The organism is Oricola indica, assembly GCF_965227485.1.
Classification (GTDB): Bacteria; Pseudomonadota; Alphaproteobacteria; order Rhizobiales; family Rhizobiaceae; genus Oricola; species Oricola indica.
The window spans coordinates 2,207,172-2,262,700 of the sequence record NZ_OZ245747.1; the positions used below are offsets into that span (position 1 = coordinate 2,207,172).

A 55,529-nucleotide genomic window follows, 5' to 3' on the forward strand; every position below is an offset into this window, starting at 1 on the left:
TCCCGTTTTTATATGACACTCGTTGTCATGTTTATCTGTTGGAACGCGCGGAGACTGTCAAGAAAAAAACTTAACTGGAAAGGTGAGGTTTATCTGGAATCGTTCCAGACTAGGGTCTATATGATGTTACGTAACGGAGACGATCCATGCGCCTGACGAAACAGACCAACTACGCCTTCCGCATTCTCATGTATTGTGCGGTGAAGGACGGAGAACTGAGCCGCGTTGCCGAGATCGCGAAGGCATATGGCGTGTCGGAGCCGTTTTTGTTCAAGATTCTGCAGCCTCTGGCTGAAGGCGGGGTGATCGAGACCGTTCGCGGGCGTAATGGCGGCATTCGACTGGCGCGCAAAGCCAGCGACATCACGCTTCTCGACGTTGTTCGCCTGACGGAGGACAGTTTTTCCATGGCCGAGTGTTTCGAGCGTGAGGACAGCGATTGCCCGCTGGTCGAGACCTGCAAGCTTTCGGCGGCGTTGCGCGAGGCGCTGAACGCATTCTTCGGCGTGCTTGCCAGCCATTCGATCGACGATCTGGCGCGTCCGAACGACGGTATTGGTTTCCTGCTCGGTCTCGAACGCCGCAAGGAAGCGCTGGCGCCTGCCTGAGCCGGCCTCGGGCCGGTGCGCTTCACCGAGCGTTACCGATCTTCTCCAAAGGATTGATGATGTTTCACCATGTTTTGGGTGACATGGCGAAGCCGCTCGCCCTATTGTTCGCGGGTCTGGCGCGCATGCCGGGCATCGAACCAGCCGGGTGAACAAAATCGAGGGGAGGATTGCCACCATGAGCCGCACAAACGGAAGCGAAACACCGCGCCACGCCGAAAAGACCTCGACGGGATTGGCGACGGCGTTTGCCGCATCGCTGCTGCTCGCGACTGCCTTGCCCGGCACGGCTGCCGCGCAATTGACGAGTGAGGTGACCGCAGGCGGAACTGCCAGCGGCCAGGCGGTCGAATCCGATACCGTGACCGAAACGACCGATCTCGAAGCGCCGCGACCGGCGCTCTCGGCGTCGCAGAGCATCGCTCTCGATGTCTCCAAGGGGCGCGACAGCGAAAACGCCGACGCCGGCGATATCGTATCGGTGACCGTGTCGGTGTCCAATGAAGGCAATTTCCCGGTGCAGACGGTGATCGTCGATGGCGCGACACTGACGATCGCGGGCAACGCGATACAGCTCGAACCGGCCAGTTTCTCCCCGTCGAGCGCGGATATCGCGACCGGCGAATCGGCGACCTTCACGACGACCTATGCCCTGACCAGTTCGGATGTGTATGGCGCGGCGGCGGGCGACGGCATTTCCGTTCGAAGCGGCGCGATGGGCAAGTCTGCTGAGCAGAGCGTTTCCGCCCGCGCCGAGCCCGGCAACATTGTCGTCGCGGCCAACCCGAAACTGGCGATCAGCTCGTCGAGCGTCATGGAAAAGGCCGAGGGTAACGAAGGCGAGGGCGCCGAAACGGGTGACATGATCACCTACAAATACCGGGTGGAAAATGTCGGAAACGTTGCGGTCGCGGATGTCGGCGTGACGGTCAAGCTCAGTGGCAAGACGTTGACTTCCGCCGGTTCGCCGGCCGACGGCATCGATCCTTTCGCCGTCGAGGTTGCGAGTGAGGATGCGCTGGCTGTCAATTCCGATTTGCCCGAGACACAAGGCGTCTATGACAATCTGGGACCGGGCGGCGCAGTTGTCTTCACCCACGTCCATACCGTGACGCAGGCGGAATTCGAGGCTCAATAGACTGCAATGCATGACCGGCAGGCGCGGCTGTGAACCGGCGACTTTCAATCAAAAAGAACAGGAAGCGCCCGAAACGACCGTTTCGGATCGGGTTCGCGCTCTGCCTGTGCATGTCCATTATTGCCGGGCCTGCGGCCGCCGACATCGTCAACAGCGCGGTGGCGTCCGGCGTTCATGACGGCGCGTCGGTCCAGTCGGGCGGCGCGCAGGTTTCCACCAGCGTGGAGCCGGGCGTCGCATCCATGCATGTCGAGGTCGAGGCGGCGATTGGCGGGGACAGCGCTCCGGGTTTGCCGGAGGGTGACAGGATCGGCTTCATCATCGCGGTTAGCAATGACGGCAATGTCGGGCTCACCGGAGTCAGGCTGACGCTGGAACTGAAACAGGGGGCGGAAACCTTCGCGCCCTCCGATCCGCCTGGCTACAGTGGCGGCGATGTCGAAAATCCCGGTATTCTGGATCGTGGCGAAACCTGGCGTTTTGCCGCCGGTCAACTTCTCCAGCGCTCGAATGTCGAGGCCGGCAGCGAGATCACGGCGACGGTGACGGCGGTCGGAAAAGTGGACGGCCGAACCATAACGGACATCACCGCGCTGGATGTCGAGATTCCGCCGCTACAGGGCGTCGAGCGGCGTCTCATCTCGCTGGCGCACACGCCGAGCACGACAGAAGCGAGCGTCGGCGACCAGGTCGATTACACGATCACGGTCAGCAATCGCAGCACGAGGCCGCTCTCGGTGCGGCTGCGCGCCTTGCTGGCGGAAGACACGGCGCTGGTGCCTGGAAGCGTGTTCATCGACAGAAGGGTGATCGACATCGTTCAGGACGAGCAGAGGATCGATTTCGGCACGCTCGAGGTTCCGGCGCGGGGCAGCGTGTCACTGCGCTATCTCGGTGAAATCCGCGAGGCGTCGCTGCGCGGCTATCAGGTGAATACGGCGCAGATCGCCGACCCGGAAACGCTGATCCCGCTCCTGCCGCCTTCCACGGCCGCGGTGAAGACCGGCGAGATCCAGCAAAGCTCCTGTGCAGGCATTTCGCTCCTCGTCTACGAGGACAAGAACCGGAACGGCGTCGCCGACCCGACCGAGGCTCGGATATCCGGTGTGCGGATCGCCCTCGATGGCGGGCGTATCCTGACCACCGGGCTGAAGGGCGGGTTCACTTCGCCCTGCCTTCCTGTGTCGCGACTCGCAAATCTCGAGGAACGGTTCGAACTCGACGAGGCGACGCTGGAGGAGGGCTATCACGCGGTCACGCCCAATCCGGTCTCGCTTCGCCTCCAGCCGGGTTCGAGCAATACGGTTTCTTTCGGTGTCGCGTCGGCACGGGTGGTGCGCGTCGATCTGAACGCGGCGGCTTTCCTTCGAAACGAGGCGGTGCCCGATGCCGAACTGGAGGAGGGGATCACCCGCCTTATCTCGCTTCTTGCGCGTGAGCCCTCGGTTGTTCGGCTGACCTATTTCGCGCATCGCGAGGCGATCGATCTCCCGGAGGAACGCCTGGCCGCGGTGCAGCAGGCGATCCGCGATCACTGGGCGGCTTCGGGCGGCGGATACGAACTGGAGATCGAGGCCCGCGTCGTTCAGTCCGAAAGCTGACCGCGTAGAGTGTTGACGCTCACCCGATACATCGATAATTCAAGAATTATTGATATATTGGACGGGCCGCCATGGACGCTTCGCGCAAACTCGCTGCCGAATTCATCGGCACCGCCTTTCTTCTCGCGACGGTCGTCGGATCGGGCATCATGGCCGAGCGGCTGGCTGGCGGAAACGTCGCCATCGCGCTTCTCGGCAACACGATCCCGACCGGCGCGATCCTCGTTGTCCTGATCACGATGCTCGGGCCGATTTCCGGCGCGCATTTCAATCCGGCGGTGACCTTCGCCTTCTGGCTGCGCCGCGAGATAGAGGCGCGCGACAGCTTGCTCTATATCGCGATGCAGGTGGCGGGCGGGCTCATCGGCGTGTGGGCGGCGCATCTGATGTTCGGCGAGATCGTCTTCCAGGCGTCAACCAAGATGCGCACGGGCGGGGCGCAGTGGTTCGCGGAATTCATCGCCACTTTCGGCCTTGTCTTCACGATATTCGCGACGCTGAAGGCCAGTCCGAAATCGGTCCCGATGGCGGTCGGGCTCTATATCACGGCGGCCTACTGGTTCACCGCCTCGACATCCTTCGCCAACCCCGCCGTGACCGTCGCGCGGGCTTTTTCAGACACATTCGCCGGCATCCGCCCGGCCGACATGCCTCTCTTCATCGTCATGCAGTTCATCGGTGCGGCGGCGGCGTTCGCGATCTGCCGCTGGCTGCTGTCCAGAGACGGGAAAGCGCCCGAAGCGGGTTGAAGTCATGCCGGCTATCTGATTGGAATTCCCGCACCATTCACGGACGGGAGGAATCGGAACATGGGCGGCTATATTCTGGCCATCGATCAGGGCACGACATCGTCGCGCGCGATCATCTTCGACGGCGATCAGAAGATCGCGGGCGTTGGCCAGAAGGAGTTCCCGCAGCACTTTCCGAAGTCCGGCTGGGTCGAACACGAGCTGGAGGACATCTGGCAAAGCGTGGTCGAAACCTGCCGCGCGGCGATCGCCGATGCGGGCATCGCGGCGTCCGACATCGCTGCTATCGGCATCACAAATCAGCGCGAGACAGTGGCGCTCTGGGACAGGGCGACCGGCGAACCCGTCCATCGCGCCATCGTCTGGCAGGACCGGCGCACCGCCGACTTCTGCGACGATCTGAAGGCGAAGGGCCACGAGGCCGAGTTCACGGCGAAAACCGGGCTGCTGCTCGATCCGTATTTCTCCGGCACCAAGATCGCCTGGCTGCTCGACAATGTCGACGGGCTCAGGGCGCGTGCCGAGGCCGGCGAAATCGCGTTCGGCACCATCGATACCTTCCTGATCTGGCGGCTGACCGGCGGTGTGCGCCATGTCACGGACGCGACGAACGCGGCGCGTACGCTGATCTTCAATATCGATGAAGAGAATTGGGACGAAGAACTGCTGTCCATCCTGCGCATTCCCCGCGCGATCCTGCCCGAGGTGCTCGATTGCGCCGCCGATTTCGGAACCGCGACGGCTGACATTCTTGGTGCGGAGATCCCGGTTTATGGTGTGGCGGGCGACCAGCAGGCGGCGACCATCGGCCAGGCCTGTTTCGAGCCCGGCATGTTCAAGTCGACCTACGGGACCGGCTGCTTCGCCCTGCTCAACACCGGCGCCGATCGCGTCGCTTCGAAGAACCGCATGCTCACCACCATCGCCTATCGCCTGAACGGCGAGACGACCTATGCGCTGGAAGGCTCCATCTTTATGGCGGGTGCCTCGGTGCAATGGTTGCGGGACGGTCTCGGCATCATCGAAAGCGCAGCCGAGAGCGGCGCGATGGCGGAGAAGGCCGACCCCGAGCAGGATGTCTACCTGGTGCCGGCCTTCGTCGGATTGGGTGCGCCGCACTGGGACGCCAATGCGCGCGGCGCGCTGTTCGGTCTCACGCGCGGCACCGGCCCGAACGAAATCGCCAAGGCCACGTTGGAGGCGGTTTGCTACCAGACGCGCGATCTGCTCGAGGCGATGCATGACGACTGGGATGCGCCGGACCATGCCTCGACGACGCTGCGCGTCGATGGCGGCATGGTCGTCTCCGACTGGACGATGCAGTGCCTCGCCGACATTCTCGACGCGCCGGTCGATCGGCCGAAGGTGCTTGAGACAACGGCGCTGGGTGCTGCCTGGCTCGCCGGCTCCCATGCCGGTGTCTGGCCGGATCGCGCCGAATTCGCCGAGAGCTGGGCGCTGGAACGCCAGTTCGCGCCGAAGATGGCCGAAGACGAACGGTCACGGAAATATGCCGGTTGGAAGGACGCGGTGGGACGGACCTTGTCGTCCCGGTGACGTTCAGCGCTTCGGCCTTGCCATCCGGTCCAGGATCCGCAACGCCGCATTGACCGTCTCGAGTTCGCCGCTGTCGAGCCGTGCCAGCAATTCGTCCTCGCGCGCTTTCAATAATGCGGTCAGCGCTTCGTAGCCTTTTCGGCCGGTCCGGGTGAGCGTCAGATGCTCGATCCTGCGGTCGGCGTCATCCCGGTCGCGTTCCAACCAGCGGCGGCTTTCGAGCGCCGTGACGGCGCGCGAGACCTTGGTTTTGTGCAACCCTGTTCGGCGCACGATCTCGCGTGCCGTCAGCGTTTCCGCCTCTCCCAGATGCGCGAGGACCTGCCATTCCGGGCGGGTCATGCCGTGCTGGTCGCGATAGACCGGCTGGAAATGCCGGCTGACCGCATCCGACAGGCGATCGAGTCGGTAGGCGAGGAAGCTGTCGAGATCGAATGTCACAGACCACCCTGCGCGGTGACGAAGTCAACGATTTCGCTCACACCGCTGGCGTGTTTCAGATCGGTGAACAGGAAAGGCTTGTCGGCGCGGCCAGCCTCGGCGTCGCGGCGCATCCGTTCCAGGTCGGCGCCGACATAGGGCGCAAGATCGGCCTTGTTGATGATCAGCAGATCGGAACGCGTGATCGCGGGACCGCCCTTTCGCGGAATGTCGTCGCCCTGGCACACGGAGATCACGTAGAGTGACAGGTCGGCCAAGTCCGGCGAGAAGGTTGCGGCGAGATTGTCGCCGCCGGATTCGATGAAGACGATATCGAGGTCTGGCACGCGCTCGCGCAGCCTTTCGATGGCGCGCAGATTGATCGAGGCGTCCTCGCGGATGGCCGTGTGCGGGCAGCCGCCGGTCTCCACGCCTTCGATCCGCTCGGCCGGCAGAGCCTGCATGCGGGTCAGAGCCTCGGCGTCTTCCGCCGTGTAGATATCGTTGGTGACGACGCCCACGGAATAGGTGTCGCGCATGGCCTTGCAGAGTTCGGCGGTCAGCGTCGTCTTGCCGGAACCGACGGGGCCGCCGATGCCGACGCGCAACGGGCCGTTGGGGGAGGTGGTCATGACAGGAACAGCCTCGAAGAAAGAGTTTCGTGTTTCATGGCCGCAATGTCGGCCAAAACCGTACTGCTGCCAAGATCGTCCAGCGTTGACGATGCGGCACGCTTTGCGACTCGCGCGATGACCGGCTCCAACTCCGCCAGCAGCTTCGCCGCGCCGCGCTGGCCGGTGACGGACAAGCGTATCGCGACCTGCAGCTGGTTGGTGACGAAGGCGTGCAGGAAGGCCTGCATCGCGTCGCCCAACGCGATCCCGTCCCGGCCGCAGGCGACGCCGACTGCGACGCAAAGCGGCGTTCCGCGCGGCGGCAATTCATCTTCTTCAAACCAGTTGGCGGCGGCTTCAAGGAAGCCCGTTCCCTGGTCGATCGTCTCGCGGTGGCGTTCTGCCGATCCGGTCATGGCGCGGGCGAGGGCGGCGGTCTCGGCGATTGTCGCCTCGTCGCCTGCGGCGCGCCACGCCGCCGCGAAGAAAACCGCATCGTTCCATTGCGGCCCGGCGTCGAGCAACGCCGTCAGCCATTCCTGCAGAGACTGCGCGTCGGTCACATTGCCGGCGGCGACGGCCTGTTCGAGCGCGGCGGAGTAGGCATAGGCACCGGTCGGGAAAACCGGGGAGAGCCACGACATCAGGCGCAGAAGATGGGCTGGCGCGCCGGTCACTGCTCGACTCTCTTGGCGAGGTCGGCCAGATCTCCGATCATCGCATAGTGCAGTTCGCGTGCCAACTTCAGCGACGGCCCGATGACGAAAAACGCAGAACCGACGACGAAGCACCAGATCGCGGGGTCTTGCCATGCCGCGTAGAAGAACATCCAGGAGCCGATGAGAAACAGCAGGCCGGCCAGAAACTCGATGATCGTGAATGCGAGTTCATACGCCGCATAGAGCCTTTCGTGGCGCTTCGAATTGTGGCGTGTTTCGGGGGCGAAGATCTTCATGAGCGGTCTCCCGTTCCTCGGTTTTCCTCGGTCAGGTCAGTGCTCCACGGAACCCGAGAAGATGTGGATCACGACCACGCCGGCAATGATCAGGCAAAGCCCGATGATGGCGGGAAAATCAAGCTTCTGGCCGAGCGCCAGCCAGGCCGCCAGGGTAATCAGGACAATGCCTGCGCCCGACCAGATCGCGTAGACGATGCCTGCGGGAATGACGCGGATTGGAAAGGACAGGAGCCAGAAAGACAGGGCGTAGAAGACGATGGTGATCACGCTCGGCCAGAGCCGCGTGAAACTCTCGGTGCGCACAAGCGCGGTTGTCGCGACGACTTCAGCGGCGATCGCCGCGCCGAGCAACAGGTAATTGAAGAGCGGAATCGGGGACATGCGCGAGCTTTCGATCATCCGCGAGGTGGCGGTCAGTGGTCGTGATGGTGATGATGGCCGTCGCCATGGTCGTGGGCGGCGTGAACTCCTCCATAGGCGCCACCTTCGGGATCGAACGGCGCGCTGGTTTCGGCGACCGATGCGCCTAGCCCTTCCAGCATTTCGCGGATCACGTGATCGTGGCGAATCAGGATGCGGTCGGGGAAGATCTGGGCGGCGAGGTGGCGATTGCCGATCTGCCAGGCGAGCACCAGCAGGTGTCGGGCGTCGCTTGCGCGCACTTCGTAGAGCGCTTCCGGTTCGGCGTGGACCTCGATTACTCGGCCGTCATCGAGCAGGAGCCCATCGCCATGGCGCAGCAGGCGCGCCTCGGCAAGGTCGAGGAGGAATTCGATCCCGTTGTCGGAGACCATCTTCATGCGCCGGCGATGACGCGCAGTCTCGTCCAGCGTGATGGTATCAGCGGGATCGTGGAAATGTCTGGTGACGGAGGAGGCGGTCGGCATGGCACTGAGACTACACCGGATTTCCGGTCATACGCCAGCGCCGGACAGGCAACGGCGGGAATTTCCCCGCCCTGCGTCATGGCGTCGATCAGAGGCGCTTCATCGCTGCGCGCATCGCCGCATCGCGGGTGGTGCCGCGTGCGCGGAATACGGCTTCGGGCGTATCGTAAAGGCCATTCATTTCGCGGGCGACAGCCACGGAATTGACGAGGCCTGAAACGGCGTTGCCGAACGACGAGAAGAAACTGCGGGATTTTACGGTCATGATAGCCCTCCGGAATATTGCCTGTGTCGAACATAGGCGCATTGTTGCGCTGCAACAATTGCGTCCGCGGCGTGGCTGCCATGCATATTTGGATGGGTCGCTTCAGCTCTGCCGCAAATGCGCAGTTCGCCCGCGCCGAAACGACCAAGGCACGAGCAGAATCAACTATACGGTCGTCGCCACAGACGACGTGGTCTAAACGCCGTCACGCCATAGACTGCAGGCGTGACGGAAACCATTGGCCGGAAGGGATGGCGCGCATCACGCGCGGTTCAGCCCAGCACTAGCTTTTCGATCTCGTGGACAGGATGGCCGGTCAGGTCTTTGGATACATCGGCGACGATCTTGGCCTGAACCTCCTTGTGCATCTCCTTGCGCAATTCGCCGAGGACTGCCGGCGCGGCGACAAGGACGATCTCGGAGAAGCTGCCCTTGTGGGCGTGCTTGTAGAGACGATCGGCGATTTCATGCGCGAAGCGGTCCTTTTCGATCCGGTGCCAGTCGGTCTCCTGAACGGCGCTGCGATGCGAACCGCCGCCGTCATTCAACCGGCCCGGCTTGTCGGTGCCCTGTTCGCGGGTGGCGGGATTTTCGTGTTCGAATTCGCGGAAGACGGTGAGATTGGGAAACTTCTCGTCGCCGTCATTGCGCAGGAACAGCGCCTTTTCGCCATCGGCGATCACCAGCCAGCCATTGTTGTTGAGCTTGATATCCGACATGAGGACCTCCTTGGTTCGTTTACGCTGCTTATCTAGTGACAGAATGTGGCGGCGTCGGAATTGACGTGACTCAAATCCGAAAGGAGCGCCCTTCGATAGCGCCATCCTGGGAGAAGCGTTCCACGCACTCTCCGTCGGGTGCGAGAAGGAAGCCTGATTTTCCCAGAGCCTCGGCGATCGCGTCCCGTTCAACCGGGTCATAGAACTCGAAATGGAGATTGCCGTATTTGCAGGGTGTTGCGACGGCGCGTGAGCCTTGCGCGGTCATCAGCATCGCCGGCGCGGACCCGTCCGCACGCGCGATGCGGAAGAAATGTGGCAGCAGCCGGCTCAGATCGTCGGTGTCGCAGACGATGCCTCCATCGAATGCGCGTGTGAAGCCGAGCTTGATGAGCGCGTTGGCGGCCGCGGCGGCCGGTGGATGGTCCAGTTCGCGCGCCAGCAGCGGCCGTCTGGCTTCGGTGATCAGGAGGATATCGCTCCAGCCGGCCTTTTGCGCAAAGGCGGAGAATAGCTCTCCGATCCGGTCGGTGAAGTCTTCGAAGGACGAAGCGTCTGTTTCGGCGACGAGGCGGCCCGCGTAGTCAAGGCGCGGAGGTTCGCCCTGAAATTCGTCGCAAAGCGCCATGAAGGAGGCGATGGTTTCTCCGTTCATCGCGTCGGCCTGTTCTGCTGTCAGGACCATTGGCTCATCAGCGTCGTCACCAAGCCACGCATGGTCTCCGGCGACAACAAGATGCGGTTCCGGGTCGTACATGGCCGCTTGCCATGAGCGCATATATGCGGCGAGCACGTCGTGGCGCGCGAGCAGATCCTTCCGGCTCACGAAGCGGATCGTCATGACAAAACCGTGCACGGAGTGGTCACTTCGTTCCCACCCAGGGCCTTTTCCGTGGTCGAAGTGCCGTTCGCTGACCTGTCAGTCGGGACGGATCCGCAGTGGGTTGCGATCAAGAGAGTATTTTCCTCCTCGGTTGCCTATATCCGGCGGAGACCAAGAACGCCTGCAACATTTTCCCGATAGAAGTTCCTGCTGCTTTGCCCGGACGGAGATCGATGGCCCGGTGATTGTGAAAGATCATCTAGCGTCGCTCCGGGAAAGATTATCCGCGACCGGACTCCTGAGCGCAATTGCCAGACTGCGCGGTGTTTCGACATGGCTAAACCTTGCCATAGCCCCCATGGAGAGACCGGCCGGTGGCGTTACCGGCCCGTCCTGCCGGCTGTCCGGGCAGAAATGCCGATCTAGCGCATTTCAGGTTGCTAAAGAATCGAATGCGCTGCCTCTCGCCTTCGGCTCGAATGCGCGTCCTGCTGCTGATGTTTCAATCCAAAAACTGAATTGCACTAAAACAGGAAATACCGCTGCGCCATCGGCAGTTCCGTTGCCGGTTCGCAGGTCAGCAATTCGCCATTGGCGCGCACTTCGTATGTCTCGGGATCGACCTCGATATCAGGGGTCAGGTCGTTGAGCACCATCGATGCCTTGGAAATGCCGCTGCGGGTGTTTTCCACCGCCACCAGCTCCTTGTCGATGCCCAGCATGTCGCCGAGACCGGCATCCAGCGCCGCGTTGGAGGTGAACACGACGGAGGAATTGGTCAGCGCCTTTCCGTAGGCGCCGAACATATAGCGGTAATGCACCGGCTGCGGCGTCGGGATGGAGGCGTTCGGATCGCCCATGGGTGCCGCCGCAATGGAGCCGCCGATCAGCACCATATCGGGCTTCGCGCCGAAGAAGGCGGGGTTCCAGAGTACCAGGTCAGCGCGCTTGCCGACCTCGATGGAGCCGATTTCGGCCGACATGCCATGCGCGATGGCCGGGTTGATGGTGTATTTTGCGATGTAGCGGCGCACGCGGTAATTGTCGTTCTGGCCGCTTTCCTCGGGCAGGCGGCCGCGCTGGCGCTTCATCTTGTCGGCGGTCTGCCAGGTGCGGATGATGACCTCGCCGACGCGGCCCATTGCCTGGCTGTCCGAGGCGATGATCGAGAACGCCCCCATGTCGTGCAGGATGTCTTCAGCCGCGATGGTTTCCTTGCGGATTCGACTTTCCGCAAAGGCGACGTCTTCGGGGATCTGGGCGTCGAGATGGTGGCAGACCATCAGCATGTCGAGATGTTCGTCCACCGTGTTGACCGTGTAGGGACGCGTCGGGTTGGTCGATGACGGAATGATGTTGGACAGTCCGCAGACCTTGATGATGTCCGGCGCATGGCCGCCACCGGCGCCTTCCGTGTGGAACGCGTGGATCGTGCGTCCCGCGATGGCCTCAACGGTCGATTCGACGAAACCGCTCTCGTTGAGCGTATCGGTATGGATCATCACCTGCACGTCATAGTCGTCGGCGACCGAAAGGCAGTTGTGGATCGCGCCGGGCGTCGTGCCCCAATCCTCGTGCAGCTTCAGCGAGCAGGCGCCGCCGACGATCATCTCCTTGAGCGCGCCGGGCAGGGCCGCATTGCCCTTGCCCGAGAAGGCCAGGTTCATGGGGAAGGCGTCCGCGGACTGGATCATGCGGCCGATATGCCAGGGACCGGGTGTGCAGGTTGTGGCCAGCGTGCCGTGAGCCGGGCCGGTTCCGCCGCCAAGCATGGTGGTCAGCCCGCTCATAAGCGCTTCCTCGATCTGCTGCGGGCAGATGTAGTGAATATGCGCGTCGAAACCGCCGGCAGTCAGGATCTTGCCTTCGCCGGCAATCGCCTCCGTGCCGGGGCCGATGATGATGTCAATCCCGGGCTGGGTGTCGGGATTGCCCGCCTTGCCGATCGAATGGATGCGCCCGTCCTTCAGGCCGATATCGGCCTTGTAGATGCCGGTGTGATCAACAACCAGCGCATTGGTGATGACAGTATCGACCGCGCCGTTCATGCGTGTCGTCTGGCTCTGGCCCATGCCGTCGCGGATGACCTTGCCGCCACCGAACTTCACTTCCTCGCCATAGACGGTGAAATCGTCCTCGACCTCAATGAAGAGTTCGGTGTCGGCGAGGCGAACCTTGTCGCCGGTTGTCGGGCCGAACATGTCGGCATAGGCGGCGCGGGAAATCTTGGCGGGCATGGATTTCGTCCCTCTTTCGTCAGTGGAGTGTCAGTCGCATGTGGACGACGCGTTCATCGTAAGTGTCAAACCCGTCGGCGGAGTCGTCGTGCTCGAAGACAACGGGTTCATGGAGTAGCAGGGCGTCGGCATGACGGTCGATCGTATCGACTGTGTCGATGTCGGCGTCCGTACGGAAATTTCGGATTGTTGCCGCGCCGGTTTCGGCCATCAGTAGGTCTCCATCAGGCCGCGCAGCTCTTCGATGCGCCTTTGCGTCATCGTCGCCTTGCAGGAAAAGGTGATCAGGGGCCTGATCGAGCCGCCCGCGAATTGCGCGCCCTCCGCCGCGCATTGACCGTCGCGATAGTCGATCCAGGCGCGCTGCGCCTTCAGCAGGTTCTTCGCGCCATTCGCCTGTTCGGGAAAATGCTCGCTGCTTTCCGCGTCCATTGCCGCCATCCGGGCGCGCACATCCGGCCAGATCTCGTTCAACGTTGCATCGGCTTCCTGCCATTCCTGGTAGGCGCAGTAGTTCATGCCCTGCTGCGGCAGATTGCCGGCGTCGGTGCAATCCCAATCCTGTGCGGTGGCGGCCGCCGGAATCGAAAACAATACGATGGACAGCCATGCCGGGACGCGTCGCATCGCGCGTCGCGCGCGGCGGAACGGTCTGTCGATCTGATTGCCGCCTTGCATCGACCTCAGCTACTCCGCGCGTTCAGTGTTGCCATTCCATCGCCTCGCTTCAGCCGGCGCATGTAGGTCCGCATGATCCTTCTCCGCAGGAAGCGGGGAAGCAGCATCATCCACCAGCGCTCCCCGAGTTCGATTACGCGGCTGTCCGGTCTCGGCTTGCGTCGCTCGACCGGTTTCCAGTTTGCCGTCAATTTTCCGTCGGGGCTGATGATCGACAGGATGGCGCTTCCCGGCCCCAGCGGCGATTTGAGATCGTCCTCCATCGCCACGACATGACAGGGCGCTTGAATGTCATTCATCACTTCATCGACCAGATTCTCCCAGTCTAGAGTGCGGTATTTCTCGATGGCCGCGAAATCCTCCAGCTTCATGCGGGTGCCGCGGCTGCGCACACGATGGTAATACAGGCTCTCGATCCAGGAACGCGCGTTGCGCGTCGAGAACATGAAGACGGGCTCATCGGCGGCGAAAACGTCCGCGACCTCCTTCAGGATTGTGTTCGCATGCGGGAATATGCTTGCGGTATTCCTGTGATTTGGAAGCTGACCGCACAAGCTCTCGAAAGAGACGATCGCCGTCTTTGTTTCATGGCTTACCATGTCCTCGCGCAGCAGTTCGAGACCGGTACGCACGCGTCTGAGCGCGAGGCTGCTCGGCACGCGCCAGTAAAACAACAGACGCTTGTAGAGGTCCTGGACTAGCGGATGTTCACTATAGACATAAAATCGGTAGCCGCTCGGCGCGAGCGGTGCGTTTTCCGTCAGCAGTTTCTGAATCGAACTGGTCGCGGTCTTGTGAAAACCGCCGTGGATGTAGACCTTCATCCGGGTGTCCTTTCGGACTGGATGCGGACGGCAATCATAGCTTGCCCATCACCTCGCGCCGGAAGCCGTAGACGGTGCGGTCGCCGGTGAGCGGCACGAGAGTCACGTCACGTTCCTGGCCGGGCTCGAAGCGCACCGCGGTGCCCGACGCGATGTCGAGCCGCATGCCGCGCGCCTTTTCGCGGTCGAAATCGAGCGACGGATTGGTCTCGAAGAAATGATAGTGCGAACCGACCTGGACCGGGCGGTCGCCGGTGTTGGCGACCTTCAGCGTGACGGTCGGCGCATCCTCGTTGAGCGTGATGTCGCCTTCGGCGGTGATGATTTCTCCGGGGATCATGGACGTCTCCTAACCTGCGACTGCAAGAGCAAGGCCGTAAGCGGCGGTCGCGCCGCCGGCGACCCGTAGCGCGATGCGGCCTTTCGGGCCTTCGAACAGCCGCATAAGCCCGATGCCGACACCGACGCCGGCAAGATGCAGCAGCGAGGTGGCGACGACGAAGCCGGCACCGAAGGCGAGCGCGCCGGCAGATCCGAGTTCGGAGCCATGCGCGTAGCCGTGGAATACCGCAAAGAAGCCCGTCACTCCAAGCACCCATTCGACAGGGATGGGCGCGGCGAGCGCGATCAACAGTCCGAAAGCGACGATGGAGGCAAGGATCACCGGCTCGACATAGGGCAGCGGCAGACCGACGAAGGATGCCGCGAAGCCTGCCGCCATCAGCGTGACGAAGGTCACCGGCACGGCCCAGATGGCCCGCCCGCCGATCAGCGCGGCCCACAGGCCGACGGCCACCATGGCGAGGATATGATCCACGCCGAACAGCGGATGCGAGAAGCCGGAGGCCAGCGAACCGTGCTCGCCCGGATCGAGATGGGCGAATGCCGGCGCGGCGGAAGCTACGAGCAGGGCGGTTGCGACAAGGAGGCGTTTCATCGAGTTGTCCTTTCGGTTGGCGCTCAGGCGGCCTTCGATTTCTTGACTGCGGTCTTGATTTCGGTTTCGAGCCGGGAGGCGGATGCATCGAACCGGGCTTCAAGCTTTGGCTCGATGCCACGGCAGACATCGACGACGCGACGCGCCCATTTCAGGTATCTGGCGTTGGGGCCGGCGTGGAACCGCCTGGCCGGCAGGCCGATCAGTTCCTCGACATTCGACGTCTTGTCCGCGAGCTTCAACCTCTTGACGCGCGGGCCGGCCCCGGCGGTGTGGGTGACCTGGCGCTCACGGCGCGCCTTACCCTTGAGGCCCGGCGGGTCGGTCACATCCATCACCAGTTCCGAGATCTCGTCGCCGAATTCCGCTCGGATATCGGCTTCCGTGACATTGGTATCTTCGATCGCATCATGCAGGTAGCAGGCGGCGACCAGAACCGGGTCGAACGGCTCCAGTTCGGCGCACATCGCCGCCACTTCCGCGAGGTGGTTGAAATAGGCGTCGCCTCTGTCCTCGCGCACGATGCCGTCATGCGCCTTTGCGGCGTAGGCGACGGCCCGGGCGATGGTGGCGTGCTGATGCACAGTCAAAGGCTCCTCGGTCCGTACATCGGCCTAGCGGATCGGCTCGTGAACGGTGACGAGCTTGGTCCCGTCCGGAAATGTCGCCTCGACCTGGATGTCGTGGATCATCTCGGGGATGCCATCCATCACCTGGTCCTTGGTGATGACATGCGCGCCCGCTTCCATGAGGTCGGCGACGGAGCGGCCGTCCCGGGCGCCTTCCACCACGAAATCGGTAATCAGGGCGATGGATTCCGGATGGTTGAGCTTGACGCCTCTCGCCAGCCTCTTGCGGGCGACCTCGGCCGCCATGGCGATGAGGAGTTTGTCTTTTTCGCGCGGTGTCAGCTGCATCAATTCCCCCGAAACAGGCTCTGGCGGTGCGGGTCAACGGGTCGGACGACCCAGCGCCATCGTGGAAAAAATGGCGCGGAATCGCAAGCTTAATGTGCAAAGCGGTGTTTTGGTCTGCCGTTGCCTAATAATTGGGCGTCGCCGCGCCGTGCATGGCGAAATCTGATTTATTTTACACCTTGAAAAAAAGAATGCGACCCGTTTGAATGGCCGGACGTCGCGAAACCGCGCCGGGGAGGAAACAATGTATCTCGGAATCGACCTCGGTACGTCGAGCGTCAAGGCGCTTCTCATCGATCATGATCAGCGAATCGTGGATTCGGCTTCCGCCGAGGTGGATCTGTCGCGGCCGCATCACGGCTGGTCGGAGCAGGACCCCGCCGACTGGATCGCGGCCACCGAACAGGCGCTGTCCGAACTGAAGCGCGACCATGCCGCCGAAATGGCGGCAGTGCGCGGTATCGGCCTGTCGGGTCACATGCATGGCGCTACGCTGCTTGACGGTGACGACACCGTGCTCCGACCCTGCATCATGTGGAACGACGTGCGCTCCCACGCGGAAGCCGCGGCGCTCGATTCCGATCCGCGCTTTCGTTCGATCACCGGCAATATCGTCTTTCCGGGCTTCACCGCGCCCAAGCTAGTCTGGGTGAAGAACAACGAACCCGAAATCTTCGCCAAGGTCCGCAAGGTGCTGTTGCCGAAGGACTATCTGCGCCTCTGGCTGACTGGCGAGCACATTTCCGAAATGTCCGATTCGGCCGGAACGAGCTGGCTCGATACCGGCGCAAGGGCATGGTCGGCGGAGCTTCTCGCGGCGACCGACCTCTCGGAGGACGCCATGCCGTCGCTCGTCGAGGGGAGCGAGGCAGGCGGGCAGTTGCGCGCGGAAATCGCGACGCGTTTCGGTATTAATGCGGGAATCACGGTCGCCGGAGGGGCGGGCGACAATGCAGCCGCCGCGATCGGCATGGGCACGATCCATGACGGCTCCGCCTTCGCGTCGCTCGGAACTTCGGGCGTGTTGTTCGCCGCAAACAACGCTTATCTGCCGAACGCGGAAAGCGCGGTGCATGCATTCTGCCATGCGTTGCCGAACACGTGGCACCAGATGGGCGTGATCCTGTCGGCGACGGATTCGCTCAACTGGTATGAAAAAATCACCGGCATTGATGCGGCGGACATGACGGATGCGCTGGGAGAGAGCCTCGACGCGCCGTCCGGCGTGATCTTCCTGCCGTATCTCGGCGGCGAGCGCACGCCGCATAACGACGCCTCCATTCGCGGGGCCTTTGTCGGCGTTGGCCATGAAAGCGACCGGAACGCGCTGACGCGTTCTGTCCTGGAAGGGGTCAGCTTCGCTTTCCGCGATTGCCTTGAAGCCCTGCAGGCGGCGGGCACCACGCTCGACAGCGTCACGGCGGTCGGAGGCGGCTCGCGCTCGGCCTATTGGCTGAAGCTGCTGGCGACGGTGCTCGGCGTTCCCGTGCAAGTACCCGCAGATGGCGATTTCGGTGCGGCTTTCGGTGCCGCCCGGCTTGGACTGATGGCAGCCGAAGGCGCCGATCCGGCCACCGTCTGCACGCCGCCCGCCATCCAACGCGTTCACGAACCTGAAAGCGGCCTTTCGGCGGCGTATGGCGATGCCCATGCGCGCTACAAGGCGCTCTATCCGGCCATAAAGGGAGTCATGACATGAGCACCGGCTTTTTCGGCGACATCACGAAGATCGAATACGAAGGACCGGACAGCACCAATCCGCTCGCCTTCCGCCACTACGACCCGGATGAGGTCGTGATGGGCAAGCGGCTGGAGGATCATCTCCGCTTTGCCGTCGCCTACTGGCATTCCTTCGCCTGGGAGGGGGGGGACCCGTTCGGCGGCCGCACTTTCGACCGGCCATGGTATCCGCAGGATTCCATGGAGCGCGCAAAGCTCAAGGCTGATGTCGCCTTCGAGATGTTCTCGCTGCTCGGCAATCCGTTCTACTGTTTCCATGACGCGGACGTGCGGCCGGAAGGATCGAACTTCGCCGAGAACACGAAGAATCTCGAGGAAATCGTCGACTATTTCGCCGAAAAACAGGCGCAGACGGGCGTGAACCTCCTCTGGGGCACCGCCAACCTGTTCAGCCACCGACGCTACATGTCCGGCGCGGCGACCAACCCGAACCCGGACGTCTTCGCCTTTGCCGCGGCGACCGTGAAGACCTGCATGGACGCCACGCACAAGCTCGGCGGCGCGAATTACGTTCTGTGGGGCGGTCGTGAGGGTTACGAAACGCTGCTCAATACCGACCTCAAGCGCGAAGACCAGCAACTCGGACGGTTCCTGAACCTTGTCGTCGAGTACAAGCACAAGATCGGCTTCGAGGGCACGATCCTGATCGAGCCGAAGCCGCAAGAGCCGACAAAGCACCAGTACGACTACGATGTCGCGACGGTCTACGGTTTCCTGAAGCGCCACGGTCTCGAAAACGAGGTGAAGGTCAATATCGAGCAGGGCCATGCGATCCTTGCGGGCCACTCCTTCGAGCACGAACTGGAACTGGCGCAGGCGCTCGGCATCTTCGGTTCCATCGACATGAACCGCAACGACTACCAGTCCGGCTGGGACACAGACCAGTTTCCGAACAACACGCCCGAGGTCGCGCTTGCCTATTACGCGATCCTCAAGGGTGGCGGCTTCACCACCGGAGGGACCAATTTCGACGCCAAGCTACGCCGCCAGTCACTCGACGCGGAAGATCTTCTGCAAGCTCACATCGGCGGCATGGATATCTGCGCGCGGGGCCTCAAGGCGGCGGCGAAGATGGTCGAGGACGGTGTGCTGACCGATTTCGTCGAGGATCGCTACAAGCACTGGAATATTCCGGAAGCCAAGAAGATGCTGGACGGCGGCTTCACGCTCGGGGAGATCGAGGAATGGGTCCGCAAGGCGGACATCAATCCCGATCCGGTTTCCGGCCGTCAGGAATATCTGGAGAACGTCGTCAACCGCTACGTCTGAGCGCCTGGGTGAAGCTCTCGGCAAATCTTGGGTTCCTTTGGACGGAACTTTCGCTGCTGGACGCCATCCGCGCGGCGGCGGAGGCCGGGTTCGATGCCGTGGAGTGCCATTGGCCGTTTGACGTATCGCCGGACGCGGTGGGGGCCGCACTCGACGAGACGGGTCTGCCCATGATCGGGCTCAACACGGTCAGGGGCGATATGGAGCGAGGCGATTTTGGCCTGTGCGCCATGCCCGGACGCGAGGCCGAGGCACGGGCGGCGATCGAGCAGGCGGTCGCCTATGCGAGGGCGATCGGATGTTCGGCGGTTCACGCGATGGCGGGAAAATCCGGCGGCGGGGCCGAGGCGGAAGCGGTCTACCGCGCCAATCTCGAATTCGCCTGCGCCACCGCCGGCGATATCACGATCCTGATCGAGCCGATCAACCGGTGCGATGCACCGGGCTACCATGTCGCGGCACTGGAGCAGGCGGCCGAAACCGTCTCCGCGGTCGGGCGCGCCAATCTGAAGATCATGGCGGATTGCTATCACATACAGGTCGGGCAGGGGGATCTGGTCCGTCGCATCGAAACCCATCTGCCGATGATTGGCCACATCCAGATTGCTGCCGCGCCGTCGCGCGCCGAACCGGACGAGGGTGAACTGAACTATCCCTGGATTGCGGGCGCGCTGGCCGCGATAGGGTATGACGGCTATCTCGGCGCGGAATATCGGCCGCGCAATGGCACCGAGGCGGGACTTGGGTGGATGGCGTCCATTCAGTCCCTGTAGCCGGCGGCGAACATCGGCCCGCCGCGATGGCGCGGGAAGCCGAAGCCGTTGACCAGCGTCACATCGATATCGGATGGCTTCAGCGCGATGCCTTCATCGAGCACGGCGCGGGCCTCGGACTGCATCGTGGACAGGATCCGGTCGATGATCTCGTCGGAGGAGAGTGGTTTCCGCTCGATGCCCAGCCGTTCGCTTTCCTCGAGTATGATCTGCTCGACCACCGGGTCCGGCCGGCCCGATCTCGCGCCTTCGGGATAAGCGTACCAGCCGGAGCCGGTCTTGCGGCCGAAACGGCCGAGTTCGCAGATACGGTCCGCAATGCGGGAATAGCGCTCCTCCGCCGGCCGGGTCGGCGCGCGGCGTTTGCGCGTCGCCCAGGCGATGTCGAGGCCGGACATATCCTGCACGGCGTAGATGCCCATGGCGAAGCCATAGCCTTGCATGGCCGCGTCGACCTCATGCGGCAAGGCGCCTTCCTCCAGGATGAAGTCGCATTCGCGGCGATAGGCCGACATGATGCGGTTGCCGATGAACCCGTCGCAGACACCGGACAGAACCGGGATCTTGCGCAGCGTCTTCGCCAGCGCGAAGCCGGTCGCAAGCGCCTTCGGCGACACGTCGTCGGTGCGCACGAGTTCCAGCAGTTTCATGATGTGGGCCGGCGAGAAGAAATGCAGCCCCAACACACGGGTCGGATCGCCGGTTGCACGCGCCATCTCGTTGATGTCGAGATAGGACGTGTTGGAGGCAAGCACCGCATCCTTGCGGCAGATGCGATCGAGTTCCGCGAAGACGTCCTTCTTGACCGCCATGTCCTCGAACACAGCCTCGATGACGAGGTCACATTCGGCCAGCCCTTCGAAAGACCCGTGGGCTGTGAAGCGCGACAGCGCATCGGCATAGGCGGCATCCGAGAGAAGTCCGCGCTTGCGACTGCCGTCGAGCAGTCCTGCGACCCGATCACGCGCTTTTTCCGCCGCTTCCGCGTCGCGTTCGGCGAGATCGACTCTGAGGCCCGCAAGCAGCATCGCGGTTGCGATGCCCGCGCCCATCGTGCCGCCGCCGACTACGCCTGTCCGTTTCAGGGGGAGCGGTTCGACATCGCGCATGTCGTCCGGGCGTCCGGTGTTGCGCTCGGCGAAGAACATGTAGCGCAGCGCCGCCGCCTGTTCGCTTGCGCGCAGCCGCAGGAAACGGTCCCGCTCGGCTTCGGCGGCCTCCGGGACGGGAAGCTCGATGCCGTCGCGCAATGCCTGCAAAGCCTCGACGGGAGAGGCCTGTCCACGGGATTTCGCGGCAAGCGCCTTTTCGCGGTTGGACCACAATTCCGCGTCGGGCGTCTCTTTTGGCGGGCGCTCGGACACGGGAGTAGGCTTGCCGGATTGAATCAGGTCCGCGGCGTAAGCCCTTGCGTCGGCAACGAGATCGTCCTCGGCAATGCGGTCGATCAGCCCGTTTTCCAATGCGCTATTCGCGCCGATCGGTTTGCCGGTCGTCACCATCGTGATCGCCGTCTCAAGCGGGACGAGGCGGGGCAGGCGGATATTGCCGCCGGCTCCGGGCACGAGGCCGAGATTGACCTCCGGCAGGCCCATTTTCGCACCGGGCGCGGCGATGCGGGCGTGGCAGCTCATCGCCAGTTCCAGCCCGCCGCCGAGCGCCGAACCGTTGATCGCGGCGACCCACGGCACCCGCGCCGCTTCGACGGCCGACAGCACGTCGGGCAGATAAGGCTGCTGCGGCGGCTGCCCGAATTCCTTGATGTCCGCACCTGCGACGAAGGTGCGCCCGGCGCATGTCAGCACCGCCGCGCCGACATTTTGATCGGCGTCGATCGCGTTCACCGCGTCTTCTATCCCCTGTCGCACCGCCTGCGAGAGCGCGTTGACGGGCGGATTGTCGATGGTCACGAGTGCGACGCCATCGGCGATCGATACGGTTACGGGGGATGTCACTTCTTAATCTCCAGCGTCTGCGCCTTGCCCTGCGCGATCCGGTCGAGGCCGCCGAGAATGAGATCGGCGACGAGTTTGGCATAGGCCTCGCGTCCGAGGCCGGAGCCTTCGCGGTACCACATGTAGAACCAGTTCAACATGCCGAAGGCAGACATGGCGACCGGTTTCAACAGGTCGCTCCTGCGCGCGAACAGTTCGGGCTGAGTGGCGCGGATCGTCTCCGCCATGATCTCGACGAGCCGCCGCTGGATCGCCTTGAGGGCCTTGCGGCTTTCCTCGGGAAGGGTGCCAAGCGCGTCGAGTTGAACCTTGTGTTCGGCGTCCGCGTCGCGATAGGCGGCAAGGATGGTCCGGGTGAGAGCGAAAAGCGCGGCCTGCGGGTCGGGCGCGGGTGTAATCGCCTCGACTGCTTCCAGAAGCTCGGACAGATGCGTGTCGAGGATGTCGAAAAGCAGCGCGTCCTTGCTCTCGTAATAATGATAGATCAGCGCCTTGGAGACGCCGCAGGCCTTGGCCAGTTCGTTCATCGAGGCGCGGTCATATCCGGTCTCGGCGAAGAACCGGGCCGCCGTTGCCAGCAGGGCGGCGCGTTTCTCGTCATGATCCTTGGCAATTGTGCGGGCCACCTTGGCTCTAATCCTTCGGTCTCGAATCGAGGATGCGCTGCGCCTTGCCCTGGCTGCGGGCGACGCGTTCGGGCGTAGTCACGTCGATTCGGGCTGAAATGCCGATCACCTGCTTGATGCGCTCGGCGAGATCGGCGGCGGCGGATGCCCGCGCGATCTCGTCGGCATGGTCGGCGAGCGCTTCCACATGCACGGTCATCTCGTCCATGCGGCCCTCTCGGGTCAGCTCGATCTGGAAATGCGGCGCCAGCGCCGGCACCTTCAGGATCTGTTCCTCGATCTGGGTCGGGAACACGTTGACGCCGCGGATGATCATCATGTCGTCGGAGCGGCCGGTGATCTTCTCCATCCGCCGCATCGAGCGCGCCGTGCCCGGCATCAGCCGTGTCAGGTCGCGGGTGCGGTAGCGGATGATCGGGAAGGCCTCCTTGGTCAGCGAGGTGAAGACCAGTTCGCCCTTCTCGCCGTCGGGGAGAACCTCGCCGGTCACCGGGTCGATCACCTCCGGGTAGAAATGGTCCTCCCAGATATGCAGCCCGTCCTTGGTCTCCACGCATTCATTGGCGACGCCGGGGCCGATCACTTCCGAAAGGCCGTAGATATCGACGGCATGCATGTCGAAGGCCTGCTCGATTTCCTGGCGCATGGCGTTGGTCCAGGGTTCGGCGCCGAAGATGCCGACCTGCAGTGGGGAGTTGCGCGGATCGAGCCCCTGCGCGCGATACTCGTCGAGGATCGACAGCATGTAGGAGGGCGTGACCATGATGGTCGACGCGCCAAAATCCTCGATCAGCGTCACTTGCCGGGCGGTCATGCCGCCGGAGACCGGGATTACGGTGCAGCCGAGCTTTTCGGCCCCGTAATGCGCGCCGAGGCCGCCGGTGAACAACCCGTATCCGTAGGAGACATGCACAACGTCACCGGGCCGGGTTCCCGAGGCGCGCATGGACCGCGCGACGACCGTCGCCCAATTGTCGATGTCGTTTCGCGTGTAGCCGACGACAGTCGGTTTGCCGGTCGTGCCCGACGACCCGTGGATGCGCGCCACCTTTTCGCGCGGCACGGCGAACATGCCGAACGGGTAGTTGTCGCGCAGGTCTTGCTTCACCGTGAAGGGGAATTTCGCGAGGTCCGACAGGTCTTTCAGGTCGTCCGGGTGAACGCCCGCCTTGTCGAAGGCGTCGGAATAGAAGGGCACGTTGTCATAGGCGTGGCGCAGCGACCATTGCATACGTTCGAGCTGCAGCGCGGCGATTTCGTCGCGTGACGCGATCTCGATCGGGTCGAGCTCCTGGCGGGCAGGCGCAATGTCTTTCATGGCTCGGTCTCCTCCCGGGCGTTGGTCTCATTCTTCCTCGAAAAGCGTGCCGCTGATCGTGCGGGCGAGCCCGCGAAACAGGGCGATCACCGCGCCGTCCCCATTGGTAACAGTCACATCCCAAGTCCCGGACCGGCCCGACCGCGCGACCTCCCTCGCATCGGCGACCAGTTTGTCGCCGGCCTTGGCCGGCGCGACATAGGTGATCGTGTTCGACTGCGCGACGGTGACCCTGTTGTAGGAGTTGCAGGCAAAGGCGAAGGCCGAGTCGGCCAGCGCGAAGATCACGCCGCCATGGCAGATGCCGTGGCCATTGGCCTGCTCCTGCTTTACGGTCATCGACATGGTTGCCGAGCCCGGGCCGACGGCATCGAGCGTCATGCCGAACCAGTTGGTCGCGTTGTCATTCGCCCACATGGCCTCGGCGCTTTTTTCCGCGCGCTGCTGGTCGTTGATCGCCATGGCCGTCATTCCCTGCCGGTGAAGTTCGGAGGGCGTTTGTCGAAGAAGGCGATGACGCCTTCGGCATAGTCCGGCGTGCGGCCCGCACGGCCCTGATAGTCCGCCTCCATCTCCAGATGGGCGTCCAGCGTGTTGGCGGATGCGGCTTGGATCAATTCCTTGGTCAACGCATAACCGGCAGTCGGTCCCTTGGCGAAGGAGGCGGCCAATGCACGTGCCTCGTCCATCAACTTGTCGTCGGCGACCGTTTTCCAGATCAGGCCCCATTCGGCGGCCCTTGCGGCGGGCAGGGGCTCTCCGGTCAATGCGAGACCCTTGGCGCGCGCCTCACCGAGCAGACGGGTGAGCATCCACGATCCTCCGGCATCCGGGATCAGGCCGATCTTCGAGAAGGCCTGGATGAAGGAGGCGCCGTCGGCGGCCAGCACGATGTCGCAGGCCAGAGCGATATTGGCGCCGGCGCCCGCCGCGACGCCGTTTACGGCGCAGACGATTGGCTTCGGCGTGGAACGGATCAGCCGGACAAGCGGATTGTAGAAGCGGTTGATCGTGTCTGAGAGGTCCGGCGGACCGCCCATCTTGCGCGGGTCGCGGTCGCCGAGATCCTGTCCGGCGCAAAATCCCTTGCCGGTGCCGGTCAAAAGGATCGCCCGGCAGTCTTCGTCACTTGCCGCGGCTTCGAGCGCCGCGCGCAGGGCGAGATGCATCTCCTCGTTCAGTGCATTGCGCCGGCCGGGTCGGTTGAGGGTGATTTCCACCCAGCCGTCATGGCTTTCTGTCAGGATCGTTTCGCTCACGCCTTCCCCTCCCACGAATTCGGATTGCCGAGAAAATCGTTGCATAAACCGACCGGTCGGTCAATATTGTTTGAGGATACGCAGAGGGAGGAATGCGTCATGACCGCCTTGTCGCTGGAGAGCTTCGCCGCGGGCCGCTGGATCGGACCGGGCGAGGAAGCGCGCACGATCGCCTCGGCGGTCACTGGCGAGGATGTCGCCATAGCGGGGTCGGCGCTTGATTTCCAGGCAATGCTCGACCATGCGCGGGGCGTTGGCGGCCCCAATCTTCGCGCACTGACCTTCCATGACCGGGCTCGCATGCTCAAGGCGCTGGCCGGTTGGCTCGGCGAACGCAAACAAGCGCTTTACGACCTGTCGCTGCATGCAGGCTGCACGAAGGCCGACAGCTGGATCGACATCGATGGCGGTATCGGCACGCTCTTCGTCTTCGCTTCCAAGGGGCGGCGCGAAATGCCCGACGGGCATGTCTTTGTCGATGGCAGCGTCGAGCAGCTGTCGCGAAACGGCACCTTTCTCGGCCAGCACGTGGCGACGCCGCTGCAGGGCGCGGCGGTGCACATCAACGCCTTCAACTTTCCGGTCTGGGGCATGCTGGAAAAGCTCGCCCCGACGCTGCTGGCGGGCGTTCCCGCCATCGTCAAGCCGGCGACGGCCACGAGCTATGTTGCCGAAGCCTGCTTCCGCATGATTGTCGAGAGCGGCATCCTGCCCGAGGGCGCAGTGCAGTTCATCGCCGGGGGGACGGGCGACCTGCTTGACCGGCTGACGCCGCAGGATGTTGTCTCCTTTACCGGATCCGCGCAAACGGCGCTGATGCTGCGCTCCAGCCCGCACATCCTGCGCCACTCAATCCGTTTCATTGCCGAGCAGGACAGTCTCAATGCCTCGATCCTCGGGCCGGATGCGGCGCCCGGCACGCCGGAGTTCGACCTCTTCGTCAAGGAGGCGGTCAAGGAGATGACCGTCAAGGCCGGGCAGAAATGCACGGCCATTCGTCGCATCATCGCGCCGCGCGCTTTCGAGAACGACGTCATCGCGGCGATCCGCGCGAAGCTGGAAAAGACCGTCATCGGCGATCCGGCGCTGGAGGGCGTGTGCATGGGGCCGCTTGCCTCGCAGGCGCAGCTTCGCGACGTTCTCGAAAAGGTCGGGGCGATCGCGACGGAAGCCCATTGCGTATTCGGCGATCCGGCATCTTTTACCGTCGAGGGCGCGGATATCGAGAAAGGTGCGTTCGTGCCGCCGATGCTGTTTCATTGCGCCGACCCTTCCGGCGCGTCGGTCGTTCATGACACGGAAGCCTTCGGTCCGGTTTCGACGGTCATGGGCTACGAAACGCTGGACGACGCAGTGGCGCTTGCCAATCGGGGCGGCGGCAGCCTCGTCATGTCGCTGATCTCGCATGATCCGGAAGTCGCGCGCGCCGTGACATCGGGAGCCGGTGCATGGCACGGCCGCATCTATATCAACGATCGCGATTCCATGGGCGAGGCGACAGGCCATGGCTCGCCCCTGCCGCACATGACGCATGGCGGGCCGGGCCGGGCCGGCGGCGGTGAGGAAATGGGCGGCGTGCGCGGTGTGATGCATTACATGCAGCGCACGGCGGTGCAGGGCAGCCCGGACATGCTGACCGCGATTACCGGGGTCTACGTGCCGGGCTCGAAAACCGTCGAAACGGAGAGCCATCCCTTCCGGCGGCATTTCGAGGATCTCGCCATCGGCGACACGCTGCATACGCAATCCCGCGCGATCACGCTGGAGGACATCGAGCATTTTGCTCAATTCACGGGCGACACTTTCTACGCCCACATGGACGAGGCGGCGGCGAAGGCCAATCCGTTCTTCCCCGGCCGGGTCGCGCACGGCTATCTGCTTTTGTCTTTCGCGGCGGGCCTGTTTGTGGAGCCGTCGCCGGGCCCGGTTCTCGCCAATGTCGGTCTCGACGGGTTGAGCTTCCAGAAACCGGTATCGCCGGGCGATTCGATTCGCGTGACGCTCACGGTCAAGCGCAAGACGAAGCGCACCGACAGCTATGGCGAGGTGCGCTGGCATGTAGTCGTCGCCAATCAGGACGGCGAAACCGTTGCAACCTATGAGTTGCACACCATGAATGCCTATTGTTACGGCTGATGGGCCCGATCTGAAACCCGCAGGGCGTTGCTCATTGCTGCCAACTCGCTGTATCCCTTCGGCGCGAAGCGATCCGGTGGGAGCATGCAGGACATACGAGAGAATTGGGACACGATCCTGGACGGACTGCGCGGGCAAAACCGCTTGCGCGTCTGGTCCGTTATCATCACCGTTTTCGGGGATTCGATCGTGCCGCGCGGCGGCAGCATTCCGCTGCAATCGCTGCAGGAGATCATGGGTCGCCTGGGTATCGAGTCGGGCGCTGTCCGCACGGCCCTGTCGCGGCTGGCCTCGGAAGGCTGGGTGATTCGCGAGCGGCAGGGCCGTCTCAGCCATTACAGCCTCGACCGGAGCGGCCGGCGCGCTTTCGACGAGGCGACCCAGCGTATCTATGCGCCGGGACCGCCGAAATGGGACGGCCGCTGGACCGTGGTCGTGCCGATGGTCGGCGATGACGCCGCCGGGTCGGACCTGAGGACCGCCGGATTTGCTTCGCGCTACGGCACGTGGATCAGGCCGGAAAGCGTTGGCGCGCGTCCGTTGCCGGACAATCTCGGCAACTATCTCGTCATCAAGGGCCAGCCGGGAAGCGCGCCGGGCGACGCGTACAAATTCTGGAATCTCGACGGCGTCGCGGAAGCCGTGGGAATTTTCATCGACACGCTCAAGCCGCTGGCGGCCGCGCTCGACGCCGGGCAGCAGCCCGGACCGCTGGATGCGATGGCGCTCAGAACGCTGGTCATTCACGAATGGCGGCGCATCGTACTGCGCGCGCCGGCTTTGCCGGTGGAATTGCTGCCGCCGTCCTGGCCGGCGCTCGAGGGCCGGGTGCGGCTCGGCGCTGTCTATGGAAAGCTGGCCGACGCCAGCGAAAGATGGCTCGACGGGATCGGCCTTCCGCCGCAGAGCGATCCGCAAACCTTTGCGGCACGGTTCGGCGGTTCTGCGGAAGCTTAATACGGTTTCACCGGACAGTTCCCAATCGACTGGCCGCTCGCTAGTCTCCGCCGACGAAGTGCCCACGGCGGAGCGGCGACATGACTGATTTCCTTCTTCTTGCGTTCATCTTCCTCGTCGCCGGCGTGGTGACCGTGCCCATCGCGTCGCGGCTCGCACTCGGTTCCGTGCTTGGCTACCTGATCGCCGGCATCGCGATCAGTCCGGTGCTGGCCCTTCTCCATGTCGATGTGGTGTCGATTCAGCACTTCGCCGAGTTCGGCGTTGTCATGATGCTGTTTCTCGTCGGCCTCGAGCTCGAACCGAAAATGTTGTGGTCGATGCGTGCCCGGCTTCTCGGTTTGGGCGGCGGGCAGGTGGTCCTGACCGCGCTTGCCGTGATGGGGATCGCCATGGCGTTCGGCCTGTCATGGACGGTCGCGCTCACCGTCGGCATGATCCTCGCACTGTCGTCGACCGCGATCGTGCTCCAGACGCTGAACGAGAAAGGCCTTATGCGATCCGACGGCGGGCAGTCCTCGTTCTCGGTCCTGTTGATGCAGGACATCGCCGTTATCCCGATGCTGGCCTTCATTCCGCTACTCGCCATGCCCGAACTGGTCGAAGCGCTGCATCATGGCGCGGGCGCGGAGGCGGGCGGTCACGGCGGTTCGCTCAGCCTGGTCGATGGCCTCAATGGCTGGCAGACGGCGCTCGTCACGCTCGGCGCGATCGGCGTGGTGGTCGTCGGCGGGAGCTATCTCGTTTCGCCTATCTTCCGCTTCATCGCCGCCGCCCAGCTGCGCGAACTGTTCACGGCGGGCGCGCTGCTTCTCGTCATCGGTATTGCGCTGCTGATGTCCTTTGTGGGCGTGTCGCCGGCGCTCGGCACCTTCATCGCCGGCGTTCTCCTCGCCAACTCGCCCTACAAGCACGAACTGGAAAGCGACGTCGATCCGTTTCGCGGGCTGCTACTCGGCCTCTTCTTCATGACGGTGGGTGCGGGCATCGATTTCGGACTTCTGTTTGCCAATTTCCTGCCGATCGTTGGACTGACCGTTGGCCTGATCCTCGTCAAGGTCGCGGTGCTGCTCGCTCTTGGATACGTCTTCAGGGTAAAGGGCGCGGACAAGTGGCTCTTCGCCCTCGGGCTGGCGCAGGCGGGCGAATTCGGCTTCGTGCTGCTTTCCTTCACGGTCTCGAACGGTGTCATCCCCGACGAACTGGCGGGGCGGCTGCTTCTGATCGTTGCCCTGTCGATGCTGCTGACGCCACTCCTGTTCATTCTGTACGAACGGGTGATCGCGCCGCGCTATTCCTCGACGGAGGAGCGTGAGCCCGACACGATGCCGGAAGGCCGCCGGATCATAATCGCCGGGGCGGGTCGGGTCGGCGGGTTGTTGAACCGGATCCTGCGGGTCGGCGGTTTCGATTCCGTGGTGATCGACTACTCGACAAAGCAGCTCGATGCGATGGCGCGGTTCGGCGTTCGCCACCATTATGGCGACGCGACACGTCCTGACCTGCTCCATGCGGCAGGCATCGCCGAGGCGAAGTTGCTGATCGTCGCGATCGACGATCGCGAGCAGATCTCGGAACTCGTAAAATACGCGGTTGCCAACTATCCACATCTTCACGTGATGGCGCGGGCGACGGATCGCGATCATGTCTACGATCTTTGGGCCCATGGCTGTCGGGACATCATCCGCGAGACCTATGACGGAACTTTGCGCATGGGCCGTTCGGCCTTCGTGGCGCTCGGCATCGAGCCTGCGGCGGCGCAGAAGATGGTTGACGCGTTTAACGAAAAGGACCGCGAGGCGATGGTGTCGGTCGCTGATGTTTATCAAGTCGGCGTGCCTGTTGAGGAAAACGAGGCCTATATCGCCCGCGTGCGCGAGGTGTTCGCAAGCTGGGAGACGGATGTGAAGGATCGCTTGCAGGCGATCCGCGAGGGGCGCGATTAGGCCGCGTCTTCAGTCTTCCGTGTAATCTAGTGACATTGTCGACGTTACCACGGTTTTTCACCCTGTCCGCATACCGCGATATCGGCTTGCTCGCAGGTCATGCGCTTGCCGGTGGAGCGTACGGTCGCCCTGATCTCTTTCGCTTCGCCTAACCCAATCGGGCGTCCTTTGCTGTTGTGTTACGAAATAGACTTGTGATAGAAGAATTTTGTCACATATTAATGTCGGCCATCACAATCGACCGGAGGAGCGATGTACAGCCAGGGACTGATCGGGGCGCAAACCTCGACGGAGGAGGACGAGGCTTTTCTCGCGCGGTTTCAGGAACGAATAGACGCCGAAGAGAAGATCGAGCCGACCGATGACATGCCGGAAGGCTATCGCCGCACGCTGATCCGCCAGATCGGCCAGCATGCCCATTCCGAGATCGTCGGCATGCTGCCGGAGGGAAACTGGATCACCCGCGCGCCGACGCTGCGCCGCAAGGCGGCATTGCTCGCCAAGGTGCAGGACGAGGGCGGGCACGGGCTCTACCTCTATTCCGCGGCCGAAACGCTCGGCGTCACGCGCGAGCAAATGAGCGAGGAATTGCTTGCCGGCAAGGCGAAATACTCCTCCATCTTCAACTATCCGACTCTCACCTGGGCCGATATCGGCGCCATTGGCTGGCTGGTCGATGGCGCGGCGATCATGAACCAGATTCCGCTCTGCCGTTGCTCCTACGGGCCCTATGCGCGGGCCATGATCCGGGTGTGCAAGGAAGAGAGTTTCCATCAGCGCCAGGGCTACGAAATCATGATGACGCTGGCGCGCGGAACCGACGCGCAGAAGGAGATGGCGCAGGATGCGCTCGATCGCTGGTGGTGGCCGTCGCTGATGATGTTCGGCCCGCATGACGGCGACAGCGTGCATGGCGACCAGTCGGCGAAGTGGAAGATCAAGCGCTTCACCAATGACGAGCTGCGCCAGAAATTCGTCAACGCGACCGTTCCGCAGGCGGAGTTCATCGGCCTGAAGGTTCCCGATCTCGAGTGCCGGTGGAACGAGGAAAAGCAGGGCTACGACATTGGCCCGATCGACTGGGACGAGTTCTGGCGGGTGGTGAAGGGCAATGGTCCGATGAACCGGGAGCGGCTGGAAGCGCGCCGCAAGGCGCATGAGGAAGGCGCGTGGGTGCGCGAGGCGGCCAACGCCTATGCCGCCAAGCGCAAGGCCCGCAAGCAGGCCGCAAAGATCGCGGCGGAGTGACCCTATGACCAACGAAACGCCCCTCTGGGAAGTCTTCATTCGGCCGCGTAACGGTCTCGCGCATCGCCATTGCGGTTCGCTGCACGCGGCGGACGCCGAAATGGCGCTGCAGGCGGCGCGCGATGTCTATACGCGGCGTGGCGAGGGCACGTCGATCTGGGTCGTCCCTTCTGCCGAGATCACCGCCTCCGATCCGAAGGACAAGGATGCGCTGTTCGAGCCGACCGCCGACAAGATCTACCGGCACCCCACTTTCTACGACATTCCCGACGACGTGGGGCACATGTGACGGACGCAGCCATGAAAGAAGACCTGTTCGAGCTTTTGCTGCGACTTGCCGACGATCACCTGATCCTGGGGCACCGTGTTTCGGAATGGTGCGGCCATGCGCCGATGCTGGAGGAGGATCTGGCGCTGCCGAACATCGCGCTGGACCTGATCGGCCAGGCGCGCGCTCTCTACACATATGCCGGCGAGATCGAGGGCAGGGGCCGCGACGAGGACCAGCTTGCCTATCTTCGCCTCGAGCGTGAATACCGCAATGTACTTCTGGTCGAGCGCCCGAATGGTGATTTCGCCCATACGATTGCGCGCCAGCTGTTCTTCTCGGTCTACATGCAGGCGTGGTGGCGCGAAGCGGTCGGCTCGGCCGACGAGACGTTGGCCGCCATCGCCGCCAAGGCCGTCAAGGAGGCGGACTACCATGTCCGCCATACCGCCGAGTGGACCATCCGTCTCGGTGACGGCACGCAGGAAAGTTCGCGCCGCATGGCTGCCGCCGTTGATGCTTTGTGGCCTTACACCGGGGAATTGTTCGAGACGGATTCGGTGACCGATGCCCTCGCGGGCGCGGGTGTCGCTCCGGACCCGACAATGCTGAAAGCCGGATGGGAGCGGGTTATTGCGGAGGTCTTCACGGAAGCGACGCTGGACATGCCCGATGCGCAGGCGTGGCAGCAGACCGGCGGCCGCAGGGGCCGGCATGGTGAGGAAATGGGCTATCTGCTCGCCGACCTGCAATACATACAGCGCGCCTATCCGGGCATGACATGGTGACGGAGGCCACCATGGATCGTGCCGTCCTTCAGAGGAAGGCATGGGACGCGGCGGCTTCCGTGCCGGACCCGGAAGTACCCTGCGTGACGGTTGCGGATCTCGGGATCCTGCGGTCCGTCGAGATCGACGACAAGGGCGCTGCGATCGCCCAGGTGACGCCGACCTATTCCGGCTGTCCGGCGACGCTGGCGATCGAGCTGTCGGTCGAGACGGCCCTGAGGCAGGCCGGGTTCGAGGCGCGTGTCGAGCGCGTCATGTCGCCGGCATGGACGACCGAATGGATCGGCGAGGCGGCGCGGGAAAAGCTTCGCGAATACGGTATCGCGCCGCCGGTTCAGGCTTCGGGAGCGATCCGCGCGCTGTTCGGCGAAACCGAGGTCGCGTGCCCGCGCTGCGGCTCAACCGATACCGCCCGTATCTCCGAATTCGGCTCGACGCCCTGCAAGGCGCATTACCGCTGCGAGGCCTGCCTGGAGCCGTTCGACTATTTCAAGTGCATCTGAGAAGACAGTCCCATGTCGCTGCAATTCCATGATCTTTCCGTCGCCGATGTAACGCGCGAGACAGCCGATTCCGTCTGCATCGCATTCGATGTGCCCGAGGGACTGCGCGACTCCTTCCGCTACCGGCCGGGCCAGCATCTGACATTGCGTGCGACGATCGGCGGACAGGATGTGCGCCGGTCCTATTCGATCTGTTCGGGCCTGAACGAAGGCCGCCTGCGCGTTGGCGTCAAAAAAGTCGATGGCGGCGTCTTCTCCGCTTTCGTCAACGACCGGCTGAGTGCCGGCGACATCATCCAGGTGATGCCGCCGCAAGGCCGCTTCGCGGTCGATGTCAGCGAGGCCGGTGCGCATGACTACCTCATGATCGCCGCCGGTTCAGGCATAACGCCGATCCTTTCGATCATCCGCTCAACGCTTGAAGGCGAGCCCGCGAGCGAGGTGACGCTGGTCTACGGAAACCGCGAGACGGGGTCGATCATGTTCCGCGAGGAACTGGAAGATTTGAAGGATCGTTTCCTCGACCGTTTCCGCACCGTCCATGTTCTCAGCCGCGAGACGCAGGACGTGCCCCTGTTCAATGGACGCATCGATGCGGAACGGCTTTCAAAGCTGGCGCGTGCGGGCCTGATCCGACCGAATGAGGCCGATGGTATCTATATCTGCGGGCCGGGCGAACTGATCGACGAGGCGGCGCAAGCGCTGGAGACACTCGGCGCCGACACGGCGCGCATTCATTTCGAGCGCTTTACCACCGATGGCGTCCCACGGGCGGCCTCGAAGGCTGCGCGGGACGCGGCGGAAAAGGGTGTCACGGTCGAGGTCGTGCTCGACGGTCTGTCGAAGAGCTTTTCCTATGACGATCCGTCGAAGCGGATCGTCGATGCGGCAGCGGCCAAGGGGCTCGATCTTCCCTATTCCTGTGCCGGTGGCATGTGCGCCACCTGCCGCTGCAAGGTCATCAAGGGTTCCGCCGAGATGGATGTCAATTACGCGCTCGAGCCGTGGGAAACGGAGGCGGGCTATGTGTTGGCTTGTCAGTCCAGACCCACTTCCGGGAAACTGGTGCTCGATTTCGATGCCGTGTGATATGCGCGTTGTTCGGCGATTGCGGCACTTCAAAGCGTTCTAATTCCTGAATGATCGGGTCTTCCCCTTAGTCATTTGTTTCAGATTTCATGTCTAGACTGGCCTGAATCTTGAATTTGGGTCCCGGTGAATGCGCGCCGAGACCGATGATCGCGGGACTTGATGCCGTTGAATTTGATGAACCGATCCAGCAATGGCCAGCTTTTTTGGCGGCCCAGCATCGTCGCCGGCGGGATCGCGCTCTTCGTTACGATAGCGACCGGGATGTTCGCGGAATATCAGAACCGCATCGTCCACCATCAGCGGCTCCGCGCCGACGTCAATGAGCAACTGGGTCTCGTCCGTGCCAGACTCGAGGGCAACATCAACAGCAATATCCAGCTCGTGCGCGGCCTCGTCGCGGTCATCGCGACGCAGCCCGACATCGACCAGCGGCGATTCAGTCGCATCGCGGACAGCCTGATAGGCTCGCACTCTCAACTCCGAAACATCGCGGCGGCGCCCGATCTGGTCATCAGCCTGATGCATCCGATCGAAGGGAACGAAAAGGCGATCGGTCTGGATTACAGGAACAACGAGTTGCAGCGCGAGGCGGCCCTCCGCGCCGTCGACTCCGGCGAGATGATCCTTGCCGGTCCGGTAAATCTCCTGCAGGGCGGGCGCGGCTTCATCGGCAGGTTCCCGGTCTTTACCGAGGACGTCGAGGGCAATTCAATGCTTTGGGGCCTTGTCTCTGCAGTTGTTGATGTGGACCGCCTCTATGCTGACAGCGGACTGCTCGACCCCGATCTTTCGATCGAGATCGCCATTTCAGGCAGGGATGCGGCCGCGACGGATGGCACCGTCTTCTTCGGGGACGAAGCGATTTTCGAGAACGATCCGGTGTTGTCCGAGGTCTCGTTGCCGAGCGGCCGCTGGCGGCTCGCCGCGGTGCCGAAAGGCGGCTGGTCGGATGTGCCGGATGGTGTCTGGCAGCTTCGTCTCTTCACTGTGATCGCTGGCCTGCTTGTTGTACTCCCGATCTCCATCGCCGGGCATCTCTATGACCAGAGGCGTTCGCACATTCGCGAACTGGGTCGGCGTCAGGACCAGCTTCAAAAGCTCTCGCGCCGCCTTAAACTCGCTCTGGATACGTCGCGGATCGGCATCTGGGAACTCAATCTCGATACGCGCGAGATGAAATGGGACGATCGGATGAAGGAACTCTACGGCGTTCCCCCGGAGGTCGATGCGAACGAATACGACTACTGGTCGAAAGCCCTTCACCCCGAAGATCGCGAACGGGCGGAAGAGGAGTTCCGAGAGGCGATCGAAGCGGGCGGTCGATACGCGTCGGAGTTCCGCGTGCTTCTGGCCAACGGCATGACGCGTTGGATCAGGGCCATTGGAGCCGTGCACAACGATATCGGCGGACAGCGCTATATCGTCGGCGTCAACTGGGACGTCTCGGCGGATTTCGAACTCAAGACCCGCCTTCTGATCGCCAAGCAGAATGCCGAGATACGTAACCGCGAACTGGAAGATGCGCGCGCTCAAATGGAGCGCAATTCGCTGCATGACAGTCTGACCGGTCTGCCGAACCGGCGTTTCCTCGACGAGCGGCTTCTCAATGGGCGCGCCGGGCTGAAGGCCACTGCGCTGCTGCATATCGATCTGGACCGCTTCAAGCAGATCAACGACACGCTGGGCCATGCGGCGGGAGACGCCATGCTGGTCCATGCCGCCAGGGTCCTGCGGGCAAACACGTGGTCCGAAGACTTTGTCGCGCGTATCGGCGGCGACGAGTTCGTCATCGCGACGACGACGCCGACCGACGAGGCACATCTTTCGGCGCTTGCCGGCCGCATCATCGAACAGATGCGCCAGCCCGTTCCCTATGAGGGACACGAATGCCGTTTCGGCGTGAGTATCGGTGTCGCAATGGCCGATGACAGCGCGAGCGATTACGGCCGGCGACTGCTGATCGACGCGGACATCGCCCTTTACAGGGCCAAGAGCAACGGCCGCAACCGATTCGAGTTCTTCTCCGCCGCGCTGAAGGCCGAGATCGTGCGCAACAAGAGCGTCGCCGACGATATTCTGAACGGTCTCGAACGGCAGGAATTCCTGCCTTGGTTCCAGCCGCAGTTCGACGCGAAGAGCCTTGAGATCGTCGGCGTCGAGGCGCTGGCGCGCTGGGAGCATCCCCGTGAGGGCGTATTGGCGCCGGAAGTATTCCTCAAGATTGCCGACGAGCTCAATGTCGTGCCGCTGATCGACCGCACGATCCTGGAACAGACGCTTTGGCAGTCGAAACGCTGGGAAGCGGCCGGTATCTCGATCCCGAAAATGTCCGTCAACGTTTCGGCGGGCCAGTTGCAGGACGTCGATCTGATTACGCGGCTCGACGGGCTCGCGATCGAACCGAACACGCTATCGTTCGAATTGCTGGAATCGATCTTCCTCGATGAGGGCAACGACACGATCGCGGACAATATCGAACGGCTGAAGGGGCTTGGCATCGACATCGAACTGGACGATTTCGGCACCGGCTACGCGTCGATCATCAGCCTGATTCACCTGCGTCCATCGCGGCTGAAAATTGACCGCCGGCTGATCACGCCGATCGTCGAATCCGACAGCCAGTGCCGTCTCGTCGCCTCGATCATCGATATCGGCCAGTCCCTCGGCGTGAAGGTCATAGCCGAGGGCGTCGAGAGCATGGAACACGCCAGGATATTGCGTGATCTGGGCTGCGACGCCTTGCAGGGCTATGCCTTCGCAATGCCGATGCCGTCCGAGGAATTGATGAAATTCGTGCGCGAGGAGCGCTGGCGGAAGGTGGCGTAGGCGGCCTCAGGCCGCCTTGACGCCTGTGTCGAACGGGATTTGCACATCGACCTCAAGCGTCGAGACCTGTGCCCCGCGCTCCATCTTCACATAAACCTTGTTGCTGTCGACCTGCACGTGTTTGGAAATGACGGCGAGGATTTCGTCCCTGAGCAGGCCCACGAGATCGTTGCCGCCCACCGAAGCCCGTTCGTGGGCGAGCAGCACCTGCAATCGGTCGCGCGCAGTCGAAGCCGATTTCGGCTTGCGAAAGAGCCTGAGGATATTCATGCGGCTTTCCTTCCGAAGAATTTGCCGAAGAAGCTCCGCCGGTCGCTCGGGATGGTGACCGGAATGATCTCGCCCGTGAGCCGCCGCGCAGCCTCGAAATAGGCCTGTGCCGTCTCGCTCTGCTTGTCTGCCAGCGTGACCGGGGTGCCAAGATTGGACGCGCGCAGCACGTCGGTGCTTTCGGGGATGATGCCGAGAAGCGGGATCGACAGGATTTCCAAAACGTCGTCGACCTGCAGCATGTCGCCGGCTTCGGCGCGCGCCGGGTCGTAACGCGTCACGAGCAGGTGCTTTTCCACGCGCTCGCCGCGTTCCGCCTTGACCGTCTTGGCGTCGAGCAGGCCGATGATGCGGTCCGAATCGCGCACCGAGGAGACTTCCGGATTGGTGACGATGATCGCGATATCGGCATGGCGCATCGCCATGGTCGGACCGCGTTCGATACCGGCAGGGCTGTCGCAGATGACCCAGTCGAAATTCTTCTTCAGCGCGGAAATCACCTGTTCGACGCCTTCGGGCGTCAGCTTGTCCTTGTCGCGGGTCTGCGAGGCGGGCAGCAGGTAGAGCGTCTCCAGCCGCTTGTCGCGGATCAAGGCCTGTTGCAGCTTGGCCTCTCCATGGATGACGTTGATCAGGTCGTAGACGACGCGTCGCTCCGCGCCCATGACGAGGTCGAGATTGCGCAGGCCGACGTCGAAATCCACCACCACCACCTTCTCGCCGCGCTGCGCCAGCGCCGCACCGAGTGCCGCCGTTGTCGTTGTCTTGCCGACTCCGCCCTTGCCGGACGTCACGACTATCGCCTTTCCCATTCCTGTCTCCCTTTTTCCCGGCCAGGTGCCGGTTCAGCCTAATTTTTCCGCCAGTAACGCATCGTCCTTGAGCCAGAACTGCACGGACTTTCCGCGCAGCTCGGGCTGCATGTCCTCGGATGTCTTGTAGAGCCCGGCGATCGCGACGAGTTCCGCCTCGAGCTTCGAACAGAAGATGCGCGCCGAGGTGTCGCCCATCGAGCCGGCCGCCGCGCGTCCGCGCAGCGTTCCGTAGATATGGATGGAACCGCCGGCGACGATTTCAGCGCCCGACGAGACCGACCCGACCACCGTAATGTCGCCTTCGAACATCAAAGACTGGCCGGAACGCACGGGTTCCGACACGATAATGGAGGGGACCGAGCGTCCGGGCTTCCATTCCGGCGCGGCGGGCTTCGCGTTCGTCGCGGCTGCCGCGCGTTTGTCGGTTTCCGGCGCCTCGATATCGGAGGCCGGACGTCCGCCCGACATGGCCGGCGGCGTATCGGGCCCGAGGATGGAAGGCCGCGCGCCTTCGATCCCCATGATTCGCACGTTCCGCTCGTCCAGCCGCTCAAGAAGGCCGCGCAATTGCTCGCGGTCCATGTCCAGTCCGTCGAGATCGAGCACGATGGGGCGCTGAAGGAAGAAACCGGCTGACCGTTCCGCGAGGTCGTCGAGCCGCATCAGCCAGTCTCCGAAGGGCATTTCCGGGCTGAGAACCAGCGCCAGGAAAGAGCGGCCCTTGAGGCGTATCGGCTGCGGAGCGGTCAACACTTCGGTCATCTTGGTTAATTTTCCGTTTCCAGAATGACTACGTTAAGGATGGTTAACGAAAGGTTATCGCGCGAGGCTTGCGGGAGGGTTGTAGGATGGCTGCCGACCGCAAGATTTCGCCTATATGATTGTCGTAAACGCTGATTTCGGCCGCGCGGAATCGGTCGTGCGGCATCGTTGATGGTTACAAATGCAACCATTACCTTTACGCCAATTCTAAAACCCGGCGAGGAGGATACTCATGCTCGACAAGGCACCCGAAACGGCAACCGGTCAGAAGGCCGGCGCCAACGACCTGCAATACATGCCGGGATTCGGCAATGATTTCGAGACCGAAGCACTGCCCGGCGCGCTGCCGCAAGGCATGAATTCGCCGCAGAAGTGCAATTACGGGCTTTACGGCGAACAACTGTCGGGCACGGCCTTCACTGCGCCGAGCCACCAGAACGAGCGGACATGGTGTTACCGCATCCGCCCCTCGGTGAAGCATTCCGGCCGTTACGAGAAGATCGACCTGTCCTACTGGAAATCGGCGCCAAACGTCGATCCGGACGTGATCTCGCTTGGCCAGTATCGCTGGGACCCCGTTCCCCATGGCGACGAGTCGTTCAACTGGCTGACTGGCATGCGCACGATGACCACGGCCGGCGACGTCAATACCCAGGTCGGCATGGCGAGCCACATCTATCTCGTCACCGAATCGATGGTGGACGAGTATTTCTTCTCGGCCGATTCCGAACTCCTGGTCGTACCGCAGGAAGGGCGCCTGCGCTTCTGCACCGAGCTCGGCGTCATCGAGCTGGAGCCGAAGGAAATTGCGATCATCCCGCGCGGGCTGGTCTACCGTGTCGAGTTGGTCGACGGGCCGGCGCGCGGTTTCGTCTGCGAGAATTACGGCCAGAAGTTCGAGTTGCCGGGCAGGGGGCCGATCGGCGCGAACTGCATGGCCAACCGCCGCGACTTCAAGACGCCGGTGGCGGCTTACGAGGACCGCGAAGTCCCGTCCACGCTGACCATCAAGTGGTGCGGCCAGTTCCACGTCACGAAGATCGGCCATTCGCCGCTCGACGTCGTTGCCTGGCACGGAAATTACGCGCCGGTTAAATACGACATGCGCAATTACTGCCCGATCGGCTCGATCCTGTTCGACCATCCGGACCCGTCGATCTTCACGGTGCTGACCGCGCCGTCCGGTGTGCCGGGCACGGCCAATATCGACTTCGTTCTGTTCCGCGAGCGCTGGATGGTGATGGAGGACACGTTCCGTCCCCCCTGGTACCACAAGAACGTCATGTCGGAGCTGATGGGCAACATTTACGGCCAGTATGACGCCAAGCCGCAGGGTTTCGTGCCGGGCGGCATGAGCCTGCACAACATGATGCTGCCGCATGGCCCGGACCGCGAAGCCTTCGAGAAGGCCTCCAATGCCGAGTTGAAACCGGACAAGCTCGACAATACGATGAGCTTCATGTTCGAGACCCGCTTCCCGCAGCACCTGACAGAGTTCGCTGCGAAGGAAGCCCCGTTGCAGGACGATTATATCGACTGCTGGGACTCGCTGGAGAAGAAGTTCGACGGCACGCCGGGCAAGAAGTAGCCGCGCTCGGTCGACGGCGTCATGGATCTCGATTATCTATAATATCCATGACGACCGCCAAGGCAGACACGATCGCCGCGCAGCTGAGCAAGACGCTCGCCGAGCGCATCATTTCGGGTGCGATCGAGGCCGGCGCGCGGTTGCGGCAGGATCACATCGCCGATGAATTCGGCACGAGCCATGTCCCCGTGCGCGAGGCGTTCCGGCGGCTGGAAGCGCAAGGGCTCGTGGTCAGCGAGCCTCGTCGTGGCGTCCGGGTCGCGGGCTTCACGGTCGAGGAAGTGCGCGAGGTCGCGCAAATGCGCGCCGCGCTCGAAACCCTGGCACTTCAGAATGCTGCGCCGCATCTGACCGCCGCCATTCTGGACGAGGCCGAGGCGGCGATCCGTGCCGGCGACAGGGCGGCCGACGTAGCTTCGTGGGAGGCAGCAAACCGCCATTTTCACCGGCTTGTTCTCTCGCCCTGTGGCCTGCCGCGCCTGCTCAAGGCGATCGACGATCTGCACACCGCGAGCGCCCGGTTCCTGTTCGCCGGCTGGCGGGCCGAATGGGAAGCCCCGACCGACCGCGATCACCGGGCGATCCTGGTCGCGCTGCGAGCGGGGCGGATCGACGAGGCGGTCGCGATCCTCGGCCGTCATATCCGCACTGTCGGTCGCAAGTCGGATTAAGGCCGGCCGCCATACTATGGCCGGCTGTACCGTTGGACGCGGCAATCCCTCGCAAGCTGACGGCGCGTAGCGCTCCGCCGCACGCGGGAGTTTTTCAACAGACCTCTATCCCGAAGCCGGACCTGCGGCGCATGGCGCTTGCAAGCGGCGAACATCTGTGGCCAAAATTAGCGATAGATTCTAGAAATAATCTATAATTTTTAAAAATGGAGATGAAATGACTTCCGCATCCGCCGCAAAAGACGCCTTCAGCCCGCTCGTTCTTCAGTCCCGTCCGCTTGTCTGGCAGGTCTTCGCCGTTATTCTCGGCACACTCTTACTGGCCGCCTCGTCCTATATCGAGGTGCCGCTGGTGCCGGTGCCGGTCAACATGCAGACCTTTGCCGTCACGCTGGTCGGCGCGCTCTATGGATGGCGTCTCGGCGCGCTGACGATTGTTGCCTGGCTCGTGGAGGGCGCGCTCGGGCTCCCCGTTCTCTCCGGCGGTGCGGCCGGCGCGCATCATTTCGTCGGGCCGACAGGCGGTTATCTCTTCGCGTTTCCGGTCGCCGGCGCAGCCGTTGGCTGGTTGGCGGAGCGCGGCTGGAACGGCAAGCGCGTGATCTTCGCTTTCCTCTCGATGCTGATCGGAAATGCCCTTTGCCTTCTCGTCGGAGCGGCATGGTTGGCGGTCCTGATCGGCGGCGAGCAGGCGATTGCCTCCGGCGTCGCTCCATTCGTCCTCGGCGCGGTCCTGAAATCGGTCCTCGGGGCGGCGGTCCTGAAGCTTCTGGCGCGCGACCGCACGGGGCCCGCCCGGTGACGGTCCGGCTCAGGCCGCATCATCTCCTGTGCCTGCTCACCTATGTAGGCCGCGGCTACACGCCCGCATTCACGGCGAATTTCGACGCGATTGCGGGCCGGCTCAATAGCGGCGAGGAGGTCGAGATCGTTCACGGTCTCGACGAAATCTGCGCCGCACTCGCGGGCGAGGAAGAGGCGCATTGTGGCGGCGATAGCGTGACCGAACGCGACAGGCACGCCGCGCGCGATCTCTCGCTGCTGCTCGACGCGCCGGTTGCCGTCGGCACCCGGTTCAGCCTCGATGCACAGCGCCTGACGCAGATGCGCGCGGCCTTCGCGGAAGGCACGGTGCGCGCCGCCTGCACCGGATGCGAGTGGAACGATCTGTGCGAAACCGTGGCGTGCGGCGGTTACGGGAATGCAAGGATCGAAGGGTCAGCCGGATCAGTGCGTCAGGCGTGATCGCGCCGTTATCAGCCGCCGAAATCCAGCCCCGCTTTGCGGACAGCTTCCATCGCCGCTTTCGAATAGTGCGGCACCGCGAGCACGAAATTGGCGCTGACAAACTGATCGACGGCGCCGAACTCCGGCAGTCCCCGCAGCGTCTCGTCCTCGATCGCGGCGCGGAGCGCATTGGTAATCGCGACCGAGTCGACGAAGCGGAACGGTCGGGCGTGAAGGGACGTGATTTCCGGCTTCGGCGCGCCGGGCACACCCCGTTCCAGCTGCAATTCCGCCAGATACATGCAGGCTCTCCGTATCGCGACCTCCCGGTCCTGCCAGTTGGGCGCGGCAAGGGCGTCGTCCAGCCATGGCGAGAGGCCCGGCGCACAGTACAGCCTCGAAAAGGCCGTGCCGAGCCATTTGGGGTAGGGCGCATAGCGACGCTCGATCAACAGGGCGAGCCGCATCAAATTGCCAACCATGCGTGCGGCTATCACGCTTGATCCCAGTTCGTCTCCGCTTTCGCCGGTGCGGCCGATAAACGCTCTTTCCTCAGCGATCCGGTTCCACTGTGCTGCGAGCTTGTAGAGCCAGACATCACGGGGAACCCAGGCAAGCCGCTGCCTCATGGCGGTAAGATCGCCGAAATCGTCGCGAAACACCTCACCGCCCGTCACCGTGAGAATTGTCTGTTCGGGAAACGAAAGCCAATCCTGCAGTTCGAGCTCGGTCAGGAATTTGCGGTCCACGAACCGGTCGCACCAAGCGGGCAACGTGTAGAGTTCGACACCGTGGTCGGAACCCAGCATTCCAGGCAGCGCATCCGGCCCCGAGGGTGGGCGGAGATTGGTCGGATAACGGGAGTTCCATGCCTCGAACGCCTCCGGCATGATCCGGTCGAGCGCTTTCATGAGCGGTTCAGCAACCTCCTCAAATTGTGCTTCGGGAAGGAACAGCTGCACTGTCGGCCCATAGTCGTGATCGGCGGACATCTCCGTGTCGAACCGAAGCACCTCCGATCCGAGGCCGATCCGCGCGGCGGCGACGGGCAGGTCCGGAAACTCGCTTTCGAGCAGTGGCGCGACGAGTCGCTCGAAGAACCGCCGCGAGAGGTCGATACCGATACCTTGTTTCATCTGTCTTTCCCTCCGAACCGTGCGGTGTCGCTTTGGATCGGGATTGCGGCCATCGGGTGGTCGGTCTGTGTTAAGCGTTTACACGCGACCGGCTTGACAGATCGATTCATGCTGCGGCCGCAAACCCTTGGTGGACAACACATTCCGCCGCCTCGCAACACGCTTGGATGGCGGGGGCGAACCCGCTAGGCTCAGCGACAGTGGCGGTCAGCGGAGCAGAATGACGTGACCTTTCTCGACATCGCGATGGTCTGCACGCTTATCGCGGTTTTCGCCATCCTCGTCACCCCGCGCGTTCGCGGCAACACAGCATGGGCGGCGACGGTGACGCCGCTGGCGTCGATCATCGGCAGCGGCTTCCTCGTCTCGGTGCCGCTGATGGCCAGCGCAATTGGCGTCTGGGCCATTGCCGCCGTGGTCACCCTGACCGGACTCGCCTACCTTGTCGGCGGCGCGATCCGCTACAATATCCGATACGCCGAACCGCTTCTCGAGGGCGCGGAGCCCGGCCACGTCATCAAGTCTGTCGAGACGGTGTCGCAGATCGTGTTGATCGGCGCCTATTTCATCTCCGTGTCCTACTATCTCGTCCTGCTGGCGGCCTTCGGCATGAAGTTGCTCGGATATACTGATCCGAATCTGGGCAAGGTCGTCGCCACCGTGATTGTCTCCGCAATCTGCCTCGTTGGCGCGGTGCGCGGGCTGCATGGCGTCGAGAAGGCCGAGACCTTCACCGTCAGCGCCAATCTGGCCGCAATCACGGCGCTCCTGGTTTCGCTCCTCATTTTCGGGCTGGCCCTGCCATCCGGCTATAGCTGGACGGCGGCGCTCCAGGAAAAGCACACATTCGACTGGGACACGCTGCGCTTTCTGATGGGGCTGTTGATCATCGTGCAGGGCTTCGAGACGACGCGGTTCATGGGCGATCTCTATGATGCCGATACACGGATCTCCGCGATGCGGCGCGCGCAGATTTCCTCGTCGTTGGTCTATCTGGCGTTCTTCATTCTGGCTGTGCCGCTCTATCCGCTGTTCACGTCGAGCACCGACGTGGCGGCTTTTATCGAGGTGGTTCGTCATGTTTCGCCCTGGCTACCGTTCGTGGTCGCCGGCGGCGCCATAGCCAGCCAGTTCAGCGCGGCGGTCGCAGATTCGATCGGCGGCAGCGGCCTGATTTCGGAAACGACGCACAAATACGTCAATGCGCGCCATGCCTATATCCTGATCGGCGCGGTCTCGCTGCTGGTGATCTGGGCTACCGACGTGGTTTCAATCGTCGCGCTTGCGTCGCGCGCCTTCGCTCTGTTCTACGCGATGCAATGCATGGTCGCGGTGTTCGTGGCGCGCAGACGCGGGGAGCAGGGCAGGGTCGCCCTGTTCGGTGCGCTCGCCGCCGTCGCCTTCGCCGTCGCGCTGCTCGGCATTCCGGCGGGCGGTTGAGGCCGTTCTTTTGCTGAACGATCTGTCTCCCTTGCGTGTCGCCGGGGCGGCTACCTAGGTAACGACCAACACCGCGCCTTGTCGGCGCGCCCTGTTTGCTGGAGTTACGCAATCATGAAATCGATCGGCTTTCTTTCCTTCGGCCACTGGTCGCCCGACAGCGGCGCGCCGGTGCGCACCGCATCCGACGCCCTTTTGCAATCGATCGACCTGGCGGTCGCCGCCGAGGAACTGGGTCTCGACGGGGCCTATTTCCGCGTCCACCATTTCGCGCGCCAGCTTGGCTCGCCCTTTCCGCTGCTCGCCGCCGTCGGCGCGCGGACCTCGAAGATCGAGATCGGCACCGGCGTGATCGATATGCGCTATGAGAATCCGCTCTACATGGTCGAGGATGCCGGCGCGGCCGATCTGATCGCCGGCGGCCGGCTGCAGCTCGGCATCAGCCGCGGATCGCCCGAACAGGTGATCGACGGCTGGCGTTATTTCGGATACCAGCCGGACGAGGGGGAGACCCACGCCGAACTGGCCCGCCGCCATGCCGAGATTTTTCTGGAGCACCTGAGCGGGAAGGGGTTCGCCCAGCCCAATCCGACCCCGATGTTCCCCAATCCGCCCGGCCTGCTGCGGCTGGAGCCTCATTCGGAAGGGTTGCGGGAGCGAATCTGGTGGGGCGCCGCCTCCGACGCGACCGCCGTGTGGGCGGCGAAACTCGGCATGAACTTGCAAAGCTCCACGCTCAAGGTCGACGAGACCGGCGAACCCTTCCACGTGCAGCAGGCAAAGCAGATCCGCGCCTATCGTGCCGCATGGCAGGAAGCGGGGCACGTCAGAACACCGCGCGTTTCCGTCAGCCGGTCGATCTTTGCGCTGATCGACGACACCGACCGGATGTATTTCGGCCGGGGCGGCAAGGATTCCGACCAGATCGGCTATATCGACAAGGACATGCGCGCCATTTTCGGGCGCTCCTATGCGGACGAGCCGGATCGGCTGATCGAGCAGTTGAAGGGCGACGAGGCAATCGCCGAGGCGGACACGCTGCTCCTCACCGTGCCGAACATGCTCGGCGTCGACTACAACGCCCATGTCATCGAGGCCATTCTGACCCACATAGCCCCGGCGCTCGGCTGGCGCTGATGGAGCGCCGGGCGATTTGCCCGGCGTAGGGCGGAAATAGTCGCGTTCCGCGTGACAAAGAGGTCGGAAACTGAAACTACGTTGACATCAATCTATCTTGCGTTACGCTCCTTCCGTTGCGGAGGGACAGGCGCATGACGGATGGCACGGTTACGGTTCTGGTCGGAACCACGAAGGGTGCGTTTCTTGTTTCGGGCGGCGCGGATCGCTCCGGTTGGACCGTCACCGGGCCCCATTGCGGCGGTTGGCCGATCAACCATGTCATCGGCGATCCGGAGACCGGCACGCTGTGGGCCGGGGGCGGTGGGGATTGGCACGGCGCGGGCGTCTGGCGTTCCGAGGACGGCGGCGAGACCTGGGAACTGACAAAGCTCACCAAGGGCACGATGGACGAATGGGCCGCCAACGATCCGGATTTCGCGGCGATGATCGGCTGGACCGACACGCCGCCGCCCTTCGAGGACAAGTTCACGCAGGTCTGGTCGCTGCATCATGCGCATGGCACGCTCTATGCCGGCGCGAAGCCGGCCCGCCTGCTTGCCTCCAAAGACGGCGGCAGGACCTGGGACCATATGGATGGGCTGGCCAATCATCCCTCGGCTGACTCCTGGAGCCCCGGCGCCGCCGGGCTGGTGCTGCACACAATCGTCTCCGATCCGTCGGACCCGGCGAAGATGTGGATCGGCATCTCGGCGGCGGGCGTCTTCGCCACCGAAGATGGCGGTACGTCCTGGGAGCGGCGCAACCGCCTGTCCAATGCCGAGGCCTGCGCCCATCACGATCATCCCGCCGCGCCGCGCGACGGCGATATCGGGCACTGCGTCCACAACATGATGCGCGCGCCGGGCGACGGCGACCTGCTCTACCAGCAGAACCATCATGGAGTCTGGCGTTCCGCCGATGGCGGCCGCAGCTGGGACAATATCACCGAAGGTCTGCCATCGACCTTCGGCTTCCCGATCCGCGTCCATCCGCGCGATCCCGAAACCATCTTCACACTGCCGCTCAATGGTGACATGGAGGGCCGCTTCCCGCCGGATGCGGCGGCAGCGGTCTGGCGTTCGCGCGACGGCGGCCAGACATGGCAAGACATGCGCGAGGGCCTGCCGCAGGAAGCGTGTTATTTCACGGTTCTGCGCCAGGCGATGGGCGGCGACCGCCGTGACCCCGCCGGTGTCTATTTCGGCACCAATTCGGGCTCGGTCTTCGCCACGACGGACGAAGGCGACACCTGGCAGGAAATCGCCCGCCACATGCCGACCATTCTTGCGGTCGAGGTGCTGGACCGGGGCTGAACGTCAGGGACGCCTATTCGGGTGGATACCAGTACTGCGCCTGCGTCGCACCGCGTTCGATGACAACGAAATTGTTGGCGAACACCCGGAAAGGCGCGCTCCATTCACCGTCGGGCCATTGCACGCGGATCTGCGCGCGCTCGGCAACGCCGGTGCCGACATGGATGAAGCCTGCCGAGCCGGAGGCGTGGCCGCCGCCGACATGCGCCTTGCGGGTGCGGGTTTCGTTGCCCGACTTGACCGTGACCGTCGCGCCGATGGCGTCGCGGTTGATGCCGTCCTGACGCAATTCGATCTGCAGCCAGTTGCCGGTCTGCCGCGCGCTGCCGTCTGCGGTGCGCGCGCCGGCATTGCGGAACAGGCTCATCGGCGCCTCGCGATTGACTACGGCGAGGTCCAGCATGCCGTCCAGGTTGAAATCGGCCACAGCTGCGCCGCGTCCGCGCCGGGGCAGGGCGATGCCCGCCTTGTCGCCGGCTTCCGAGAACCCGCCGCCGGCATTGCCGAGCAGAAGATTGTCCGGATCGAACGCCGCGAAGTCCGGCATCTGCTGCACATTGCCCTTGGCGATGAACAGGTCGAGCCGCCCGTCATTGTTGAAATCGTCGAATTCGGCATGCCAGCCGGTCGAGGGTTTCAGATCGTCGCCCGTATAAGGCCGGTGCGCGGTCGCACCCTCGTCAAAGGCGATGTCGCGGTAGACCGGACGGTCCGCCTCGGCCTCGTCATCCAGCGTTTGCAGCTTGGTGTCCCCCATCGATGTCAGCGCGTATTCGGGATAGCCGTCGGCGTTCAGATCCGCTTCGGCGATGCCCATGCCCCAGATCTGCACACGCCGCCAGCCGTCTGCACGCCGATAGGGGCGCGGCGGGCGGTCCGGCGAAACGCGCCAGAGCTGTTCCTGGCCTTCGCGGTAATATTGCCGGTCGTTGGTGACGCGTAGCGCCGGTTCGCCGGAGCGGTTCCAATCGGTGAAGATCATCGACAGGGCGCAGTAGCCCGGCGTCAGCACGTTCGGCTCCGAATAGTCCGGCCGTTCGCCGCCCGCGCCTTGCGGGCGCAGCAGCACGTTGTCGTGGCAGGTGCCCCAGGGAGAGCCCGGCGCGGAGCGATCAACATAGTTGCCGAAAGCGAGCGTCGGGAAGGGGAGATGCAGCTCGAAGGTCGCTGCAAACGCCGTCGACCATGCGCGTCCGCCGTCGAAGGCGAATGCGCGATTGGCCTCCGTGAAACTGCAGTCGGGGCCGCCCTTCAAGATGATGTTCTCGCCGACGCGCAGCATGACGAGATCGCGATGGCCGTCATTGTCGATGTCGAGTGAATAGAGGCCGGTCACCTTGTCGCGCGTGTCGTCGGGCAGGGCGTCCTTCTTTTCCTCAAAGGAGAGCTCGCCGCTGATCGCGCTGCGATTGACATATAGGCTGGCTTTCGAGGTGCCACCCGCCACGGCGAGGTCGGGCAGGCGGTCGCCATTGCAGTCGAAGGCCGCCGCGCCACCGCCGACGAAATACTCCCACGGCCCGGTATAGCTGTGGTCGATGCCGGCGGCCGCCGCCTCCTCGATCATGACCGGGATGTCCATGGAAAGGGTGGGAGGCGCGTCCTGGGCGGCCAGCGGTGTCGCGAACAGGGCAGTCAGAAAGGTGGACAGGAGAAGCGTGCGGGTCATTGCGGGATCTCCAGTGTCTTGAGGAAGGCGACGAGTGCGCTGCGTTCTGCGTCGGCGAGGTTCAGATAGGCGTCGCGGGCGGGCCGCGCCGCGCCACCATGCGCGCGGATCACGCCATCCAGCGTCGTGAAGTCGCCGCGATGGCCATAGGGCGCGGTCGAGCCGATGCCCCACAATTCGGCGGTCTGGAACTGGTTGCGCTCGACGAAGCGCTGCGCCAGCAATTCATTGCCGAGCGCGGCGACCTGCCGGTCGGTCATGACGTGGCGCTTCAGGTCGCCGAATAGCGGCACGAGATAGTTGCCGTCGGCGTCGCGCTCCAGCGTCTCGGCCCATTCGGTCAGCGCGAGGTCGTAGACAGCGCCCTCGATCTCGCCGTCGCGCAGCGTGCCTGCCGCGTCGAGCGGTCCGGGATCGGCGAATTCGAGGCTCGACAGGGGCAGGGCGCGGATATGGCAACTGTTGCAGCCGATGGCGTCGAAGGTTGCTGACCCCGCATCGGCGGCGTTCCGCCACGCCTCGTTCTGCGGTGTCACGCGGATCGGCGGCGGCAGGGTCGCCTGCCAGGCAACCAGCGCCGAGATGTCTCCGTCGGTCAGTTCGCCGGCATGGCCGTCCTCGTCGAAATCGTCCTCGCCGGTCCAGCGCGCGCCGAACCGCTCCTCGGCCTGCATGCCGTGGTGCTGGTTCATTGCATTGACGGCGAACTGGCGCAGGGAGGTCATCACGCCCTTCTGCGAGAAGGGGCGGATCACGAGGTCGGTATCGACACCGTCGATCCCGGATATGTCCAGGATGCCGTCCGGTTCCGCGGTGATCTTGCCGAAAGAGACGCCCTTGCTGACAAGCGCCGCCGTCACTGGCTCACCGGCTTCGCGGGCCTTCTTCAGTGTGTCGCGCCGGATCGCCTGGAGGTCGTCAGACATCTCGCGCGCCACCAGCTCGACGAGCCCGGCGCCCATAAGGTGATTGGTGTTGCGTTCATTGGAGAATTGCGGATCGACCGTGTCGAAATCGGCGTTGGTAAAGCCCTCATTGACGAAGACGTTGACCGTGAAGTCCCCCGCACCGCCGATGACGGGTTGGCTGTGGCAACTCGAACACGCATTCGCGTCCATGCCGGCGATGCGCTGGAACGCGGCATCGGGCGCTCTCTTGCGCTTGGTCGGAATGATCGCCTGGGTCGCCATCTTGCGCCCCGCGCCGTCGAGTTCGGTGAACTTTGCGGTGAACAGTTTCTCGCCTTTGTCGATGAGGTCTAAAAGCGTTTCGCGGTCGAGCACTCCTTTCAGTGCCGACTGGTCCACATGTTCGGTGATGGCGCGCTCGGCCCAAGGCACGTCGTCGGCCATGGCGGGCGCGGCTACGCCGCAGGCGAGCGCCGCGAGGATCGCAGCGAGCCGGCGTGTGGCCTCAAGCCCGGGCAAAGTCATTGACCTTGGCGGCCTGGCGCGCATCGATATCCGACAGCGCGTCGATGCAGCAGCCCTCGCGAACCAGCGGCATCTCGTCGGGAAATAGGTCGATGGGGACATCCCTGGCAGCTCTTGCATTGGAGTTCTCCAGTGTTTGACGCAGTGCGGGTTCCATAAGGCTGAAGGCTGCGGCGCCGTGTCCGACGAAGGCGATGCGGAACGGATCGACCAGGGCGTAAATGCCGGCAAGGCCCGATCCCAGCGCGCGCCCTGCTGCAGCCAGTGCGTCCAGCGCGCGCTCGTTGCCGGCGCGGCCGGCTTCGGCGATTGCGGCGATTTCCCTAGCGGAGACACGGCTCGCGGGGGCGCTGTCCGCCGGGTCGCCCCGATATCGGCGCAGGATCGCATAATCGCCGGCATTCGCCTCGATGCAACCGCGCGACCCGCAACGGCACAGCGCTCCGTCCGGGCGGTGTAGCATATGGCCGAACTCGGTGCCCGACGACTTGGTGCCGTTGATGATCTGGCCGCGCAGGAAAAGCCCCATGCCGACGCCGTGCGCCAGCAGGATCGCGGCGAAATTGTCCGAGTAGCGTTCCGGATCGCGCCAGTTGAGAGCGCGGGCGATCAGGTCGCAGTCATTGGCGAGGCGAACGGGTGCGCCAAAGGCCTCTTCCAGCCAGGGGCCGATCGGCACGTCGGTCAAGGGCGTCATCGGCGAGCGGAGCATGTGGACGCCGGCAGTGTCGGTTGTGCCCTGGATGGCGACGGAAATACGCGCGAGCTGGGCTTCGTCGAGGCCAGACGTGTCCCAGGTCCGGCGAACCTCGGCGATCAGCGTGCGGCGGAATTCCTCCGCCCGGATATTGGCCATATCGATATGGAAGTCCTGGTGGGCGACGACGGCGCCTGCATAGTCGATGATCGAGACGTTGAGCGCGCCGATTTTCAGGATGATCAACACGGCATGGCGAAAATCCGGGTTGATCGAAAGGTGCACGCTCGGACGGCCGCGCCCGCTGCTGACGGCCGACCCGTTGCCCTGCGCGACAAGGACGCCCTCGGCGATCAGATCGTTGGAGATCGTTGATACGGTGGCCGGGCTCAGGGCGGCGGTCTGGGCAATCGCACTGCGGCTGATCGCACCCTTGCGACGCACGATTTCCATGATCAGATTACGGTTGCGCCTGCGCATGTCGTCGGAACGGAGAACCGTGGTCATCGTACCGGCTTTCTCCTCCCATGCCCGGTTGCAATGCAAAAAATTATTGCATTGCAATAAGTTATTCCACTTTGGTTCATGTTGACACGCAAGCTGTTTTGAGTCACGATTTTTTTTGAGGCTTGAATTAAAGGGCTTCGCAAACGGGGCGCGGATCTGTGATCCGACCCTTGTACCTGCATTTCGATGCACCGGGAGGTAATTATGAAGAAGTTTACGAGCGCGCTCCTAGCGGGCGCAGTGATGTCGGTTGCCATGGCGGGTTCCGCCTGGGCCGAAGGCAAGACAATCGGCGTGTCATGGTCGAATTTCCAGGAAGAACGCTGGAAGACCGACGAAGCCGCAATGAAGGGCGCCATCGAAGCGAATGGCGATACCTATATTTCCGCAGACGCCCAGTCGTCCTCGGCCAAGCAGCTTTCCGACGTGGAGAGCTTGATGGCGCAGGGTGTAGATGCGTTGATCGTGTTGGCGCAGGACACCCAGGCCATCATTCCGGCCGTTCAGGCCGCTGCGGATGAGGGCGTTCCGGTCATCGCCTATGACCGCCTGATCGAAGACGATCGTGCATTCTACCTGACCTTCGACAATGTCGAGGTGGGCCGCATGCAGGCGCGTGCTGTCTTCGCGGCGCAGCCGACCGGCAATTACGTCATGATCAAGGGGTCGCCGACCGATCCAAACGCGGACTTCCTTCGCGGCGGACAGCAGGAAATCCTTCAGGACGCGATCGACGCCGGTGACATCACCATCGTCGGCGAGGCCTACACCGACGGCTGGCTTCCGGCCAATGCCCAGCGAAACATGGAGCAGATCCTGACCGCGCAGGACAACAATGTCGATGCGGTGGTTGCTTCCAACGATGGCACCGCCGGTGGTGTTGTCGCTGCGCTGACCGCGCAGGGCATGGAAGGTATCCCGGTTTCGGGACAGGACGGCGACCATGCGGCTCTCAACCGTGTTGCCAAGGGCACCCAGACGGTCAGCGTCTGGAAAGACGCCCGTGAACTCGGTAAGGCTGCCGGCGAGATCGCCGCACAGCTGGCCGATGGCACGGCGATGGCCGATATCGACGGTGCGGCTGAATGGACCTCGCCTTCCGGCACGACCATGACCGCGAAGTTCCTGGCTCCGGTACCGGTGACCGCCGACAACCTCGACGTTGTCGTCGATGCCGGCTGGATTTCCAAGGAAGACCTCTGCCAGGGCGTCGAGAACGGTCCGTCCCCCTGTAACTGACCTATTCCGTCTGTTACATGTAAACAGTGCTAGACTGACGTCCCCATCCGGTTTGCGGATGGGGACGTCTCGACACATGCAGCTGGAATAGGCCATGACCGACACGTCCCCCGCAGCGAGTGCGCAGGCCAAACCGCGCAACTTCTTCGCCGCTCTCGAACTCGATACGCGCCTGCTCGGCATGATTGGCGCATTCGTCGTAATCTGCCTGATCTTCAATCTCTTGACAGGCGGTCTCTTCGACGGCCGGTTCCTGACGCCGCGCAACGTATTCAATCTGACGATCCAGACCGCCTCCGTCGCCATTATGGCGACCGGCATGGTCTTCATCATCGTAACGCGTCACATCGACCTGTCGGTGGGTTCGCTGCTGGCGACCTGTTCCGCCATGATGGCCATGACCCAGACGGTCGTGACGCCCGAATGGCTCGGCCTTGGCCTCAATCATCCCGCGACAGCGCCGATCGCGATTCTCGTCGGTGTTCTGACCGGAACCCTGATCGGGGCGTTCCACGGTTATATCGTCGGCTATCTCGGCGTTCCTGCCTTTATCGTGACGCTGGGCGGTCTGCTGGTCTGGCGGAACGTCGCCTGGTACCTGACGACGGGCCAGACGATCGGTCCGCTGGACGAGAACTTCACGCTTTTCGGTGGTATCGACGGAACGCTCGGCCCGACCTGGAGCTGGATCTTCGGCATCGTTGCCGCCGTTTTCTCCATCTATGCGATGTGGCGGGCGCGCGCGAACAAGATCGCGCATGAATTCCCGGTCAAGCCGCTCTGGGCCGAGATCCTGCTCGCTGCGCTCGTTTCGGTCGCAATTCTCGGTTTTGTGGCGATTCTGAACGCCTATCAGGTGCCGACGCCGCGTCTCGAGCGCATCTTCGAGGCGCGCGGCGAAACCATGCCGGAGGGCTACACCTCCGGATACGGGTTGCCGATCTCCGTGCTTCTGCTCATCGCCGTGGCGGTCGTGATGACGGTCGTGGCGCAGCGGACCAGGCTCGGGCGATACATTTTTGCCACGGGCGGCAATCCCGATGCCGCGGAACTGTCTGGCATCAACACCCGGCTTCTGACGGTCAAGGTTTTCGCCATCATGGGCGCTCTGTGCGCGCTGGCGGGTGTCGTCGCCTCGGCGCGCCTGTCCTTCCACTCAAACGACATTGGTACGCTGGACGAACTGCGCGTCATCGCGGCGGCCGTCATCGGCGGTACTGCGCTGTCGGGCGGGCTGGGCACAATTCATGGCGCCATACTGGGTGCCCTGATCATGCAGTCGCTCCAATCCGGCATGGCCATGGTTGGTGTCGATGCACCGTTCCAGAACATCGTCGTCGGCGCGGTCCTTGTCGTGGCGGTGCTGATCGACATCATTTATCGCAGGCGTACGGGGGCGAAGATATGAGCAGCAACGGTACGCCCCTCGTCGAACTGCGCGACATGCAGAAAACCTTCGGCGGCATCAAGGCCGTCGATCACGTGACGATCGACGTCAATCCAGGCGAAGTCGTCGGCGTCCTCGGCCACAACGGCGCAGGCAAATCGGTCCTCATGAAGATGCTTTCCGGCGCGATCCAGCGCGATGGCGGCGAGATCTACATCAATGGGGAAAAGGCGGTTATCAACAATCCGCGCGACGCGCGCCGTTACAACATCGAGACCATCTACCAGACGCTTGCGCTGGCCGATAATCTCGACGCGGCTTCGAACCTTTTTCTCGGCCGTGAAATCGTCAGCGCGACCGGGATGCTCGACGACAATGCGATGGAGGCGGAAACGCGCACCATCATGCACCGTCTCAACCCCAATTTCCGCCGTTTTTCCACGCCGGTTTCGGGGTTGTCCGGCGGTCAGCGACAATCGGTCGCTATCGCGCGGGCGGTTTATTTCAATGCCAAGATCCTGATCATGGACGAGCCGACCGCGGCGCTCGGACCGCACGAGACCAAGATGGTCGCCGACCTGATCCAGGAGTTGAAGCGCGATGGTATCGGCATCTTCCTGATCGACCACGACATCCATCAGGTGAAGAATCTGTGCGATCGGGCAAACGTCATGAAAAACGGGCAGTTGGTCGGCACGGTGAAGGTGGATGAGGTGACCGAGGATGACATGCTCGGCATGATCATCGCCGGCAAGAATCCGCCCAACGCGGTACCCGGTCCGGGGGCTCTTTCCTAGCCTTCGACCGGAGCCCCGCCGCCGCCATTGCGATATCTTGGGGTCGTGGCGGCGTTTTTTCCAGATAAGAAATATGCAAGAGTCGCCTTTGCTTGCACGGGCGGCTCTTGACCGTATCATGCGCGCGCAACACAAGGTTGCCGATACTGACACGCATTCGCGGTGGAGAACCGGACGAGATGAACACAGCGCGTAAGGACATTCACAATTCGGATATCCCGGCGATCTGCCGGGCCTGCGAGGCGCGCCACAAGGGTATTTGCGGGGCGCTGACCCCTGAACAGCTGACCAAGCTGAACAAATACACCAAGCAATACAGCTACCAGAGCGGCAATGAGTTGCTGTCGGCCGGCGAGGATGTGCACCGCTACTCGAACATTCTGCGCGGCGTGGTGAAGCTCTCCAAGCTTCTCGCCGATGGACGCCAGCAGATCGTCGGTCTGCAATTCGCCCCGGATTTCATGGGCCGGCCCTTTCGTGACCAGAGCAATGTGATCGCCGATGCGGCCACCGATGTGCGTGTCTGTTCGTTCCCCAGATCGGTCATGGAGGACATGATCCGCGAATCGCCGGATCTCGAGCACAAGTTGCATGAACAGGCGCTCGACGAACTCGACGAGGCGCGCGACTGGATGCTGACACTCGGCCGCAAGTCGGCTTCGGAAAAGGTCGCCAGCTTCCTGTTCCTGATCGCTTCGCATATCGACCCGGAAATCGACGTGCATGAAGGCTCGATCGAGTTCGAATTGCCGCTGAAACGCTCCAATATCGCCGATTTCCTCGGCCTGACGATCGAGACTGTCAGCCGTCAGATCACCAAGCT

General features: G+C 63.3%; 57 protein-coding genes (1 of these 57 only partly in view). 28 read left to right on the top strand and 29 right to left on the bottom strand.

Translation table 11 applies throughout. From position 1 onward, the window contains the following. Window positions 1-146 precede the first annotated feature (146 nt). The 5 genes from rirA to glpK all read left to right on the top strand — a co-directional run bounded on the left by rirA (window position 147) and on the right by glpK (window position 5,653). Complete coding sequence (gene rirA, locus ACQK2M_RS11110) at window positions 147-608, top strand: iron-responsive transcriptional regulator RirA (RefSeq protein WP_223475395.1); 462 nt, start codon at window positions 147-149, stop codon at window positions 606-608. Window positions 609-786: 178 nt separating this feature from the next. Next, window positions 787-1,746, top strand: coding sequence for a DUF7507 domain-containing protein (locus ACQK2M_RS11115; protein WP_425417865.1), 960 nt, complete (start codon window positions 787-789; stop codon window positions 1,744-1,746). A 110-nt stretch (window positions 1,747-1,856) separates the two neighbouring features. Beyond that, window positions 1,857-3,347 carry a hypothetical protein gene (locus tag ACQK2M_RS11120; protein WP_425417866.1) on the top strand — a complete coding sequence of 497 codons (1,491 nt, stop codon included), beginning with the start codon at window positions 1,857-1,859 and terminating at the stop codon, window positions 3,345-3,347. Window positions 3,348-3,418: 71 nt separating this feature from the next. Next, window positions 3,419-4,096 carry an MIP/aquaporin family protein gene (locus ACQK2M_RS11125; protein ID WP_425417867.1) on the top strand — a complete coding sequence of 226 codons (678 nt, stop codon included), beginning with the start codon at window positions 3,419-3,421 and terminating at the stop codon, window positions 4,094-4,096. 60 nt (window positions 4,097-4,156) lie between these two features. Further along, on the top strand, window positions 4,157-5,653 hold the full coding sequence (gene glpK / locus ACQK2M_RS11130) for a glycerol kinase GlpK (RefSeq protein ID WP_425417868.1): 1,497 nt from the start codon (window positions 4,157-4,159) through the stop codon (window positions 5,651-5,653). Between the two features lie 3 nt (window positions 5,654-5,656). Here the strand turns inward: glpK and ACQK2M_RS11135 are convergent, their stop codons facing one another. The 17 genes from ACQK2M_RS11135 to ACQK2M_RS11215 form a co-directional block, all read right to left on the bottom strand. Continuing rightward, window positions 5,657-6,094 (bottom strand): MarR family winged helix-turn-helix transcriptional regulator, encoded by a 438-nt coding sequence (locus ACQK2M_RS11135; RefSeq protein ID WP_425417869.1) that lies wholly within the window; start codon window positions 6,092-6,094, stop codon window positions 5,657-5,659. Continuing rightward, window positions 6,091-6,705, bottom strand: coding sequence for an urease accessory protein UreG (gene ureG, locus ACQK2M_RS11140; RefSeq protein ID WP_223475389.1), 615 nt, complete (start codon window positions 6,703-6,705; stop codon window positions 6,091-6,093). Before ureG ends, ACQK2M_RS11135 begins: the two co-directional genes overlap by 4 nt. Beyond that, entirely contained in the window at window positions 6,702-7,331 is a 630-nt protein-coding gene (locus ACQK2M_RS11145) for an urease accessory protein UreF (RefSeq protein ID WP_425420023.1), read from the bottom strand. Before ACQK2M_RS11145 ends, ureG begins: the two co-directional genes overlap by 4 nt. A gap of 29 nt (window positions 7,332-7,360) precedes the next feature. Further along, on the bottom strand, window positions 7,361-7,642 hold the full coding sequence (locus tag ACQK2M_RS11150) for a YrhK family protein (RefSeq protein ID WP_223475388.1): 282 nt from the start codon (window positions 7,640-7,642) through the stop codon (window positions 7,361-7,363). A gap of 36 nt (window positions 7,643-7,678) precedes the next feature. Continuing rightward, window positions 7,679-8,026, bottom strand: a complete 348-nt coding sequence (locus ACQK2M_RS11155; protein WP_425417870.1) for an SMR family transporter — start codon at window positions 8,024-8,026, stop codon at window positions 7,679-7,681. 32 nt (window positions 8,027-8,058) lie between these two features. Then, window positions 8,059-8,532, bottom strand: a complete 474-nt coding sequence (locus ACQK2M_RS11160) for an urease accessory protein UreE (protein WP_425417871.1) — start codon at window positions 8,530-8,532, stop codon at window positions 8,059-8,061. A gap of 88 nt (window positions 8,533-8,620) precedes the next feature. Beyond that, complete coding sequence (locus tag ACQK2M_RS11165; RefSeq protein WP_425417872.1) at window positions 8,621-8,797, bottom strand: hypothetical protein; 177 nt, start codon at window positions 8,795-8,797, stop codon at window positions 8,621-8,623. Between the two features lie 272 nt (window positions 8,798-9,069). Beyond that, window positions 9,070-9,516: a host attachment protein gene (locus ACQK2M_RS11170; protein WP_223475384.1), complete on the bottom strand. Its 447-nt coding sequence runs from the start codon at window positions 9,514-9,516 to the stop codon at window positions 9,070-9,072. Between the two features lie 70 nt (window positions 9,517-9,586). After that, window positions 9,587-10,357: a hypothetical protein gene (locus ACQK2M_RS11175; RefSeq protein ID WP_425417873.1), complete on the bottom strand. Its 771-nt coding sequence runs from the start codon at window positions 10,355-10,357 to the stop codon at window positions 9,587-9,589. A gap of 506 nt (window positions 10,358-10,863) precedes the next feature. Further along, complete coding sequence (gene ureC / locus ACQK2M_RS11180) at window positions 10,864-12,576, bottom strand: urease subunit alpha (protein ID WP_425417874.1); 1,713 nt, start codon at window positions 12,574-12,576, stop codon at window positions 10,864-10,866. Between the two features lie 19 nt (window positions 12,577-12,595). Further along, a complete protein-coding gene (locus ACQK2M_RS11185; RefSeq protein ID WP_425417875.1) occupies window positions 12,596-12,787 on the bottom strand; it encodes a hypothetical protein in 192 nt (63 codons plus the stop codon). Beyond that, window positions 12,787-13,203, bottom strand: coding sequence for a lysozyme inhibitor LprI family protein (locus tag ACQK2M_RS11190; protein ID WP_425417876.1), 417 nt, complete (start codon window positions 13,201-13,203; stop codon window positions 12,787-12,789). The genes ACQK2M_RS11185 and ACQK2M_RS11190 overlap by 1 nt, the downstream gene beginning before the upstream one ends. Before the next feature lie 56 nt (window positions 13,204-13,259). Beyond that, window positions 13,260-14,078 carry a hypothetical protein gene (locus tag ACQK2M_RS11195; RefSeq protein WP_223475380.1) on the bottom strand — a complete coding sequence of 273 codons (819 nt, stop codon included), beginning with the start codon at window positions 14,076-14,078 and terminating at the stop codon, window positions 13,260-13,262. Window positions 14,079-14,112: 34 nt separating this feature from the next. Next, window positions 14,113-14,418 (bottom strand): urease subunit beta, encoded by a 306-nt coding sequence (locus ACQK2M_RS11200; RefSeq protein ID WP_223475379.1) that lies wholly within the window; start codon window positions 14,416-14,418, stop codon window positions 14,113-14,115. Window positions 14,419-14,427: 9 nt separating this feature from the next. Further along, window positions 14,428-15,015, bottom strand: coding sequence for a HupE/UreJ family protein (locus tag ACQK2M_RS11205; RefSeq protein WP_223475378.1), 588 nt, complete (start codon window positions 15,013-15,015; stop codon window positions 14,428-14,430). Window positions 15,016-15,038: 23 nt separating this feature from the next. Beyond that, complete coding sequence (locus ACQK2M_RS11210; RefSeq protein WP_223475377.1) at window positions 15,039-15,599, bottom strand: HD domain-containing protein; 561 nt, start codon at window positions 15,597-15,599, stop codon at window positions 15,039-15,041. A gap of 30 nt (window positions 15,600-15,629) precedes the next feature. Further along, window positions 15,630-15,932, bottom strand: coding sequence for an urease subunit gamma (locus tag ACQK2M_RS11215; RefSeq protein WP_425417877.1), 303 nt, complete (start codon window positions 15,930-15,932; stop codon window positions 15,630-15,632). Window positions 15,933-16,176: 244 nt separating this feature from the next. Between ACQK2M_RS11215 and xylB the strand changes: the two genes are divergently transcribed. From xylB to ACQK2M_RS11230, 3 genes are read left to right on the top strand one after another with little or no spacing between them, the layout of a single operon-like run. Next, window positions 16,177-17,631: a xylulokinase gene (xylB, locus tag ACQK2M_RS11220; RefSeq protein ID WP_425417878.1), complete on the top strand. Its 1,455-nt coding sequence runs from the start codon at window positions 16,177-16,179 to the stop codon at window positions 17,629-17,631. Further along, window positions 17,628-18,941, top strand: coding sequence for a xylose isomerase (gene xylA, locus ACQK2M_RS11225; RefSeq protein WP_425417879.1), 1,314 nt, complete (start codon window positions 17,628-17,630; stop codon window positions 18,939-18,941). The genes xylB and xylA overlap by 4 nt, the downstream gene beginning before the upstream one ends. Before the next feature lie 8 nt (window positions 18,942-18,949). Further along, window positions 18,950-19,714, top strand: a complete 765-nt coding sequence (locus tag ACQK2M_RS11230; RefSeq protein ID WP_425417880.1) for a hydroxypyruvate isomerase family protein — start codon at window positions 18,950-18,952, stop codon at window positions 19,712-19,714. Here ACQK2M_RS11230 and ACQK2M_RS11235 read toward each other — a convergent pair. Genes ACQK2M_RS11235 through paaG form a run of 5 tightly spaced genes read right to left on the bottom strand, consistent with a single transcriptional unit; the run spans window position 19,702 to window position 24,872 of the window. Beyond that, window positions 19,702-21,669: a 3-hydroxyacyl-CoA dehydrogenase NAD-binding domain-containing protein gene (locus tag ACQK2M_RS11235; protein ID WP_425417881.1), complete on the bottom strand. Its 1,968-nt coding sequence runs from the start codon at window positions 21,667-21,669 to the stop codon at window positions 19,702-19,704. The genes ACQK2M_RS11230 and ACQK2M_RS11235 overlap by 13 nt on opposite strands. Further along, complete coding sequence (locus ACQK2M_RS11240; RefSeq protein ID WP_425417882.1) at window positions 21,666-22,295, bottom strand: TetR/AcrR family transcriptional regulator; 630 nt, start codon at window positions 22,293-22,295, stop codon at window positions 21,666-21,668. The genes ACQK2M_RS11235 and ACQK2M_RS11240 overlap by 4 nt, the downstream gene beginning before the upstream one ends. Before the next feature lie 7 nt (window positions 22,296-22,302). Beyond that, a complete protein-coding gene (gene paaK, locus ACQK2M_RS11245; RefSeq protein WP_425417883.1) occupies window positions 22,303-23,613 on the bottom strand; it encodes a phenylacetate--CoA ligase PaaK in 1,311 nt (436 codons plus the stop codon). Window positions 23,614-23,640: 27 nt separating this feature from the next. Then, complete coding sequence (gene paaI, locus ACQK2M_RS11250; protein ID WP_425417884.1) at window positions 23,641-24,084, bottom strand: hydroxyphenylacetyl-CoA thioesterase PaaI; 444 nt, start codon at window positions 24,082-24,084, stop codon at window positions 23,641-23,643. Continuing rightward, window positions 24,081-24,872, bottom strand: a complete 792-nt coding sequence (gene paaG / locus ACQK2M_RS11255) for a 2-(1,2-epoxy-1,2-dihydrophenyl)acetyl-CoA isomerase PaaG (RefSeq protein WP_425417885.1) — start codon at window positions 24,870-24,872, stop codon at window positions 24,081-24,083. Before paaG ends, paaI begins: the two co-directional genes overlap by 4 nt. Before the next feature lie 99 nt (window positions 24,873-24,971). Between paaG and paaZ the strand changes: the two genes are divergently transcribed. From paaZ to ACQK2M_RS11300, 9 genes are all read left to right on the top strand, one after another. After that, on the top strand, window positions 24,972-27,008 hold the full coding sequence (gene paaZ, locus ACQK2M_RS11260) for a phenylacetic acid degradation bifunctional protein PaaZ (protein ID WP_425417886.1): 2,037 nt from the start codon (window positions 24,972-24,974) through the stop codon (window positions 27,006-27,008). Window positions 27,009-27,092: 84 nt separating this feature from the next. After that, window positions 27,093-27,965, top strand: coding sequence for a PaaX family transcriptional regulator (locus tag ACQK2M_RS11265; RefSeq protein ID WP_425417887.1), 873 nt, complete (start codon window positions 27,093-27,095; stop codon window positions 27,963-27,965). Window positions 27,966-28,045: 80 nt separating this feature from the next. After that, window positions 28,046-29,911 (top strand): cation:proton antiporter, encoded by a 1,866-nt coding sequence (locus ACQK2M_RS11270; RefSeq protein WP_425417888.1) that lies wholly within the window; start codon window positions 28,046-28,048, stop codon window positions 29,909-29,911. A 252-nt stretch (window positions 29,912-30,163) separates the two neighbouring features. Then, window positions 30,164-31,159, top strand: a complete 996-nt coding sequence (gene paaA / locus ACQK2M_RS11275) for a 1,2-phenylacetyl-CoA epoxidase subunit PaaA (protein WP_425417889.1) — start codon at window positions 30,164-30,166, stop codon at window positions 31,157-31,159. 4 nt (window positions 31,160-31,163) lie between these two features. Next, window positions 31,164-31,448, top strand: a complete 285-nt coding sequence (paaB, locus tag ACQK2M_RS11280; RefSeq protein WP_223475363.1) for a 1,2-phenylacetyl-CoA epoxidase subunit PaaB — start codon at window positions 31,164-31,166, stop codon at window positions 31,446-31,448. Between the two features lie 11 nt (window positions 31,449-31,459). Next, window positions 31,460-32,215, top strand: a complete 756-nt coding sequence (paaC, locus tag ACQK2M_RS11285; protein ID WP_425417890.1) for a 1,2-phenylacetyl-CoA epoxidase subunit PaaC — start codon at window positions 31,460-31,462, stop codon at window positions 32,213-32,215. Then, window positions 32,209-32,718 (top strand): 1,2-phenylacetyl-CoA epoxidase subunit PaaD, encoded by a 510-nt coding sequence (paaD, locus tag ACQK2M_RS11290; protein WP_425417891.1) that lies wholly within the window; start codon window positions 32,209-32,211, stop codon window positions 32,716-32,718. Before paaC ends, paaD begins: the two co-directional genes overlap by 7 nt. 12 nt (window positions 32,719-32,730) lie before the next feature. Further along, window positions 32,731-33,807, top strand: a complete 1,077-nt coding sequence (paaE, locus tag ACQK2M_RS11295; RefSeq protein ID WP_425417892.1) for a 1,2-phenylacetyl-CoA epoxidase subunit PaaE — start codon at window positions 32,731-32,733, stop codon at window positions 33,805-33,807. 177 nt (window positions 33,808-33,984) lie between these two features. Further along, window positions 33,985-36,636, top strand: a complete 2,652-nt coding sequence (locus ACQK2M_RS11300; protein WP_425417893.1) for a bifunctional diguanylate cyclase/phosphodiesterase — start codon at window positions 33,985-33,987, stop codon at window positions 36,634-36,636. Between the two features lie 6 nt (window positions 36,637-36,642). Here ACQK2M_RS11300 and minE read toward each other — a convergent pair whose 3' ends face one another. The 3 genes from minE to minC are packed head-to-tail and all read right to left on the bottom strand — an operon-like array spanning window position 36,643 to window position 38,483. After that, window positions 36,643-36,906 (bottom strand): cell division topological specificity factor MinE, encoded by a 264-nt coding sequence (minE, locus tag ACQK2M_RS11305; protein WP_223475358.1) that lies wholly within the window; start codon window positions 36,904-36,906, stop codon window positions 36,643-36,645. Next, window positions 36,903-37,718 (bottom strand): septum site-determining protein MinD, encoded by an 816-nt coding sequence (minD, locus tag ACQK2M_RS11310; RefSeq protein WP_223475357.1) that lies wholly within the window; start codon window positions 37,716-37,718, stop codon window positions 36,903-36,905. The genes minE and minD overlap by 4 nt, the downstream gene beginning before the upstream one ends. 33 nt (window positions 37,719-37,751) lie before the next feature. After that, window positions 37,752-38,483, bottom strand: a complete 732-nt coding sequence (gene minC / locus ACQK2M_RS11315; RefSeq protein ID WP_425417894.1) for a septum site-determining protein MinC — start codon at window positions 38,481-38,483, stop codon at window positions 37,752-37,754. A gap of 232 nt (window positions 38,484-38,715) precedes the next feature. On the opposite strand from minC, the gene hmgA reads away from it, so the two are divergent. The 4 genes from hmgA (at window position 38,716) to ACQK2M_RS11335 (ending at window position 41,987) form a co-directional block, all read left to right on the top strand. Beyond that, a complete protein-coding gene (gene hmgA, locus ACQK2M_RS11320) occupies window positions 38,716-40,071 on the top strand; it encodes a homogentisate 1,2-dioxygenase (protein WP_425417895.1) in 1,356 nt (451 codons plus the stop codon). Window positions 40,072-40,118: 47 nt separating this feature from the next. Then, on the top strand, window positions 40,119-40,742 hold the full coding sequence (locus ACQK2M_RS11325) for a GntR family transcriptional regulator (protein ID WP_425417896.1): 624 nt from the start codon (window positions 40,119-40,121) through the stop codon (window positions 40,740-40,742). Window positions 40,743-40,959: 217 nt separating this feature from the next. After that, window positions 40,960-41,544, top strand: coding sequence for a biotin transporter BioY (locus tag ACQK2M_RS11330; protein ID WP_425417897.1), 585 nt, complete (start codon window positions 40,960-40,962; stop codon window positions 41,542-41,544). Continuing rightward, window positions 41,541-41,987, top strand: coding sequence for a DUF1284 domain-containing protein (locus tag ACQK2M_RS11335; RefSeq protein ID WP_425417898.1), 447 nt, complete (start codon window positions 41,541-41,543; stop codon window positions 41,985-41,987). The genes ACQK2M_RS11330 and ACQK2M_RS11335 overlap by 4 nt, the downstream gene beginning before the upstream one ends. 11 nt (window positions 41,988-41,998) lie before the next feature. On the opposite strand, the gene ACQK2M_RS11340 is transcribed toward ACQK2M_RS11335, so the two are convergent. After that, window positions 41,999-43,105 (bottom strand): DUF4037 domain-containing protein, encoded by a 1,107-nt coding sequence (locus ACQK2M_RS11340; RefSeq protein ID WP_425417899.1) that lies wholly within the window; start codon window positions 43,103-43,105, stop codon window positions 41,999-42,001. A 225-nt stretch (window positions 43,106-43,330) separates the two neighbouring features. Here ACQK2M_RS11340 and ACQK2M_RS11345 point away from each other — a divergent pair, with 225 nt between their 5' ends. The 3 genes from ACQK2M_RS11345 to ACQK2M_RS11355 all read left to right on the top strand — a co-directional run bounded on the left by ACQK2M_RS11345 (window position 43,331) and on the right by ACQK2M_RS11355 (window position 46,977). Next, the gene (locus ACQK2M_RS11345) at window positions 43,331-44,545 is read left to right on the top strand and encodes a hypothetical protein (protein WP_425417900.1); all 1,215 of its coding nucleotides are present in this window, start codon (window positions 43,331-43,333) and stop codon (window positions 44,543-44,545) included. A gap of 114 nt (window positions 44,546-44,659) precedes the next feature. After that, entirely contained in the window at window positions 44,660-45,682 is a 1,023-nt protein-coding gene (locus ACQK2M_RS11350; RefSeq protein ID WP_425417901.1) for an LLM class flavin-dependent oxidoreductase, read from the top strand. A gap of 134 nt (window positions 45,683-45,816) precedes the next feature. Further along, window positions 45,817-46,977, top strand: coding sequence for a WD40/YVTN/BNR-like repeat-containing protein (locus tag ACQK2M_RS11355; RefSeq protein WP_425417902.1), 1,161 nt, complete (start codon window positions 45,817-45,819; stop codon window positions 46,975-46,977). A 13-nt stretch (window positions 46,978-46,990) separates the two neighbouring features. Here ACQK2M_RS11355 and ACQK2M_RS11360 read toward each other — a convergent pair whose 3' ends face one another. The 3 genes from ACQK2M_RS11360 to ACQK2M_RS11370 are packed head-to-tail and all read right to left on the bottom strand — an operon-like array spanning window position 46,991 to window position 51,283. After that, complete coding sequence (locus ACQK2M_RS11360) at window positions 46,991-48,646, bottom strand: FG-GAP repeat domain-containing protein (protein WP_425417903.1); 1,656 nt, start codon at window positions 48,644-48,646, stop codon at window positions 46,991-46,993. After that, window positions 48,643-50,079 (bottom strand): di-heme oxidoredictase family protein, encoded by a 1,437-nt coding sequence (locus tag ACQK2M_RS11365; RefSeq protein WP_425417904.1) that lies wholly within the window; start codon window positions 50,077-50,079, stop codon window positions 48,643-48,645. Before ACQK2M_RS11365 ends, ACQK2M_RS11360 begins: the two co-directional genes overlap by 4 nt. Then, window positions 50,060-51,283: an ROK family protein gene (locus tag ACQK2M_RS11370; RefSeq protein ID WP_425417905.1), complete on the bottom strand. Its 1,224-nt coding sequence runs from the start codon at window positions 51,281-51,283 to the stop codon at window positions 50,060-50,062. Before ACQK2M_RS11370 ends, ACQK2M_RS11365 begins: the two co-directional genes overlap by 20 nt. 204 nt (window positions 51,284-51,487) lie before the next feature. Between ACQK2M_RS11370 and xylF the strand changes: the two genes are divergently transcribed. The 4 genes from xylF to ACQK2M_RS11390 all read left to right on the top strand — a co-directional run. Beyond that, window positions 51,488-52,522 (top strand): D-xylose ABC transporter substrate-binding protein, encoded by a 1,035-nt coding sequence (gene xylF / locus ACQK2M_RS11375; RefSeq protein WP_223475348.1) that lies wholly within the window; start codon window positions 51,488-51,490, stop codon window positions 52,520-52,522. A gap of 94 nt (window positions 52,523-52,616) precedes the next feature. Beyond that, a complete protein-coding gene (locus ACQK2M_RS11380; RefSeq protein ID WP_425417906.1) occupies window positions 52,617-53,930 on the top strand; it encodes a sugar ABC transporter permease in 1,314 nt (437 codons plus the stop codon). Continuing rightward, window positions 53,927-54,706, top strand: a complete 780-nt coding sequence (locus ACQK2M_RS11385; RefSeq protein ID WP_223475346.1) for an ATP-binding cassette domain-containing protein — start codon at window positions 53,927-53,929, stop codon at window positions 54,704-54,706. The genes ACQK2M_RS11380 and ACQK2M_RS11385 overlap by 4 nt, the downstream gene beginning before the upstream one ends. A 179-nt stretch (window positions 54,707-54,885) precedes the next feature. Continuing rightward, window positions 54,886-55,529: the 5' portion of a Crp/Fnr family transcriptional regulator gene (locus tag ACQK2M_RS11390; RefSeq protein ID WP_425417907.1), read on the top strand. The gene runs 94 nt beyond the window's last position; 644 of the gene's 738 nt are visible here — the first part of the coding sequence; the start codon lies at window positions 54,886-54,888; its stop codon lies off the right edge, out of view.

Excerpts from the sequence above, each read along its gene's own strand:
- xylA (WP_425417879.1), top strand. The coding sequence starts at position 17,628 with ATGAGCACCGGCTTTTTCGGCGACATCACGAAGATCGAATACGAAGGA.
- ACQK2M_RS11190 (WP_425417876.1), bottom strand. The coding sequence starts at position 13,203 with ATGCGACGCGTCCCGGCATGGCTGTCCATCGTATTGTTTTCGATTCCG.
- ACQK2M_RS11165 (WP_425417872.1), bottom strand. The coding sequence starts at position 8,797 with ATGACCGTAAAATCCCGCAGTTTCTTCTCGTCGTTCGGCAACGCCGTT.
- ACQK2M_RS11120 (WP_425417866.1), top strand. The coding sequence starts at position 1,857 with ATGTCCATTATTGCCGGGCCTGCGGCCGCCGACATCGTCAACAGCGCG.
- glpK (WP_425417868.1), top strand. The coding sequence starts at position 4,157 with ATGGGCGGCTATATTCTGGCCATCGATCAGGGCACGACATCGTCGCGC.
- rirA (WP_223475395.1), top strand. The coding sequence starts at position 147 with ATGCGCCTGACGAAACAGACCAACTACGCCTTCCGCATTCTCATGTAT.
- ACQK2M_RS11300 (WP_425417893.1), top strand. The coding sequence starts at position 33,985 with ATGAACCGATCCAGCAATGGCCAGCTTTTTTGGCGGCCCAGCATCGTC.
- hmgA (WP_425417895.1), top strand. The coding sequence starts at position 38,716 with ATGCTCGACAAGGCACCCGAAACGGCAACCGGTCAGAAGGCCGGCGCC.
- ACQK2M_RS11370 (WP_425417905.1), bottom strand. The coding sequence starts at position 51,283 with ATGACCACGGTTCTCCGTTCCGACGACATGCGCAGGCGCAACCGTAAT.
- ACQK2M_RS11145 (WP_425420023.1), bottom strand. The coding sequence starts at position 7,331 with ATGTCGTGGCTCTCCCCGGTTTTCCCGACCGGTGCCTATGCCTACTCC.
- ureC (WP_425417874.1), bottom strand. The coding sequence starts at position 12,576 with ATGCCCGCCAAGATTTCCCGCGCCGCCTATGCCGACATGTTCGGCCCG.
- ACQK2M_RS11170 (WP_223475384.1), bottom strand. The coding sequence starts at position 9,516 with ATGTCGGATATCAAGCTCAACAACAATGGCTGGCTGGTGATCGCCGAT.
- ureG (WP_223475389.1), bottom strand. The coding sequence starts at position 6,705 with ATGACCACCTCCCCCAACGGCCCGTTGCGCGTCGGCATCGGCGGCCCC.
- paaZ (WP_425417886.1), top strand. The coding sequence starts at position 24,972 with ATGACCGCCTTGTCGCTGGAGAGCTTCGCCGCGGGCCGCTGGATCGGA.
- ACQK2M_RS11325 (WP_425417896.1), top strand. The coding sequence starts at position 40,119 with ATGACGACCGCCAAGGCAGACACGATCGCCGCGCAGCTGAGCAAGACG.
- ACQK2M_RS11355 (WP_425417902.1), top strand. The coding sequence starts at position 45,817 with ATGACGGATGGCACGGTTACGGTTCTGGTCGGAACCACGAAGGGTGCG.
- ACQK2M_RS11380 (WP_425417906.1), top strand. The coding sequence starts at position 52,617 with ATGACCGACACGTCCCCCGCAGCGAGTGCGCAGGCCAAACCGCGCAAC.
- ACQK2M_RS11125 (WP_425417867.1), top strand. The coding sequence starts at position 3,419 with ATGGACGCTTCGCGCAAACTCGCTGCCGAATTCATCGGCACCGCCTTT.
- ACQK2M_RS11160 (WP_425417871.1), bottom strand. The coding sequence starts at position 8,532 with ATGCCGACCGCCTCCTCCGTCACCAGACATTTCCACGATCCCGCTGAT.
- ACQK2M_RS11195 (WP_223475380.1), bottom strand. The coding sequence starts at position 14,078 with ATGAAGGTCTACATCCACGGCGGTTTTCACAAGACCGCGACCAGTTCG.
- ACQK2M_RS11265 (WP_425417887.1), top strand. The coding sequence starts at position 27,093 with ATGCAGGACATACGAGAGAATTGGGACACGATCCTGGACGGACTGCGC.
- ACQK2M_RS11115 (WP_425417865.1), top strand. The coding sequence starts at position 787 with ATGAGCCGCACAAACGGAAGCGAAACACCGCGCCACGCCGAAAAGACC.
- xylB (WP_425417878.1), top strand. The coding sequence starts at position 16,177 with ATGTATCTCGGAATCGACCTCGGTACGTCGAGCGTCAAGGCGCTTCTC.
- paaE (WP_425417892.1), top strand. The coding sequence starts at position 32,731 with ATGTCGCTGCAATTCCATGATCTTTCCGTCGCCGATGTAACGCGCGAG.
- ACQK2M_RS11185 (WP_425417875.1), bottom strand. The coding sequence starts at position 12,787 with ATGGCCGAAACCGGCGCGGCAACAATCCGAAATTTCCGTACGGACGCC.
- paaD (WP_425417891.1), top strand. The coding sequence starts at position 32,209 with ATGGTGACGGAGGCCACCATGGATCGTGCCGTCCTTCAGAGGAAGGCA.
- ACQK2M_RS11175 (WP_425417873.1), bottom strand. The coding sequence starts at position 10,357 with ATGACGATCCGCTTCGTGAGCCGGAAGGATCTGCTCGCGCGCCACGAC.
- xylF (WP_223475348.1), top strand. The coding sequence starts at position 51,488 with ATGAAGAAGTTTACGAGCGCGCTCCTAGCGGGCGCAGTGATGTCGGTT.
- ACQK2M_RS11360 (WP_425417903.1), bottom strand. The coding sequence starts at position 48,646 with ATGACCCGCACGCTTCTCCTGTCCACCTTTCTGACTGCCCTGTTCGCG.
- ACQK2M_RS11350 (WP_425417901.1), top strand. The coding sequence starts at position 44,660 with ATGAAATCGATCGGCTTTCTTTCCTTCGGCCACTGGTCGCCCGACAGC.
- minD (WP_223475357.1), bottom strand. The coding sequence starts at position 37,718 with ATGGGAAAGGCGATAGTCGTGACGTCCGGCAAGGGCGGAGTCGGCAAG.
- ACQK2M_RS11365 (WP_425417904.1), bottom strand. The coding sequence starts at position 50,079 with ATGACTTTGCCCGGGCTTGAGGCCACACGCCGGCTCGCTGCGATCCTC.
- ACQK2M_RS11200 (WP_223475379.1), bottom strand. The coding sequence starts at position 14,418 with ATGATCCCCGGAGAAATCATCACCGCCGAAGGCGACATCACGCTCAAC.
- paaK (WP_425417883.1), bottom strand. The coding sequence starts at position 23,613 with ATGAAAGACATTGCGCCTGCCCGCCAGGAGCTCGACCCGATCGAGATC.
- ACQK2M_RS11150 (WP_223475388.1), bottom strand. The coding sequence starts at position 7,642 with ATGAAGATCTTCGCCCCCGAAACACGCCACAATTCGAAGCGCCACGAA.
- minC (WP_425417894.1), bottom strand. The coding sequence starts at position 38,483 with ATGACCGAAGTGTTGACCGCTCCGCAGCCGATACGCCTCAAGGGCCGC.
- ACQK2M_RS11330 (WP_425417897.1), top strand. The coding sequence starts at position 40,960 with ATGACTTCCGCATCCGCCGCAAAAGACGCCTTCAGCCCGCTCGTTCTT.
- ACQK2M_RS11385 (WP_223475346.1), top strand. The coding sequence starts at position 53,927 with ATGAGCAGCAACGGTACGCCCCTCGTCGAACTGCGCGACATGCAGAAA.
- paaC (WP_425417890.1), top strand. The coding sequence starts at position 31,460 with ATGAAAGAAGACCTGTTCGAGCTTTTGCTGCGACTTGCCGACGATCAC.
- ACQK2M_RS11340 (WP_425417899.1), bottom strand. The coding sequence starts at position 43,105 with ATGAAACAAGGTATCGGTATCGACCTCTCGCGGCGGTTCTTCGAGCGA.
- ACQK2M_RS11270 (WP_425417888.1), top strand. The coding sequence starts at position 28,046 with ATGACTGATTTCCTTCTTCTTGCGTTCATCTTCCTCGTCGCCGGCGTG.
- paaA (WP_425417889.1), top strand. The coding sequence starts at position 30,164 with ATGTACAGCCAGGGACTGATCGGGGCGCAAACCTCGACGGAGGAGGAC.
- ACQK2M_RS11215 (WP_425417877.1), bottom strand. The coding sequence starts at position 15,932 with ATGCAGCTGACACCGCGCGAAAAAGACAAACTCCTCATCGCCATGGCG.
- ACQK2M_RS11155 (WP_425417870.1), bottom strand. The coding sequence starts at position 8,026 with ATGTCCCCGATTCCGCTCTTCAATTACCTGTTGCTCGGCGCGGCGATC.
- paaB (WP_223475363.1), top strand. The coding sequence starts at position 31,164 with ATGACCAACGAAACGCCCCTCTGGGAAGTCTTCATTCGGCCGCGTAAC.
- minE (WP_223475358.1), bottom strand. The coding sequence starts at position 36,906 with ATGAATATCCTCAGGCTCTTTCGCAAGCCGAAATCGGCTTCGACTGCG.
- paaI (WP_425417884.1), bottom strand. The coding sequence starts at position 24,084 with ATGACGGCCATGGCGATCAACGACCAGCAGCGCGCGGAAAAAAGCGCC.
- ACQK2M_RS11205 (WP_223475378.1), bottom strand. The coding sequence starts at position 15,015 with ATGAAACGCCTCCTTGTCGCAACCGCCCTGCTCGTAGCTTCCGCCGCG.